Source organism: Prosthecobacter sp., assembly GCF_020439865.1.
In the GTDB taxonomy this organism is placed as follows: Bacteria; Verrucomicrobiota; Verrucomicrobiia; order Verrucomicrobiales; family Verrucomicrobiaceae; genus Prosthecobacter.
Genome location: NZ_JAGRPF010000080.1, coordinates 1 through 44,978, shown reverse-complemented (window position 1 = coordinate 44,978; position 44,978 = coordinate 1). Strand labels below are relative to the sequence as shown.

Annotated in this window: 37 protein-coding genes; 17 read left to right on the top strand and 20 right to left on the bottom strand. The window is 61.4% G+C overall.

Annotation, left to right across the window (positions count from 1 at the left end; genetic code table 11):
- The 7 genes from KDL09_RS09335 to KDL09_RS09305 form a co-directional block, all read right to left on the bottom strand.
- The coding region (locus KDL09_RS09335) for a right-handed parallel beta-helix repeat-containing protein (protein ID WP_294384178.1) at nucleotides 1-1,400 on the bottom strand (1,400 nt) is incomplete at its 3' end.
- A 71-nt stretch (nucleotides 1,401-1,471) separates the two neighbouring features.
- Nucleotides 1,472-2,875, bottom strand: a complete 1,404-nt coding sequence (locus KDL09_RS09330) for a DUF1501 domain-containing protein (RefSeq protein ID WP_294384177.1) — start codon at nucleotides 2,873-2,875, stop codon at nucleotides 1,472-1,474.
- A 4-nt stretch (nucleotides 2,876-2,879) separates the two neighbouring features.
- Nucleotides 2,880-5,720, bottom strand: a complete 2,841-nt coding sequence (locus KDL09_RS09325) for a PSD1 and planctomycete cytochrome C domain-containing protein (RefSeq protein ID WP_294384176.1) — start codon at nucleotides 5,718-5,720, stop codon at nucleotides 2,880-2,882.
- A 39-nt stretch (nucleotides 5,721-5,759) separates the two neighbouring features.
- The gene (locus KDL09_RS09320) at nucleotides 5,760-6,683 is read right to left on the bottom strand and encodes an alpha/beta hydrolase (protein ID WP_294384175.1); all 924 of its coding nucleotides are present in this window, start codon (nucleotides 6,681-6,683) and stop codon (nucleotides 5,760-5,762) included.
- A gap of 79 nt (nucleotides 6,684-6,762) precedes the next feature.
- Nucleotides 6,763-8,160 (bottom strand): sulfatase-like hydrolase/transferase, encoded by a 1,398-nt coding sequence (locus tag KDL09_RS09315; RefSeq protein WP_294384173.1) that lies wholly within the window; start codon nucleotides 8,158-8,160, stop codon nucleotides 6,763-6,765.
- A gap of 34 nt (nucleotides 8,161-8,194) precedes the next feature.
- A complete protein-coding gene (locus KDL09_RS09310) occupies nucleotides 8,195-9,640 on the bottom strand; it encodes a sulfatase (RefSeq protein ID WP_294384169.1) in 1,446 nt (481 codons plus the stop codon).
- Nucleotides 9,641-9,726: 86 nt separating this feature from the next.
- The gene (locus KDL09_RS09305) at nucleotides 9,727-11,922 is read right to left on the bottom strand and encodes an RICIN domain-containing protein (RefSeq protein WP_294384167.1); all 2,196 of its coding nucleotides are present in this window, start codon (nucleotides 11,920-11,922) and stop codon (nucleotides 9,727-9,729) included.
- A gap of 196 nt (nucleotides 11,923-12,118) precedes the next feature.
- On the opposite strand from KDL09_RS09305, the gene KDL09_RS09300 reads away from it, so the two are divergent.
- On the top strand, nucleotides 12,119-12,964 hold the full coding sequence (locus KDL09_RS09300; RefSeq protein ID WP_294384164.1) for a DUF2971 domain-containing protein: 846 nt from the start codon (nucleotides 12,119-12,121) through the stop codon (nucleotides 12,962-12,964).
- Between the two features lie 27 nt (nucleotides 12,965-12,991).
- Here KDL09_RS09300 and KDL09_RS09295 read toward each other — a convergent pair whose 3' ends face one another.
- The 10 genes from KDL09_RS09295 to KDL09_RS09250 all read right to left on the bottom strand — a co-directional run bounded on the left by KDL09_RS09295 (nucleotide 12,992) and on the right by KDL09_RS09250 (nucleotide 23,889).
- A complete protein-coding gene (locus KDL09_RS09295; protein ID WP_294384161.1) occupies nucleotides 12,992-14,245 on the bottom strand; it encodes an MFS transporter in 1,254 nt (417 codons plus the stop codon).
- Nucleotides 14,246-14,323: 78 nt separating this feature from the next.
- The gene (locus tag KDL09_RS09290) at nucleotides 14,324-15,298 is read right to left on the bottom strand and encodes an alpha/beta hydrolase (RefSeq protein WP_294384159.1); all 975 of its coding nucleotides are present in this window, start codon (nucleotides 15,296-15,298) and stop codon (nucleotides 14,324-14,326) included.
- A 43-nt stretch (nucleotides 15,299-15,341) separates the two neighbouring features.
- A complete protein-coding gene (locus tag KDL09_RS09285; protein ID WP_294384158.1) occupies nucleotides 15,342-16,226 on the bottom strand; it encodes a sugar phosphate isomerase/epimerase family protein in 885 nt (294 codons plus the stop codon).
- Nucleotides 16,227-16,265: 39 nt separating this feature from the next.
- Nucleotides 16,266-17,588, bottom strand: a complete 1,323-nt coding sequence (locus KDL09_RS09280; RefSeq protein ID WP_294384156.1) for a sulfatase — start codon at nucleotides 17,586-17,588, stop codon at nucleotides 16,266-16,268.
- Between the two features lie 3 nt (nucleotides 17,589-17,591).
- Nucleotides 17,592-18,392, bottom strand: a complete 801-nt coding sequence (locus KDL09_RS09275; RefSeq protein WP_294384154.1) for an SDR family oxidoreductase — start codon at nucleotides 18,390-18,392, stop codon at nucleotides 17,592-17,594.
- Between the two features lie 3 nt (nucleotides 18,393-18,395).
- Entirely contained in the window at nucleotides 18,396-19,790 is a 1,395-nt protein-coding gene (locus KDL09_RS09270) for an FAD-dependent oxidoreductase (protein ID WP_294384152.1), read from the bottom strand.
- A 62-nt stretch (nucleotides 19,791-19,852) separates the two neighbouring features.
- On the bottom strand, nucleotides 19,853-21,259 hold the full coding sequence (locus KDL09_RS09265) for an FAD-dependent oxidoreductase (RefSeq protein WP_294384150.1): 1,407 nt from the start codon (nucleotides 21,257-21,259) through the stop codon (nucleotides 19,853-19,855).
- Nucleotides 21,260-21,262: 3 nt separating this feature from the next.
- Nucleotides 21,263-22,066: an FAD-dependent oxidoreductase gene (locus tag KDL09_RS09260; protein ID WP_294384148.1), complete on the bottom strand. Its 804-nt coding sequence runs from the start codon at nucleotides 22,064-22,066 to the stop codon at nucleotides 21,263-21,265.
- Nucleotides 22,067-22,114: 48 nt separating this feature from the next.
- Entirely contained in the window at nucleotides 22,115-22,792 is a 678-nt protein-coding gene (locus tag KDL09_RS09255) for a family 16 glycoside hydrolase (protein WP_294384147.1), read from the bottom strand.
- Nucleotides 22,793-22,860: 68 nt separating this feature from the next.
- On the bottom strand, nucleotides 22,861-23,889 hold the full coding sequence (locus tag KDL09_RS09250; RefSeq protein WP_294384146.1) for a zinc-binding dehydrogenase: 1,029 nt from the start codon (nucleotides 23,887-23,889) through the stop codon (nucleotides 22,861-22,863).
- A 132-nt stretch (nucleotides 23,890-24,021) separates the two neighbouring features.
- Here KDL09_RS09250 and KDL09_RS09245 point away from each other — a divergent pair, with 132 nt between their 5' ends.
- From KDL09_RS09245 to KDL09_RS09180, 14 genes are all read left to right on the top strand, one after another.
- Nucleotides 24,022-25,008, top strand: a complete 987-nt coding sequence (locus KDL09_RS09245; RefSeq protein ID WP_294384144.1) for an alpha/beta hydrolase — start codon at nucleotides 24,022-24,024, stop codon at nucleotides 25,006-25,008.
- The gene (locus KDL09_RS09240) at nucleotides 25,005-26,498 is read left to right on the top strand and encodes a sulfatase (RefSeq protein ID WP_294384142.1); all 1,494 of its coding nucleotides are present in this window, start codon (nucleotides 25,005-25,007) and stop codon (nucleotides 26,496-26,498) included. The genes KDL09_RS09245 and KDL09_RS09240 overlap by 4 nt, the downstream gene beginning before the upstream one ends.
- 63 nt (nucleotides 26,499-26,561) lie before the next feature.
- Nucleotides 26,562-27,095, top strand: a complete 534-nt coding sequence (locus tag KDL09_RS09235; RefSeq protein ID WP_294384141.1) for a sigma-70 family RNA polymerase sigma factor — start codon at nucleotides 26,562-26,564, stop codon at nucleotides 27,093-27,095.
- A complete protein-coding gene (locus tag KDL09_RS09230) occupies nucleotides 27,092-28,399 on the top strand; it encodes a FecR domain-containing protein (RefSeq protein ID WP_294384140.1) in 1,308 nt (435 codons plus the stop codon). The genes KDL09_RS09235 and KDL09_RS09230 overlap by 4 nt, the downstream gene beginning before the upstream one ends.
- Before the next feature lie 139 nt (nucleotides 28,400-28,538).
- Nucleotides 28,539-28,940 (top strand): hypothetical protein, encoded by a 402-nt coding sequence (locus KDL09_RS09225; protein WP_294384139.1) that lies wholly within the window; start codon nucleotides 28,539-28,541, stop codon nucleotides 28,938-28,940.
- An 86-nt stretch (nucleotides 28,941-29,026) separates the two neighbouring features.
- Nucleotides 29,027-29,971 (top strand): hypothetical protein, encoded by a 945-nt coding sequence (locus KDL09_RS09220; RefSeq protein WP_294384137.1) that lies wholly within the window; start codon nucleotides 29,027-29,029, stop codon nucleotides 29,969-29,971.
- A gap of 133 nt (nucleotides 29,972-30,104) precedes the next feature.
- A complete protein-coding gene (locus KDL09_RS09215; RefSeq protein ID WP_294384136.1) occupies nucleotides 30,105-33,500 on the top strand; it encodes a PVC-type heme-binding CxxCH protein in 3,396 nt (1,131 codons plus the stop codon).
- Between the two features lie 71 nt (nucleotides 33,501-33,571).
- Nucleotides 33,572-35,302: a sulfatase gene (locus KDL09_RS09210; protein WP_294384134.1), complete on the top strand. Its 1,731-nt coding sequence runs from the start codon at nucleotides 33,572-33,574 to the stop codon at nucleotides 35,300-35,302.
- 81 nt (nucleotides 35,303-35,383) lie between these two features.
- Entirely contained in the window at nucleotides 35,384-36,154 is a 771-nt protein-coding gene (locus tag KDL09_RS09205; protein ID WP_294384132.1) for a PEP-CTERM sorting domain-containing protein, read from the top strand.
- Nucleotides 36,155-36,169: 15 nt separating this feature from the next.
- Nucleotides 36,170-37,594 (top strand): sulfatase, encoded by a 1,425-nt coding sequence (locus tag KDL09_RS09200; protein WP_294384130.1) that lies wholly within the window; start codon nucleotides 36,170-36,172, stop codon nucleotides 37,592-37,594.
- Between the two features lie 135 nt (nucleotides 37,595-37,729).
- Nucleotides 37,730-38,725: a 4-hydroxythreonine-4-phosphate dehydrogenase PdxA gene (gene pdxA, locus KDL09_RS09195; protein ID WP_294384128.1), complete on the top strand. Its 996-nt coding sequence runs from the start codon at nucleotides 37,730-37,732 to the stop codon at nucleotides 38,723-38,725.
- A 12-nt stretch (nucleotides 38,726-38,737) separates the two neighbouring features.
- Nucleotides 38,738-39,196, top strand: a complete 459-nt coding sequence (locus KDL09_RS09190; protein ID WP_294384126.1) for an OsmC family protein — start codon at nucleotides 38,738-38,740, stop codon at nucleotides 39,194-39,196.
- Nucleotides 39,193-40,212 carry a four-carbon acid sugar kinase family protein gene (locus KDL09_RS09185; protein WP_294384123.1) on the top strand — a complete coding sequence of 340 codons (1,020 nt, stop codon included), beginning with the start codon at nucleotides 39,193-39,195 and terminating at the stop codon, nucleotides 40,210-40,212. Before KDL09_RS09190 ends, KDL09_RS09185 begins: the two co-directional genes overlap by 4 nt.
- A 23-nt stretch (nucleotides 40,213-40,235) precedes the next feature.
- Nucleotides 40,236-41,180, top strand: a complete 945-nt coding sequence (locus tag KDL09_RS09180) for a hypothetical protein (RefSeq protein ID WP_294384120.1) — start codon at nucleotides 40,236-40,238, stop codon at nucleotides 41,178-41,180.
- A gap of 6 nt (nucleotides 41,181-41,186) precedes the next feature.
- On the opposite strand, the gene KDL09_RS09175 is transcribed toward KDL09_RS09180, so the two are convergent.
- Entirely contained in the window at nucleotides 41,187-41,885 is a 699-nt protein-coding gene (locus KDL09_RS09175; RefSeq protein WP_294384118.1) for an orotidine 5'-phosphate decarboxylase / HUMPS family protein, read from the bottom strand.
- Nucleotides 41,886-41,924: 39 nt separating this feature from the next.
- Here KDL09_RS09175 and KDL09_RS09170 point away from each other — a divergent pair, with 39 nt between their 5' ends.
- Nucleotides 41,925-42,776, top strand: a complete 852-nt coding sequence (locus tag KDL09_RS09170; protein ID WP_294384117.1) for an AraC family transcriptional regulator — start codon at nucleotides 41,925-41,927, stop codon at nucleotides 42,774-42,776.
- On the opposite strand, the gene KDL09_RS09165 is transcribed toward KDL09_RS09170, so the two are convergent.
- Complete coding sequence (locus KDL09_RS09165; RefSeq protein WP_294384115.1) at nucleotides 42,769-43,902, bottom strand: prenyltransferase/squalene oxidase repeat-containing protein; 1,134 nt, start codon at nucleotides 43,900-43,902, stop codon at nucleotides 42,769-42,771. The genes KDL09_RS09170 and KDL09_RS09165 overlap by 8 nt on opposite strands.
- A 96-nt stretch (nucleotides 43,903-43,998) precedes the next feature.
- On the opposite strand from KDL09_RS09165, the gene KDL09_RS09160 reads away from it, so the two are divergent.
- Nucleotides 43,999-44,469 (top strand): hypothetical protein, encoded by a 471-nt coding sequence (locus tag KDL09_RS09160; protein WP_294384113.1) that lies wholly within the window; start codon nucleotides 43,999-44,001, stop codon nucleotides 44,467-44,469.
- 28 nt (nucleotides 44,470-44,497) lie between these two features.
- Here the strand turns inward: KDL09_RS09160 and KDL09_RS09155 are convergent.
- The coding region (locus KDL09_RS09155) for a prolyl oligopeptidase family serine peptidase (protein WP_294384111.1) at nucleotides 44,498-44,978 on the bottom strand (481 nt) is incomplete at its 5' end.

Below are 44,978 nucleotides of genomic sequence, written 5' to 3'. Positions count from 1 at the left end.
ATCGGACCGTAGGTCGCGTCCGGCTCGTAGATGGTGAAGTAAAGCTCGGGGAACGTGCTGGGCTTGGCGGTGCGATACGCGATGCGGCCGCGGCGCATGTCGGGTTCGTTTTTGGTGGTGTTGTTGACGAAGACGTTACCGGTCATCACGAAATTGACTGGCTGGTTGATCCACGCGCCGCGCCCGCCGTTGCGGAAGGTGTTGCCGGTCATCGTCACATCCGTGCAGCTCTTTTCCACGCTCACCACACGCGATCCGTTGGTGCCATCGACGAGATTGCCGGTGATCGTGGCGTTCTGGCAGAACTCGGCGAGGAAGAACGCGCCCATGCGGCTGCCGAGGATGTGGTTGTTTGCAAAGATGATGTTCTTGCAGCGCTGGATGTGCATCGTATCGCCGATGGCGTTCAACTGGCAGCCGGTGACACGCACATCGCGCGCACCGACGATGTCGAACGCCCCCTTGCCCGGTCCGGCGCCTGTCGGCGAATACGCGCCGAGGTAAGTGCCGCTGATGTTGAAGGCGAGTTGGCCGCTGCCATCGTTCTCGAACTGAATCGGCTCGCCACCGGGCTTGTCGGCGATCTTGATGAACTCCGGCGTGGCTTCGATGACGAAGTATTGCAGGCCGCGCACGATGTTTTTTGGCATACCCGCTCCCATGAAGGTCAGCGCCTCCTTCGGGTCGTCTGTCTGGCTCACGGCGATGGGGCGGACGGTGTTGTCGAGCTTCACGCGGTCATCGCCGCTTCGCATCGTGACCTCGCGCATGAGGTCGGTCCGGAAATACTTCTTCGCACGTTCCACCTCCCATGGTTCATACGCCTCCGGAAACGTCATGATCTGCCACAGGTAGCCGTAGTCCCACATGAACTTCCCGCTGCGCAGCAGCGTGCAGCTTTCCACCGCAACACGCTCGGCGTAGAACTCGACATCGGCCTCGCTCTTCTTGCCGTACTGGCCGTGCACACCGATCACCGCCGCGGCCATGCCGTTCGACTTCACATCGCGAAACAAAATGTCATGCGTGCCGCCTTCGATCGTCGTCGTAATCTCGATGCCCTTCGTGTTTGCGTTCGGTTCCCATGAGTTTTCCTTCTGCGCCGGATTAAATACATGGCCGACGAACTCCCCACCATACCACGCGAAGTGTGCGATGTTTTCGCCTGAAAAGAGCACCACACGAGCCTTCTCCGGCAGTGTGTCCGGCAGGATGAACCGCGCGCCATGCGCCATGACGGTCGTGTTGGACCGCAGCGGAATCGGCGTTGTGCCATCCAGGTGATAATCCCCGGCCGGAATGGTCACGACACCCTCTTTGGCGAACAACGCGATGAGCCTGGCCGAGTCGTCGGCGAACGTGGTGGCGGCGAAAATGAAAAGCGCGAGCAGGGACTTCATGCCTCGATCATAACAGCCCGGGCCGCTCCAACTCCACGACAAAGAGTAGGCGAAATGCGTCAGCTGCTTCATCATGCAAGCACGCCCTTCACGACCTCTCCATGAATGTCCGTGAGGCGATAATCGCGGCCCTGGAAACGGTAGGTGAGGCGGGTGTGGTCGAGGCCGAGGAGATGGAGCGCGGTGGCGTTGAGGTCGTGGATGTGCACGGGGTCTTTGACGATGTTGTAGCTGAAGTCATCGGTCTCGCCGTGGACGTGGCCGCCTTTGACACCGGCTCCGGCCATCCAGACGCTGTAGCAGCGCGGGTGGTGATCGCGGCCGTGATTGTCGCGGGTGAGCACGCCCTGCGAATAGACCGTGCGGCCAAACTCGCCGCCCCAGATGACGAGCGTGTCATCGAGCATGCCACGCTCTTTCAGCTCGGCCAAAAGCGCCGCGGTGGGCTGGTCGGTGTCGTGGCATTGGCTCTTGATGCCGCTGGGCAGGTTGTTGTGCTGATCCCAGCCGCGATGGTAGAGCTGGATGAAGCGCACGCCACGCTCGGCGAGCCGGCGGGCGAGGATGCAGTTCGCGGCATACGTTCCCGGCTTCTTCGATTCAGGACCGTAGCGCTCGTAGATGTCGGCGGGCTCTTTGGAGAGATCGGCGAGGTCGGGCACGGCAGACTGCATGCGGAAGGCCATCTCGTATTGATCGATGCGGGCCTGCGTCTCGGGATCGTGGTAATCGGCGAGCTTGAGGCGGTTCAGTGCGGCGACATCGTCGAGCATGGCACGGCGTCGCTCGGTGGTGATACCGGGCGGATTGGAAAGGAAGAGCACGGGGTCCTTGCCGGAGCTCATGCGCACACCTTGATACTTCGAAGGCAGGAAACCGCTGCCCCACATGCGCTCGTGCAGCGGTTGCGCGTTCGTGGGGCCGCTGGGACGAGAGATGAGCGCCACAAACGCGGGCAGGTCCGCGTTGTCCGAGCCGAGACCATACGACACCCACGCGCCAAACGCGGGCCGACCACCGATTTGATGCCCGGTTTGCAGCAGCGTCATCGCCGGATCGTGGTTGATCGCCTCCGTGTGCAGCGAGCGAATGAGGCAGATCTCATCGGCGAACTTCGAGGTGTGCGGCAGCAACTCGCTCAGCCACATGCCGCTTTGGCCATGCTGCGCAAACTTGAACACCGACGGCGCGATGGGGAAGCGCTTCTGCCCCGCCGTCATGCCCGTGAGCCGCTGCTCGCCACGCACGGAGTTCGGCAAATCCTTGTCGAACTGCGACGCGAGCCCCGGCTTGTAATCAAACAGATCGAGCTGCGACGGCGCACCCGCCTGCGTGAGCCAGATGATGCGCTTCGCCTTCGGCGCAAAGTGTGCAGCAGGCGACGCGAAGAGTTTTGGATTCGCGAGCGATGCCAGCGCGAGGCTCTTGAGCCAGTTGCGACGCGAAAAAGGGGCGAGGGAGGATTCGGTGCTCATGAGGTCACTCCTTGGTGATGGTTTCGTCGAGGTTGATCAGCGTGCTGGCGACCGTCGTGTAGGCAGCGAGTTCAGCAGCGCTCAGTTTGTCGTCCGTCTTGGCCTCTCCGAAACTGAGGAGCTGTTTGGCGGCCTCTGCGTCTTTCGTGAAGTCTTTGATAGATCGCTCCACCGCAGCGGCAAGGACTTGGAGTTCTTGTTTGCTCGGTTTTCGTCCGAGAAGCAGTCGAAAACCATGCGCGAGGCGTGACTCGATGCTCGTGCCGCCTTCCTTGATCATGCGTTGCGCCAGAAACCGAGCCGCTTCGACATAGGTCGGGTCGTTCATCAAATTGAGCGCCTGCAGCGGCGTGTTCGAGCGTGAGCGACGGAGCGCACAGGTCTCGCGGAAAGGCGCGTCAAAGAGCAGCATGCCGGGATGCGGCACGCTGCGCTTCCAGTAGGTGTAAAGACTGCGACGGTGCAAATCATCGCCGCTCCCTTGCTGGTAGGTCGCCTTGGGATTGTCGCGCTGCGCCACGACCTGTTCATAAAGCCCCGGCGGGTGATACGGCTTCACACTCGGACCTCCGGTCTTCTCCACCAGCAGCCCGCTCGCAGCCAAAGCTTGATCACGAATCACCTCCGCACTCAAACGATGCCGCGGTCCGCGTGAGAGCCATTGATTCGACAGATCGGACTGATCCGACGAATGACGCGAACTCTGCTGATACGTCTCGCTCGTCACGATCAGCTTCACAAGCTTCTTCACATCCCAGCGGCTTTCTTGAAACGTCACCGCGAGCCAGTCGAGCAGCTCTGGATGGCTCGGCGGCTCGCCTTGAGAGCCAAAATCCTCGCTCGTGCGAACAAGGCCGGTGCCAAAGAAATGCTGCCAGAAGCGGTTCACGATCACACGGGCCGTGAGCGGATTCTCGCGGCTCACGAGCCACTTGGCGAGACCGAGGCGATTGCGTGGCAAATCGGCAGCGAGCGCAGGCAAAACCGCCGGCGTGGCGGCCACGACCTTCTCACCCGGCTTGTCATAAGCCCCACGCATCAGGATGAACGTGGGACGCATCTCCTTCTGCTCCTCCATAACCAGCGTGGTCGGAATCTCAGCCTCCGCCGCGGCAATCTGCTTCTTCAAAGCAGCCTTCTCTTCACTCAGACGACGATGCTCAGGCATCTGCGCCATGCGAAAGCTCGCGAGTTGCTTGCGCTCCGCCGCGGTGCGTTTGGAGGCCTCTTTTTGCGAGATCGTCACGATGCTCGCGGGCGCGATCAGCTCCGTCGCATTCGTGGTGACAAACAAACGCCACTGCGAAGGCCCGCCGGCATTCTCGACACCGATCGAGATCGCCACCTCGGCAGCTTCGAGAGGCTTTTCGAGCTCAAACAGCGCCTGCACCGGCTTGTCGGGTCCCACCGAGAGCACGGACTTGGTTTTGCGGTCGTTGTCGAGCACGTTGGCATGCGTGGCGTCGATGGCGTGCAGCTTCGTTTTGCCAACTTTGAGCTCGCTCCATTGAAAACTGGCCGAAGGAGCCGTGGTGGAGCATTCGAGACGCAGCGCGGTGATTTTGCCCGCTGGCAGCTTCGCGTTGATCACGATGTTATTGGCCCGCGTTTCCTGCGGGCCGACCAAAACGGCCTTGTCGGCGATTTGAGGCGGATTGTCGCCGCCGGTGGCTTTTTGCGGCTCCAGCGGCCGCCAGTCGATCTTCTTCGTCGCGAGCTTTTTCGCCCAAGGCTCGATATCACCTGCCGCGAGGCCTTTGAGCTGATCTTCGACCGGTTTGAGCTTCGCATTCAGCGCGGCAATTTTCGCTTCCAACTCCGGCGCAGGCAGTTTCACGAAAGGCGGCGCATTGGTGCGCACCGGATTGCTGTAAATCCCCACGCCGCGTTCTGGCACATTGTGGAAGAAGGCCTTCATCGCGTAAAAGTCGTGCTGCGTGAAGGGATCGAACTTGTGATCGTGACAGCGGGCGCAGTTGAAGGTCTGGCCCAGCCACACGGCGGCAGTCGTCTCCACGCGGTCGGCCGTGTATTCGGCCAGAAACTCCTCCGCGATGATGCCGCCCTCCTCATTGAGCATGTGATTGCGATGAAACCCCGTGGCGATCTTTTGCTCCAGCGTGGCCCCCGGCAGCAAATCGCCCGCGATCTGCTCGATGGTGAACTGGTCGAATGGCATGTTCGCATTGAACGCCTTGATCACCCAGTCCCGCCAAGGCCACAGCTCGCGATCACGATCCACCTGGTAGCCGTTCGTGTCCGCAAAACGCGCCGCATCCAGCCAACCGACCGCCATGTGTTCGCCGTAGTGCGGTGATTGCAGCAACTGGTCGATGAAATCATTCAGGTCAGCCTCGTCGGATGGCTTCGGCGGGAGTCCGGTGAGATCCAAAGCCAGCCTCCTCATCAAAGTTTCCCGCGAAGCCCGCGGCGCAGGCTGAAGGTCATGGTTCTTCAACTCCGCCCGGACAAAATCGTCAATCGAGTTTCCCGACTTCGGTTTCACCGGCGGCACGAAAGCCCAATGCGGCTGATACTTCGCCCCTTCGGCGATCCACTGCTTCAATGTGTCCTTTTGCTTCGCCGAGAGCTTCTTGTGCGACTCCGCCGGCGGCATCAGATCATCGGCATCGGTGGTGGTGATGCGTTCGATCAGGGTCTGCGGCCCCAGCTTGATCAGTTCCTCGCGCACATCGAGCCGCAGGTCGCCCTTGCGATTGTTTTTGTCCGGGCCGTGGCAGTAAAAGCAGTTGTCACTGAGGATCGGGCGGATGTCGCGATTGAACGACAGCTCCGCCGCGCCGGCCAGTGTGGTGATCGAGAGCAAGGAAAGACGAAAAAGCATCCGCAGACATACGCTGCGGCCTGCTTGGCTTGCGCAGGCTTACTTTTTCTTCACCGGCGTGCTCGGCAGTGACGAGACATCGAACGTGAACGGTTTGGCAGGTTGCTTGCCGAGCAGTTGCAGATCAAACCACTCGACCATGCGCTCGGTGTCCTGGGCCATCTCCTGCCATCCTCCGTGGCCCGCGCCTTCGCGGATGACCAGTTCGCACACGACACCGACTTCATGACAACGTTTCAGAAAGCGCTGCGATTGCGTGAGCGAGACCTGCGGATCGGCATCGCCATGCACGATGAAAATCGGTGGCTGTTCTTTGTGCACCCAGTAGATCGAAGACAGTTCGCGCCCGAGTGCCTCGCGTCCTTCAGGTGTCGCCGCCTTCGGGCCAAACGCAGCCGCGTAGGCTTCGAGCTTGCCGATTCCCACGGCGTTGTCGCCGGGTTCGAACCAGTTCAGATAGTCTGTGGGCGGATAGAAGCACGCGACGGCATTTACCGCGCTGCTTTCGCGATCAATCGGATCATTGGCCTTTGGATCACCTGGTCCGCCACGGGTCGCGAGCATGAGGCTGAGATGACCGCCCGCGCTGCTGCCGGTGACCCCGAGCTTCTGAGGATCGACGCCATACGCGGCGGCATTGGCGCGGACAAAGCGCACGGCACGATTCAGATCGGCCACGATCTCCTCCACCTGAAACCGCGGCTGCGTGCCATGCACGACCACAAACGTCGTGTAGCCCGCCTTGGGCCATCCACCGTCGTTAATCCCTTTGTGGTTCGACTTCCAGCCGCCGCTCACGATTTTGACGATGCCCGCTCCGTTCGGCTTCTCCGGCTTGAAGATGTCCATCGTCAGCGCGACGCCGTCGTGCTTCGTGTAGATTACATCGCGGATGCGCTCCGGCTCCTGGGCGGACAGCGAAAGGGCAATCAGGGCAAGGCAGGGAGACAGGAGGTGCTTCATGGTTGACCCATCGTTGCGCCTTGCCGCTGAATTTCGCAACCGCAACATGCTGGGAGAAGAACAGGCTGGGCTTCAGGCCTTACTTCTCGTTGCCTTTGCTGTCCTGCACGGGTGCAGCGGTGGACTCTGGGGCCGTGTAGGAAGCGACCCAGTCCTCATGCAGTTTCAGCAGCTTCGCGACGATCTCAGGATGCTCCTTCGCGTGATTGGTTTTCTCCGAGATGTCGGTGGCGAGGTCGGAGAGGAAGAATTTTTTGTCCTCATCGCTGAGTTCGCCGCCGGACGTGTCCTGAACGTTGCCAATGAGCTTCCACTGGCCCTGACGTACGGCCCATTGCGGCCGTTTGCCTCCGCCCACGAGCCAATGCAGTTCACTGTGGGGTGAAGGTGCGTCGGCGGACTCGATGACCGATGTGATGTCCTTGCCGTCGATGTCCTCATTGAGAAGCTTCACGTCACACAGTTTGCCAAGCGTTGGCAACCAGTCGCAGCTGTGCACCATCTGCTCGCGCACGACGCCCTCGGGCAGATGACCGGGCCACGAAATCAGTCCGGGCAGGTGCATGCCGCCTTCGAAGAGGCTGAATTTCGCACCGCGATACGGTCCCGCGCTGCCGCCACCGAAGTGCGCGCGTTCCTCGGTGGAGTGGCCGTTGTCGGACTGCAGCACCACGATGGTGTTCTTTCGCAGATCGAGGTCATCGAGCTTTTTCATCAATGCACCGATGCGTTCGTCACAGGAGGAGAGGAAGGCGGAATAGAGGTTGCGCGGATACGGCAGATCCTTGTAGCGTTCGAGCCACTTCACATCACCTTGATAGGGGTAGTGCGGCATGTTCAGCGCGAAGTAGATGAAGAACGGCTGCTTGCGGTTTTGCTCGATGAAACGAGACGCCTCCTCGACCATCAGGTCGGCGAAGTAGCGACCCGGATGAAAGACCTCGGTACCATTCCGCCAGAGGTCATGCACGTTCGGCCCCTGCCAGTAGAAGAAGTGCGAGAAGTTGTCGATGCAGCCGCCCATGTGACCGAAAGCATGGTCGAAACCCTGCGCGTTGGGCGTTTCGCCATCGCGGTAGCCGAGATGCCACTTGCCGATCTGTGCCGTCGAATAGCCCGAGGCCTTAAACATCTCCGCCATCGTCACCTGCTCCGTAGGCACGCCTTTGCCACCGTGCTGCGAACCTGCGTTTCCGACGAGCCCCGCACGCAGCGGATAGCGGCCCGTGAGCAAGGCCGCGCGCGATGGCGAACAAACCGGTGCGCCTGAGTAGAATTGCGTGAAACGCACCCCGCTCGCCGCGATGGCGTCGATGTTTGGCGTCTCGATATCCTTTGCCCCATAGCATCCGGCATCGTCCGCACCCTGATCATCTGTCATGATGACGATGACATTGGGCTTTTCAGCGGCGGACACGGAGTTCGCTGTCAAAGACAGCGCGAAGGTGATGAAAACGAGAGGTCGGATAAAATTCATGGTTTGCGTGGTGGTTGAAGTTTGGAGATAGCGTTCAGCGCTTCGCCTTTCCCTTGGCTGGACCGGGTTTGAAATCAGGATTCACTGATGGCAGCGCCGCGCCGACGGATTCACGCCAGCCGTGCAGTTGGTCGCGCAACTCCTTCACTTTCTCGGGATGGTCTTTGGAAATCTCATGTTCCTCACCGAGGTCGTCCTTCAGGTTGTAGAGCTCGACATGGTCGTCCTCGAAGAACTCCAGCAGCTTCCAGTCGCGCGCTCGCACGGCGCTCACTGGCGTAGTCGTGTGGTAGTAATGCGGGTAATAGAAGAACAGGGCATCACGTTGCAGCTTTGATGTCGGCGATTTCAACAACGACGTGAGATCCACGCCATCCGTCACATCAGCAGGCTGCGGCAGGCCGGCGGATGCCAGCAGCGTGTTGAAGATGTCCATGGTCACCACGGGTTCGTCGCATGTTGCACCTGCCTGCGACACGCCCGGCCAGCGGATCATGAGCGGCACACGGATGCCGCCTTCGTAAAGCGATCCCTTGCCGGAACGCAGCGGTGCGTTGTTGGTCACGGGCATGTTGCGTCCGCTGGCCTTGTCAGATCCGACGTAACCTCCGTTGTCGCTGGCAAAAACGACGAGCGTGTTTTTGTCGAGGCCACGGCTCTTGAGATGATCGAGAATGCGGCCCACGTTGTCATCGAGGTTCTTCGTCATCGCCGCATAAACACCATGCTGATGATGCATTTCGGGGCTCAGCTTCGCGTCAAAGCGGGTGACGTCGTCTTCCTTGGCCTCGATGGGCGTGTGAACAGAGTGATGCGCCAGATAGATGAAAAACGGCTGGTCTCCCGCGTGGTCGATCACCTTCATCGCCTCGTTGGTGAGCCTGTCGGTAAGGTATTCGCCGGGTTTGCCAAACTCAAGATGCGGGACGTAGCGAAACTCCGGTCCAAACCTCCCTGTGCCGCTGTAGGGCCACCAGAACGTCTGCGGAGCACCCCAGTTGGTGCCGCCAATGTTGATGTCAAAACCGTGTGCTTCGGGGTAATGCTCCCAGTCGCCGAGATGCCACTTCCCCACCAGCGCGGTGAGGTAACCCGCATCCTGCAGGTGTTTCGCGATGGTTGTTTCCGTGTGCGGCAGGTTCCAGATCGACGGTGCCTCGCGCAGCTTGCGGTTCTTCGCGCCGCCCTGCTGGGCGCCTTCGGCCCAGATGGTGAAGTGCAGGCGCGCGGCATGCTTGCCGGTCATCAGGGTCGAGCGCGTGGGCGAGCAGACCGACATCGCATACGCATTCGTGAAGCGAACCGATTCCTTCGCAAAGGCGTCGATGCGCGGTGTCTCGTGCAGATCTGCGCCGTAGCAGCCGAGATCCGCCCAACCCATGTCATCGGCGAGAATGAACAGGATGTTCGGACGCTGTGAGGCCGCGAACGACGTGTGTCCGATGACAAACGCAGAGAGAAGAACGAGGAATGGCTTCATGGGCGGAGCCATGGAACGTTGGTTGTGTCGTCCACCCTTCCTTAATTATATATGCGTGATCGCGTGAGGAGCGTACAGCATGCCGGTCACAGCTTGTTCGGCACCACCTTCGTCCACGGACTCCATGCGCCGAGGGCGTGCTGCTGGATCTTCCGCTTCCAGATCTTGTTGCCGCAGAAAGCGTAGAGCGTGTCTTTGTCCTTGCCGCCGATGGCGACGCCGGTGACGCGGCTGCGATCGGGAACGGTGAGGATGAACTGGGTGGGGCCGTCGTCGGCGCTGATCTGGATGCCGCTCTTCGTGGCGAGGAATTGACGGCCTTCGAGCGAGTAGCAGATGCATTCCGCGCCTGCGTCATCTTCCCAGTCGGCCACATGCAGGTGGAAGAAGCGCTCTTTGTTGATGAGTGATCCGTCGTCAGCGACCTGATAGCTGTAGGCCCACTTTGAGTGGCCTTCGGCGACGGAGAGCAGCCACTGGTCGGGGCGGAAGGCCATGCCGGTGGCGAATTTGATGCCTTTGTCCACCTGTGTCTTTTTGCCATCCTTGATAAGCCACACGCTGCCGCCGTTGTTCGGCTTCTTGTCGTCGTTGTCGGTGACATAGAGGCTGCCATTCGGATGCGCAAGAATGCTGTGCCCCGTCTGGCCTTCGAGCACGACGCTGCCTTTTCCATCGACGCCGTAGCTCATGACCTTCCCTGACTTTTCTGAGACGGTGTAAACCTTGCCATCGGCGCCGACGCTGACGCAGTGGGCGTTGCCGGTGTCGGCGGCAAACTCCTTCACCGAGTCGTCGAGGTCGATGCGGTGAATTTTGTTCTCCGTGGTGTCGGCGAAGAAGACCTCGCCGTTCGCGTTCGTCGAAGGGCCGCGCGTGCTTTTGAAACCTTCGGCAACAAGCTGCCAGTCCTCGCCGGGGAGAATGATCTCCTGCGCGCGCGGAGCGCTTGTGCCCGCCTTCACGCGCTCGGGCCAGTCTTTCCAAAGATAGGCCATGGCTTCGCGCCAGTTCTCCATGTAGCCCGCGCCGTGGCGGCCTTCGATGATGCGGAAGCGGTAGTCGTAGCCGGAGAAGACGAGCGCCTTGTCCATCTCCTGATCGACGAGGAACCAGTCTCCCGCGACGTTCTCCATGTCGTGCGTGCCGGTGGTGAGGAAGGAGCGGATGGGGCGCGCCTCGAACTTCCTCACCATCGTGGGAAACTCGTGCCCGCCGCGGAAGGCGACGAAACTGCCGCTCACGCAATACACGCGGCTGAACGCCTCGGGCCGGTTCCACGCCGCCGCGAACGCCGTGATGCCGCCGCTGCTGCCACCCGCGATGCAGCGGTCGTTGCCGTCAGTGCTGAGATTGAGCTGATACTGCTTCGCGACGAACGGCAGCACCTCCTCGTCAAAGAAGCGCGCGTTGTTGTCGTTCACCGCGTCGTATTCGAAGTCACGATTGCGGCGGCCTGCGGTGCCCTTCATCGGCGCGGGAACCTCGCCGGGCCTCACAAACACGCCCACCGTCACGGGAATCTCCTTCGTGGCGATCATCGTCTCCAGCAGCTCCTTCTCCTGCGGTCGGAATCCGTCGGTCTTCACATAAACACAGGCCGACTTGCTCGCGTCATACTGTGCGGGAATGAAAACGGTCACTTCGCGCACGGTGCCCGGGAAAATCTTGCTCTGCGTGAACTGAAAAACCTCGATCCGGCCCGGCTTGATGTCCTCGGGTTTGATCTCCGGCGGCGTGTAAGCCGGTGCTTCCGCCTCCTTCGCCTCCGCGATGCCGCTGCCCGCGAGCGGACGGATGAACCACTGCAAATGCTGGTCGTTCGGGTTGTGTTTCCAAAGATCGATCTTCGCACCTGCCTCCTTTTTGCCACCGAGGTGATCGAGTCCCATCCCCGGCGCATGCTTGGGTTCCAGGGCATAGCTGCCGTTGTCCTGCTTCATCAGCGACCAAAGCTGCGCATCCGACTTGTTGTCCTTTTCGATGGTGATCTTCGAGCCGATCTTCTTTTCGCCATTGGCCACGGTCAGCGTGAGTCCCGGCTGCGAGGCCGGCATCAGCCAGAACCAGCCGTCGCCTTTGGGCTGGATGATCCACTTCTGGTTCGCCGCGCCGTTGGGCTTTTGAATCGAAACGACATCGCCATCCTTCGTGCCGCCCACGGCTTCCAGCACAAACTCCGGTGCGCTGACGGAGACGATCTGATACGAGCCCCAGTCTTCAGCAAAGACGGCGGTGGTGAGAAGGGAGAGCGTGAGGAGGATGGTTGAAACGCGGATCATGCCGAAGGAGAACGCAGCTCCACCACGGATTCGACGACAAATCTTATGAGGAATGCGACACTTCCGTGTCCCAAGGAAGACAGCTCAGGTTTTGATCATGATGACGGCGTAGCGATATGCTCAGATCTGGGGCGGTAAAGGTAAAGTAGGCGTTTTGTGGCTTGCCCATCCCATCAACATTCCTTCTTTGCTCACCATGAGGCTTTTTCGTTATTTCGACGCCATTGGGGCCCTGGCCACGCTGACGAACAAAACCATGCGTTTTGCGAGTCCGTTGAAATTTAATGACCCATTTGAGATGACGCCCCGAATTGAGCAGCCTCCCGAAGAACTGGTATTGGATCGATTATTGGCAGACCACATGGTTGAAGATTACTTCATCAAAGTTGGCAGCAAGAAAGGACTCAGCAGAGAAGAAAGCTCCAAAGAATACCACGCGTGCGAACTGCCTCGACGATTTCAAAAGTTTCAAACACCCGAAGGATGGACCAAGAAGGCCTTCGATTTGAAGTGGGACTTAGTGGGGAAAATAGCGAAAGGCTTTCGGATACTTTGTTGTTCTCACCGGGAAGATTCCATCTTGATGTGGTCACACTATGCCGAACAGCACCGTGGAATAGTGATGGAGTTTGAAACAGCAGAGATGATCGAAGGAGTCGATCTTGCCACTGAGGCTTATGAAGTTCGTTATCGCAGCAGCCCGCCGAGTATTCCAGCACTTCATCCAGATATGGCTTCATTTGAGGAAACGCTTCTTCAGGTCTTAACGACGAAGGCGCTTGAGTGGAGTTACGAGGAAGAAGTGCGAATCAGGATTCCAGCAAACGACCGCTTGAATTCGGAAGAGCCTCTTGATCTAAGCATTGACCCCAAATGCCTCAAACGAGTCATTGTTGGCTGCTATGACCATCCGAAGGAGAAAACGTATGCTGCGGTCGAGAGGCTGGCAGAGATGCCCAGCTTAAAACATGTTACTTTCCAGCGTGCTTATCTAGATTCGCATGACTACAAACTGAGATTCGCCGACAAACCGAGTTCATGAGAAATAATGTTTACTGTTTGCGAATGCCTATTCGAAGATCTTCCGGCGCGGATTGATGAAGCACCAGGAAACCGCTCCCACCAGAAACAGAGCGCTGATGAGATGCAGCGGTGCATTCCAGTCGTAGTGCTTTTGCAGCCACACGACGATCAGCGGACACACGATGCTGCCGATCTGGCCGGCGGTGTTCATCGCGGCGCCCACGACGCCGGTGTGACTGCCGCCGACGTCGATGACCGCGCCCCATGAGGAGCCGAGGGTGAACATGCTCGCCGCCACCGCGGCTGCGATGCACCATGCCGCGAGTTCGGGATGCGAGGTGGTCGTGGCGAGAAACATGGCGATGCCGGCGACAAGATACGAGGCGGCGCCAACGCCGGCACGACCGATGCGCAAGCCAAAGCGCCGGGTGACGGTATCTGTGGCCAGTCCGCCGAGCAAGTCGGCCGCGATGCTCAGGATCAACGGCAGGCCGGTGAAGATGCCGAGCCGCATGGAATCGAAACCGTGCTGCTCCCGGAGATAGTCCGGCAGCCAGGTGATGCAGAAGTAGAAGCCGAAGCTGTTGGGAAAATACATGAGGCAGAGGAACAGCGTGTTGCGATGCCTGAGCAATTGCCGCCAGTAGGCCCAGCCTTCGTGCTGTCCCGTGCTTGGATCACGGCCTGCGACGATCTTTTCCAACTCCGCCGGACTCACCGCAGGATGCTGCTCGGGATCATCCCGGAACCAGCGATGCCAGGCGATGGCCCACACGATGCCGGGGATGCCAAAGATCACGAACGTCCAGCGCCAGCCGCACAGGCCCGCCACCGCGAGCGCGATCAGCGGCGTCAGACCTCCCGTGGCATGCGCGACGGCAAAGAAGATGCCCTGAATGGTGCCGCGTTCGGATTTCGGAATCCAGCGCGAGAAGGTTCGTGCCATATTCGGCCACGCGCCGGCCTCACCGGCACCAAACAGAAAGCGGATGACCAGCATCGACCCGAAACTCCACGCGGCGGCGGTGGCCATCGTGAACGCCGACCACCACGACACAATGCGCGTGAGCACCCGGCGCGTGCCCATGCGGTCGGCCCACCACGCCGTCGGAATCTCAAACGCCGCGTAGGCAATGGCGAAGGCGCTGTAGATCCAGCTCATCTGCTCCTTGTCGAGCCCGAGGTCGCGCCTGATGTCCGGCGACAGCGTGGCGATGCACGCGCGGTCAAGATAAGTGACGGCCCCAAGAGCCAGCATGAAGCCGACCACACGATAACGGACGCGGTTGGAGAAGAGCATTAGGCAATGAACGAGGAAAGGCTTGATGCTCAACTGCCGCTGTCTTCAGCCCTGGAAGCGACGGCCATTGCTTTTGAGCTACTTCACCGCTGGCTTCGGCGGCTCCACCGCCAACTCTGCCTCAGGCACGAGCTCGATTTTCACGTCTGCACCCTTGAGATGCTTGTCGAAGAAGTTCTGCGTGAGCTGCAGAACTTGCGGTTTGGTGAAGGCCGGGCCGCCGTGACCGGAACCGGGCAGTTTTTGCAGCCAGACTTCAACGCCCTTGTCCTTCAATGCGGCAGCCATCTCCTCGCTCTGTGCGAGAGGCACCAGCGCGTCGTAGGTGCCATGCAGGATGAGAAAGGGCGGGGTGTCCTTGCTCACGTAATGCACCGGGCTAACGGCATCGGCTTTGGGTTTGTCATCGAGCTTCGTGCCGATGAGGCCTGAATACGGATCGCCGGGCGTGTTGAAGGCGAAGATGTTCTTCACGTTTTTGTCCTCGGTCGCCTGTTGCACGACCGTGCTGAAGTCCGCCGGACCAAAGATGTCGCACACGGCCTGCACGCGGTCGGATTGATCCTCATTGCCGCCGATCGGCGCGAAGGCCTTCTTTCCACCCGAAGTGCCGACGAGTGCGGAGAGATGTCCGCCTGCGGAACCACCGATGACGCCCACGTGCTCGGTGTCGAAGTTGTAGTGCTTTGCATGCGCACGCAGCCAGCGGATCGCGGCCTGGCAGTCCTGAATCTGCGCGGGGAAGATCGCCTTCTGGCTGAAGCGATACTCGACACTCGCCACCGCGTAGCCTTTGAACACCATGCCCATGACCGGGCAGGGGAACTTGCTGCCCGCGCGCCAGCCACCGCCATGGATGTGCACAATGAGCGGCAGCGGTTTGTCCGATGGTGTCTCCGGCAGGTAGATGTCGAGCTTCTGCGCCTCATCACCGCCCTCGATGTAGGCGATGTCCTTCTCCATTTTGATGCCGGCGGGCGGCTGGAAATCCTTGGGCACTTCGGCGAAAACGGCGGCGGCAAGGAATGCGACGAGAAGAATGAGCGGCTTCATGGACTGGGTTGTTGGAGTGGTGGAGTGACGGAGGGGTGATCAATCACGGCCAGTGCTGCGCGATCTTCTTCTTCAAGAACTCCACGCTGCGGTGAAGCTGGTCCATGCCGTCCACGCCGTCCTCGATGCTGATCCAACTGTCGAAGCCCTTGCTCTTCAGTTCGCTGAAGATGGCGTCGTAGTCGTTCATGCCCTTGCCGATCTCACCGTGGCGGAGACGCTTGGCGTAGCCGAGTGCACCACCTTCTTCTTTGCGCAGGTCTTCGATGGTGCCTTCGATTAGATAGCGGTCGCTTGCATGCATGGTGACGACGCGGTGCGAGACGCGTTTGAGCAGCTCAATCGGATCCTCACCCGCGAGGTAGGTGTTACTCGGGTCGTAGTTCACGCCGAAGTTCGGATGATTGATCGCATCGACGAGCTTGCAGAAGACGTCCATCTTCTGCGCGAACTCGGGATACTCCCAGAAGTCGTCCTTGTAGTGGTTCTCGATGATCAGCGTGATGCCACGCTCCTGCGCGTAGGGCAGGCAGGCGTAGATCGAGTCAGCAGCGAGCTTCACGCCCTCGTCGATGCTCAGCTCAGGCCGGCGCTGGCCGCTGAGCACGCGGCAATACGATCCGCCGAGCGTGTGCGTCATGTCGATCCAGCGTTTCTGCTTCGCGATCTCCTTTTCTCGGAAGGCGGCGTCAGGATGCGTGAAGTCGGGTGAGCAGCACATCATCGGGATCACCTTGCCGGTGTCCTCGACCTCCGTGCGAAAGCGCGGCCAGTTCGACTCGTCGGCCATTTCGAGGAAGCCCGCGTACCACTCAAGGCCCTGCACATCGAGCTTCGAGGCGAGCTGAATCCATTCGGAGACGGTCATGGTTCCTTCTTTGCAGAGGGCCTGCATGAAGGCTTTCGGGAAGGCGGCGAGTTTGGGCATGGTGGTTGGTTAGGTGAAGTCGAATGTGTTTCTTGGAAGTCAGTGAGCGGAAGCGGCGATATCTTTTTCCCAAGCGTCGAGCTCTCTCCGCAGTTGCTCGGCGAGTTCGGGCTTTTGCTGAATGAGATTTTTGGTTTCTCCGACATCGTCCACGAGATCGAAGAGATCGCGTTGCCCGCCAGCCAGTTCGACGAGCTTCCAGCGGCCCTGGCGGACGGCGCGGCCTTCCTGCACGCCCTTTTCGCGCCGGTTGGTGCGTCGCCAGAACAGCGTGCGGTCGCGGGCGGGCTCTTTGCCTGTGAGAACCGGCATGAGATCGATGCCGTCCTCGCCCGCCGGATCAGCACTCAAACCTGCAAGGCGACGGAAAGTGGCCGTCCAGTCCATCGTGATCGCCACCTGCGATGTCGTGGTGCCGGCAGGCAGCACGCCGGGCCAGCGGGCGATGCAGGGCACGCGCACGCCGCCCTCCCAGATCGTGCCTTTGAAATCGCGCATTGGCAGGTTGTGCGAATGCGTATGACCGCCGTTGTCGGAGGAGAAGACCACCAGCGTCTGATCGCGCAGGCCAAGTGCATCGAGCTTGGCGAGCACTTCGCCGACGCCCTGGTCCAGTCGCTCCACCATCGCAGCGTACGTCTCGCGATCGCCCTGCTGCCAGGACGGCTTCTTCGGTTCAACGATCTTGTTCACGTCATTCGGCCCCTGCCAGGGAAAGTGAGGTGCGGCGTGGGCGAGATACAGGAAGAACGGCCGCTTCTGACGATCCTGTTTGTCCAAAAACGAGATCGCATCCGCGGTGAGCAGGTCGGTGGTGTAGCCCTCGCGTTGGATCGCATTGTTGCCCTCCCACAGATCCGGCACGCCGACACGATCCATGTGCTGGAAGTAATGATGATTGCCGCCGAGGAAGCCGAAGAAATGATCGAAGCCCTGCTGGGTGGGACGGCGTTCGAGGTCGTAGCCGAGATGCCATTTGCCGATGATCGCCGTCGCATAGCCGGCACTGCGCAACGCGTCGGCGATTGTCTCGCCTTTTTCCGGCAGTCCGCGTCCCATCTCCTGATAGGTGACGGCGTCTTCCAAACCGATGCGTTGCTGGTAGCGTCCTGTCATGAACGCCGCGCGTGTCGGCGTGCAGACGCTGCCATTGGCATAGAAATCCGTGAAGCGAACGCCCTCAGTCGCGAGCTTGTCCAGGTTCGGCGTACGGATGTCTTCGCAGCCATAGCAACCGAGGTCGCCGTAGCCCAGATCGTCGGCGAGTATGAAGACGATGTTCGGCGGCGCAGCGGACAGGGCGGCAGTCGAGGCCCATAGCGCCAGCAGGAGTGGTCTGGTTGTATGGGTGAGACGCGACATGACTTACTTCGTTGGAATCGTGCTGGCGTCCTTCGGCGGATTGCGGCCGATGAACGGATGCTGCTCCAAGTCGAACACCTGGCCGCTGATGGGGCCGCACTCGTCGGCGAGGAGCCAGGCAGCGCAGGCGGCGATCTCCTCGGGCCAGAGGATGCGGCCGGCGGGGGCGTAGACCTTCGGCAGGTCGGCATACCAGTCGTCTTTGAGGCCGTGCTCGCGTTTGCGTTTGGCCTCGTTCTCGGTGAGCACCCAGCCGGGGTTGATTTGATTCACACGCACACCGTCCTCGCGCATGAGCGTGTCGCCCAGATTGCGCGTGAGGGTCATGAGCGCGCCTTTGGAGACGGAGTAGGGCATCAAATTGGGCTCGCCACTCCACGCGTTCACGCTTCCGATGTTGATCACGCTGCCATGAGTTTTCCGCAGGTGGGGAAGCGCGGCCTGCGTGAGCAGATAAGGCACCACGCAGTTGATCTCCAGCATGCGGCGGAACCATTTGGCGTCCGTGTCATGGATGTTGCCGAGGCCGACCTGCGCGGCGTTGTTCACCACGGCGTCGAGCTTGCCGAATGCGGAAATAGCCATTTCGACGAGCATGTGCGGCGCATCTTCATCGCCGAGGTCTTTGAGCACAAGCACGGCCTTGTCCGCGCCGAGCTCGGCGACCGTTTGCTCGCCGAGGTCTGCTTCGAGGCCGTGGACGAGTACTTTTGCGCTCTCGGCCACGCAACGTTTCGCGATGGCCTTGCCGATGCCGGTGACGCTGCCGGTGATGAGGATGACTTTGTTTTCGAGGCGGGTCATAAATCAGGAGTCAGTGAAGGGGCCGGCATTTTGTGCGGCGAGGGTTTCGCGCACGCGCTGGCCGTTGAGCATGGCGACGGAGGTCTTCTCTTTCAAGCTCATCGCGGCGGCGACGCCGGCGGCTTCGCCCATCGCCATGGCGGTGACGGTGACGCGGGTGGAGGCGTGCGCGCCGCGCGTGGCGCTGTGGCAGCGGCCGGCGACGAGTAGGTTGCTGATCTTTTGCGGCACGAGCGAACGATACGGGATGTCGTAGGGCTCGGGCTGGACCTTCTTGGGATCAAAATCGTTCGCGCTGCCGATGACGGTCTTGTTCGGATGCAGATCGAGATACCAGCAGCCGGTGGCGATGGCGTCGTCAAAGCGGCGCGCCTTCATGAGATCGTCCTCGTTCAAAACATACTGGCCGAGGATGCGGCGCGACTCGCGCACGCCGATCCACGGATAGGCCTCCACGAAAAAGGAGTCATTGAAGGCAGGCACATCGCGCTTCCAGGCGCGGAACATCGCATGCGCATCGGCGCGTCCCTGCATCTCGGCGCGGGAGAGGTCGGCGGCGTCGGTGGGATTCGCCGGGACACGCACGCCGTGGATGTAGATCTCGTCATTCGCATACATGAACATCACGCCGGGGCCGTAAAACTGCGGCAGTTCGCCGCGCTCCTGCGCTTTGACGAGAGCCTCACGACAGAGCTTGCTGATGTCTGGCACTCGCTGCACATGGCCGATGCGGAAATGCAGCGTGAGCGGCTGCACCTCGGCATTTTGCTCAAACGGAGCACCTGCCCAGGCAGCCACATCGGCATCACCGGAGCAGTCGATGACGACTTTCGGTTTCACGATCACCAGGCCGTCCTTGTTGGCGATGGTCACGCTCTCGATGCGGTCGCCGCTGCTGTGCGAGTCACAGATGAAGCTGTTGAACAGCACGGTGAGGTTGTCCTTCTGCTCCTGAAACGAGCGGTCGAGCAGCAGCTTGAACTCGAAGGTGTTCGGGATCGTCGGGTTGTGCTTGGCGACCGTCTGCGCATCCGGTGCGCACACGCCCGATTTTGACAGCAGCTCCAGCGCGATGCCGCGCACAACGATGCGCTTTGTGGTGATGTGCGCGATGCCGTCGAAGTAAGGCAGGCCGACACTCGTGATGATGCCGCCTGCAAACGGCGCTTTCTCGACAAGCAAGGTCTTCGCCCCGGCACGTGCTGCCGCCAACGCCGCCGCGCTGCCGGCACAACCGCCTCCACAAACAAGCACGTCGGTTTCGATCGTGCGCGACGTCTGGTGGGTCGATTTCGGTTCGGCGCTGATGACCGGCGCGGACATGGTCGCCGCAGATGCGATGGCGGCCCCCTGAATGAAGGTGCGACGGCTGTGACGGGTATCATGGTTGGACGTCATGCGTTGAGCATAACGAACTCCCGCCCACTTTCACCACGACAAAGAGTGTATGAATTGCGACTTCACCGTGGCGGTTCCAGCCGGTCTGGCACCTTGTTGTTGTCTTCGTCGAAGGGCATCGCGTCATCCGGGTCGATGTCGTAGCGATCCGGCAAAGCTTCACCGAGTTGTTGAAGAACACGGTAGAGATAGTCGGCGCATTCGCCACGGGTGAGCGGATAGCTGGCGACCTTGGGATGAGCGAGCGTTTTGAACGTCGGCAGCTTGAGCGCGGCGAGCCAGCGGTTGAGCGTGGCCCAGGTCAAGGGCTGGTCGGGGTGGAAGGTCGTTTCCTGCGGCCCAAAGCTGCCCCAGGCGATCATGGTTTCGATGAACGCGCGATCGGTTGCGTCGGCGGGAACATCGGTAAAGCGCGCTTGTTCGGGGAGTTCGGGCCAGTCCTTGCTCTGCGATGTGGAGCGGATCAACCGGACGAGCGCACCGGCGAGTTCGCGGCGCGTGACAACTTGATCGGGCTTGAAGAAGACGTCGTCAGGATCGGCGCGCCAGATGCCGGCGATGGTGAGGAGATTGGCGGCTTCAAAATGCGCGTCGTCGGGTTTCACATCGTGCCAGGGCCAGATGAGCGTGCCATCGTGCAACAGCGTGCGCTGCACCTCTCGGACACGTTTCGGCGAGGTGGCGATGTCGCGCGGCTGAAGACCGTCTTTGAGCGCGAGCGCGGCCACGGTGCCCACGGCGGTGCCGACGTGCATCATCTGGCCATGCAGTCGCAGAGATGACTGCACCATGCTTGTGACGCCGATGTTCTTCGAGCAGCCGAGCAGACCATCCATCTTCACCGGCACGAGTCCGCGCAGCGGGAACATCGTGCGGTCGCTGTGCGCGTTCCAGTTGCGCGTGCCGAAAAACTTCGGCTGCCACGGCTGCGCGGGATCATTGTCGCGAAACTTTCGGCGCGTGGGATGGAAGTCCATGTTGAACTGGTAGCCAAACACGCCGTCGAAGGGCATCGACCGAGCCCACAGCGGCTTTTCGACCTCGGTGCGCACGTCCTGCTCGCGCAGGATGTAGAGCGCGTCGAGTCGCAAACCTTCGCGGATGTAGGGCTTCGGCGGCAGATGATCCGCGGTGCCGTAATCGTCGGCGAGCTTCATGTAGCGAAACGACTGCGGAAAGTCGCCCACGCGATCATGCACGGCTGTTTGCAGCCAATAAACAAACTCCAGCGCCCGCTGCTTTGCGTCGGCGAAGACGATGCGGCGCTGCGCAGACGTCATGGCGACGATGTTCTTCTTCGATGCGCCGGGTTCGTCTTTTTCCAACGCTTCCACAACATGCTGCGGCAGCGTGCTCAACGGATAGTCGTGAGCGGGCCAGTTCAGGATCACGGCCTCCGTTCCTAGTGCGAGGTTGTTGTGATAGCGGTCCACCATGCGCCGATGCGTGTAAAAGCACCAGCCGGCCATGTTCTAGATGCCGCCGCTCCCGTCCCAGTCCCCCCACGGCGGCGCTTTCTGCCAGTCGGTGAAGGAATGCGCATCGTAGCGTGCGGGCTTTGGAATCGTGCTGTCTTTGCCGGTCTCGCGCAGCAGCGGGCACCATGAAATCGGATTCATCTCCTGCTCGCCGTCGGGATCGAGCGACTCGGGCGCGCTCGGTTCATCGAAACGGCTCTTCAAATCCGGCCCGGCCATGTAAGCCGCGCCGCTGAGCCGGATGACGTCGCCCCAGTCGGTGGAGTCGGCGGTAAGTTTGGCCTTCACGGTCAGAGTTGTCGCATTGGTCTGACGAAACTCCGCGCCAACGACACACCCGTTTTCCACCAGCACCTTCATCGGCTCCCAGCCCTTCAAAATCGTGATCTGCGCCGCATACGGAGCCAGCCAGTCCTCGAAAATCTTGGCCGCCGCTTTTGGCTCGATCGTGTTGCTGCCACACCAGCTGTTGCCGGGTTTCGCGAGGCCGTAGGTCTGACGATTGTGCGTGTGGATGCGTTCCAAAATCTCGGCGAAGGCACCCGTGGCCGGAAACTCGATGCGCTTGCCATTCACGAGCGTCCATTCGTCCATCGGCCCGATGCCCTGCGTGCAAAACTGACCGCCAAGCCAGTCGATGTCATTGACGAGCACGATGCGCTTCACGCCGAGTCGAGCGGCCTGCACAGCAGCGGCGCAGCCGGATTCGTCACCGCCAACGATGAGCAGATCGGTCTCGATGACCTCGGCGGAGAGCAGAGTCGTGAAATAGATGAACGCTAGAATCAAAGATCGCATGAGAGTGGCAGAATACGCGACTCCCATGTGAAACTCATCCTCTTCCGGTCACTTCGCCACGCCCTTGATGCTAAAGTCGTCGTATTCGACGTCCACGGCGTTCGTGGTGAGGCTGATGAGGGACTTCGTGTCGTGATTGATGCCGGGGGACTTGAAGCTGCCGATCTTTTTCCCGTCGATGCTGACGCGGAGTTCATCGCCTTCAGTCTGCACGACGAGCGTGTGCCAGCCCTCCAGCTTGAGCTTCACGGGGATGCGCGATGCTTTGGAGGCGAGCATTTTCTTTTCGTCGTCGGTGAGCTGGTTGGCCTTCTTGCGGTCGTAGAGGCCGCCCGTGAGGTCGAAACCACCGGTCTTGGCATCGGCGAGGTTCACGCTCGTGGGGCTGATGGTCGCCTGGCAGATGTGGCCGGCGTGGGAGCCTTTGTAGTTCTTGTCGTCGAACCAGACGTTGAAGCTCTTCGCCTTGTCGCTGACGAAACGAAACTTCACGGAGACTTCGAGGTCGCGTTCACCTTCGATGCGAATGTTGTCCACGGCGCTGTGATCGGAAGTCGGCGCGGTGATGCCGACGAGCACGCCGTCTTTAACGACGCTGGAGCTTTTGTAGTGGCCCCAGGCCTTGCCGAAACCGTCGGCGGAAAAGTCGTCGGAGAAAATGACGCGCGGATAATCGGCGGCGAACGCGGTGGTGGCGAGCAGGGCAAGGGAAAGGATGGTCTTCATGGGCTGATTAGAACGATGGTTGATGATGAACTTTGCGGACGGCGGGACTGCTTCGATGGATGATGAAACTACACCGGACGCAGCACGCTCTTCACGACCTCGCCCTTGTGCATTTTCTCGAAGGCCTCGTGCCATTCGGTAACAGGCCACACACCACCGATGATGGGCTTCACGTCAAACTGACCACTGCTGAGAAGCGCGATCACGCGCTCCCAGATCGGCCAGTTGTGGCTGAAGCTGCCTTGCAGCGTGATGTTCTTCTGCACGAGCGGGTCGATGTTGAAGCCGAGCGGCTGCGGACCCCAGCCGACTTTGCTGATCCATCCGGCGGGACGCACGATGTCGAGCGCGATCTTGAGCGTGACGCTCGCACCAGCGGCGTCAATGACACCATCGCAGCCGAGACCGTCGCGCTCCATCGCCCAGGGCTTCGCATCGCCGATGATGACCTCGCAGCCGTAGTGCTTGCGGGCGAGTTCGAGACGATGCGCGTCCTGCTGCAGACCGACAATCGCCACCTGTGCGCCGCACTGTTTGGCCATCGCCGCGCAAAGAATGCCGATGGTTCCCGGTCCGAGCACGACGACGCGATCACCGGGTTCGATGCGGGCGTTTTTGACGACGGCGTTGTAAGCGACGCAGCAAGGCTCAGTCAGGCAGGCCTGCTCAAACGGAAGCTGATCTGGCACGTGATGCAGGATGCGGCTGGGCACGCGCACATACTTCGTCATCGCGCCGTTCACGCCGTAGCCGAAACCCTTGCGCGTGTTGTCGAGGTTGTAGAGGCCGCGACGTGTCATCGGATTGTCCTTGGATATGATCGCCGCAGTTTCAGACACCACGCGATCGCCTTCCTTCCAGCCTTCGACTTCCTTGCCGACCTCGATGATGTGACCGCCGAACTCATGGCCGAGCACGACGGGATAGTTCACGGGCCATGAGTGGTCGGCCGTCCATTGATGGAGGTCGGAGCCGCAAACACCGACGTTGGCGACTTCGAGGAGCACATCCTCGGCGCCAATCGTCGGCTTTTCGATTTCACGGATTTCGACAGAGCCCTTTTCGGGCGCGAAGTTGACGACGGCGGCTGATTTCATGGTGGCAAACGATGAAGCAGTCTCGTGGGGTCGTCACGACAAAGAATGAGTGAAATGCGACAGCGGCGTCGCCGGGGCTGGCATTTCAGATTCGCGTCAGGACGGGTGTTGCCAGTTCGTTGCTAAGCGGTCATGCCCGCCAACCACCCATCCGCATCGCTCCTCATCCGCTTCAGTCGTTCGACTCCGCTTTCGGGGGCTGCGGTGAGACTCCTCTCCGCAATCTTGTTTGCCTGCTGCGGTCTGTCGCAGGCCGCGGAGCCTCAAATCCTCGATCTCTGGCCGTCCACACCGCCCGGTCCAGCCGCGAAGGTGGACGGTGTGGAGCGTGATCTGACGAAGCCCGAGGACAAGCTCATCGCCGGGAGGAAGATCATCAAACTGGGCCACGTGAGCACGCCGCAGATGCACGTCTATCTGCCAGACAAGGCGAAGGCGAACGGCTGTGCGGTGCTTGTCTGCCCCGGCGGCGGCTTTTCGATTCTCGCGTGGGACTTGGAAGGCACGGAGGTGGCGGAGTGGCTCAATTCCATCGGCTTCGCAGCCATCGTCGTGAAGTATCGCGTTCCCACGCGGGAGCATGGCGACACGTTGAATGAATCCGGCAATGCACCCATGAAAGCGGTCGGCCCGGTGATGGATGCGCAGCGCGCGATGAGCATGACACGCGCCCACGCGGCGGAGTGGGGCATCGATCCAATGCGCATCGGCATCATGGGATTCTCCGCTGGCGGTGAGACCGCGGGACTTACGACGATTCTTCGCGATGCGCGTCTCTACTCGAAGACCGACGCTGCCGATGAGCAAAGCTGCGCGCCGAACTTTGCGTTGCCGATCTATCCCGCCGGATTTTACGACAAGGACAGCGACGCCTTGAAGACCTACCTCAAGATCACCAAGGACACGCCGCCGATGTTTTTTGTCATGGCGCAGGACGACCGCGTGAACTCCCTGAACTGCACCTCGCTCTACATCGCGCTGACCAAGGCGCAGGTGCCGGCGGAACTGCATCTGTTTCCGCATGGCGGGCACGGCTACGGACTTCGTCGCACGGAGATGCCGATCACCCGGTGGACCGACCTCGCTGCGGAATGGCTCAACCCATACGCGAAGCCATGAAGCCTGTCCTGCTCCTCGTCTCGGCATTCATTGTTCACGTTTCGGCATTCGCGGCCTTGTCCTCCGAAGCTTCTGCGAAGGATGGACGCCCGAACATCCTTCTCATTTTAACAGATGATCAGGGCTGGCCCACGCTCGGATGTTACGGTTCGAAGAAAGTGCCGACGCCGAATCTGGATCGCCTCGCAGGTGAAGGCGCGCGGTTCACGGACGCTTATGTGATGTCGCAGTGCACGCCGACGCGTGCGGCGTTGCTCACCGGCCAGCACACGGCTCGCAACGGCATGTGGCATGTCATTCCGTGGTATGGATCGCCGTGGGCACGGTTGTCGGAGCCTGCGTATCGCGAGCAGTTGCCGCACGAATGGCCGAACCTCCCGAAGTCGCTCAAAGCTGCGGGCTACCAGACCGGCATGGCGGGCAAGTGGCATCTCACGACCGGCGCGGAAGGCGATTACGTGCAGCTCAAGGCGGGCGAGGCGTTTGGCTTCGACTTCGTTGCGCCTCGCGGACCCGGATCGCAAAACGAAGGCGACAAGTGGGTCGATCATCTCACCGATCAGACGATCGAGTTCATTCGCGAGCATCGCGGGAAGCCGTGGTTCTTCTATCTCGCGCATCACACGCTGCATGGTGTGGTTTCAGCGCCTGCGCATCTCATTCAAAAGCATCGCGATGCCGGTGCGCCGGAGACGGGCATGTTCAACGCCACTTATCTCGCGGCCATCGAGCATATGGACAACAGCATCGGCCGCCTGATGGCCGCGCTGGATGAAATGCAGCAGCGCGAGAACACGCTCATCGTTTTCCTCAGCGACAACGGCGGCGTGGACACGGTGTATTCGCCGCCCGGTCTGATCGGCGATCCCACGGACGGCAGCGTGCCGCTGAAAGTGAAGCTGGAGGAGTTTGACAACGCTCCGCTCCGCTCCGGCAAAGGCAGTGCGTATGAAGGCGGCATCCGCGTGCCTTGCATCGTGCGCTGGCCCGCGCAGGTCAAAGCGGGACAGGTCATCGAGACGCCCGTGCATGTAACGGATTGGATGCCCACGTTTCTCGCTGCGGCCGATGCGGCCGTGCCCGCGAATCACACGCTGGATGGCGTGAACATTCTGCCGCTCCTCCACGGCGGCAGCATTCCCGAGCGCCCGTTGTTTTTCTACATGCCGTTCTACGAGCTGCGCTGGTGCGTCACGCCCAGCGCCGTCATTCGCGAAGGCGATTGGAAGCTCATCGAGTCCTTCGGCGACTGGTTCGACGACGAACCGCGTTACCACGCCGGCCACAAACTCGAACTCTTCAATCTCCGCACCGACCTCGGCGAAACACGCAACCTCGCCGAAGCCGAACCCGAACGAGCGCAGGCCATGCAGGCCAAACTCCGCGCCTGGATGAAGTCAATCCCCGCACCCGTCCCCGGCGAGAATCCGCACTTCGACGCGAAGCGCATGCTGGAGGAGACGAAGGTGAAGCAGGCTTGGACTCCGTGACATCGCGCATGCGCCCGAATTTCTCGCGGCAAATCATTCCGGCTGCGGCAGTGTTACCGGCAGATGCCCGATCCCGATTTCCAAACTCACGCGCCTTTTCTGCGGCTCTACGTGGAGCACGAGCCCGCGTTGCGCGGCTATGTGCGGTCGCTGGTCCCGACGCTGCAGGATGCGCAGGACGTGATGCAGGAGGTGGCGGCGGCGCTGTGGAAGCGCTTTCACACGCTGAGTGCACACGAGGACTTCCGGCGCTGGGCCTTCGGCGTGGCGCGGCTGGAGTCGCTGGAGTTTCTGCGCAAATGCCGGCGCGACCGCCATGTGTTCGGCGATGAAATGTTCGATCTGCTCGCTGCGGAGGCGGAGGATGCGGCGGATGATTTGACCGAGGAACGTAAGGCGCTGGACGCGTGCCTGCAAAAGCTTCCCGGCGAACAGCGCACGCTGGTGGAAAGCGCCTACGCGCCGGGCGTGCGCATGGATGAGCTGGCGGCGCGCCTCGGACGCACGGCGATGGCGGTTTACAAATCGCTGCATCGCATCCGCACGGCCCTGATCGAATGCACGAAGAAGGAACTCGCGAAGGAGGGGCTGACATGAATCCCGATCACGAAAAGAATCAGGACCTGATGGCGCGCTACCTCGCCGGTGTGGCGGATGCGGATGAAGTGCGCCTGCTGGAGACACGCATGAGCACGGACGCGGCGCTGCGGCGCGATTTTTTGAGCCATGCGAATGTGGATGCCACGCTGCTGGCCTCGGTGCAGCCCGCTGCCATCGAAGCGACGCGCGAAAAGCCGAAACCGACCCGATGGAGCGGCGGAGTGGCAAGGCTCGCGGCGGCGGCTGCCGTAGTCGCGGTTTCGTGGAGTGCGTTCTGGTGGAACACCGGAGGTGTGAAGGTGGATGTGCTGGCCATCTCCGGCAGCAAGGCGTCTTCATGGTCGATCGGCAGCACGCGTCGCCTGCGCGATCTAGCGCTGGCGGATGGCGCGGCCCAGCTTCGTCTCGCGAACGGTGTGGTGCTGGATCTCGTCGCGCCGGTGCATTTGCGGTTTGTCGATGACATGCATGCGCGTGTGCTCGCCGGCAGTGTGACGGCGGATGTGGGCCCGGCGGGCAGCGGGTTCACGCTCGATACGCCCAGCGCCCGCGTGGTCGATCTCGGCACGCGCTTCGGGGTGAGCGTGCTGGACGATGGCGACACCGATGTGGCGGTGTTTCAGGGCAAGGTGGAGGTGCATGAACCGAAGGGCACGACACAGAAACAGAGCGTGCTCACGCTCAAAGCCGGAGACTCCGTGCGCGTGAGTTCGCAGGCGCTCGTGCGGCGGCAGGCGTTGATCGCCACGCGTGGCGAGTCGGCGTTCGTCCTCGAACCACCGCCGCCGGACGCGCTGGTGACCGGCGTGTCGGACAACATCGAAGACGACGGATTTCGCAGCTTCTACACGATCCAACGCGGAGCGATGAAGCCCGGCGTGCGACCGTATTCGACGCTCGGCCGCCCGCGCTGGCAGGCGATGCCGGGAACAGAGTTCCCAGCGGGACTCCTCGGCGCGGATGTGATCGGCACGTTTTCAGCCGACCGCCACGAGCGCGATCTGCAGCTCGACGTGAATGTCTCACACGCCTGCACCGTGTATGTGATGCTCGACACCCGCGGCGAGGTGCCGAACTGGGTGCGGCGCGACTTCATCGACACCGGGCTGCGCCTGCGCAGCGGTCCCTGGGCCGGAAATCCCGTGGTGCAAGGCATGACCACCGACGCGAACGGCGAAATCCACGTGGAATACGTGGTTTGGAAAAAGGCCGTGCCCACTGCCGGGACGATCACGCTTGGACCTCCGTATCCCGTCGGCGAGGCGACGCATCGCGCGATGTATGGTGTCGCGGTGAAGTGATGAGATCAGCGCCTGATGCGAAAAATTCCAAAATTTCGCGGCAAGTGACTCTGGTGACGGCAGTGCATCAGTGCAGAAACACTGCATCCACCTCAACGTGCGAAGCGAACATTCGCCCGTCGTCAAGACATCACATCATATGAAACTGCTCGCCATCATCTCCGCTCCAGTCCTCGCCGTCAGTCTCACCCAGTGCGTTATTGATCCAGCCGCTCTACAAGCCCTGGAAAACTCCTCTCAAGGACGTCCGCAGGGCTCCCGGCCCTACTATGGCCAGCCGTTCACTGCGCAGCGCGGCATGGGTTCTGTCACCATCATGGAAGGACCACGCCGCGTGTCCACCATCTACACCGCCTCGCCGAACGTGGAGAACACCCGCTTCATCAACGAGCAGCAGCAGATCGTCGTGAAGTCCCGTGGCAACCACGGTCCGGCGACCGTGCAGTTGTTCGATACCCGCACCGGCAGGCAGCAGGGACGCGTGATGGCCTACGAAGTGCGCGGTGGTTATCCTGCCTGGGCGGCCGGCATGGGTGAATAATCCAAGCCTCTTTCCCATCATAATGCCTTCTGTCCCGGCGGATCGCTTCCGTCGGGACATTCCACTTTACCCCATCCCTCATCCTCATGAATCTCCGAATGATCACCACCGCCGTCGCATTGATGTCGTTTGCCAGCGGCTTCGCCAAGGAACCCAAAGTCGTGCGCGTCGAGTTCAAGCCGGGCGCCAGCAGTGCCGAGGTCACCGGACGAATCACAGGTGATGAATTCATGCTCTACAAGCTCAATGCCCGCGACGGGCAGTTTCTTTCGGTGAGCCTGCGTCCGGACAATCAAGCCGCCGACTACAACATCTACATTCCCGGTCGTGGTCCAGGTGATGAAGCGCTTTTTACCTCCGCCACCGGCGGACGTGAATATGTGGGCCAGCTTTATAAAACAGGCGATCACAGCGTGTCGGTCTTTTTGAATCGCAACGCGGCACGCAAAGGCGAGACCGCCAACTTCGACATCGTCTTCAAGATCACTGCGACACCCCCGGAAAAGACGGCCGCCGCTCCCACGCCTGCCCCGGGCCCGGACGCCGCCGTCTTCATGCAGGAGGTCAGCTACCGCAACATGCGCTTCAAGGTTACCTCGCCCGCAGCGGAGACCAACAACCGGATGACCATCGCGCCCTCAGGCCTTCAAGCATCGAATGATCCCATCACGATCGACGTGCAGGGATTCGTCGTCGATGTGCAGTGCGATGACATGGACGGCGACGACTCACCCGAGATCGCCGTCATCACGCAGGAAACCAAACAGGAGTTTGGCCGCGCCTACGTGTTCACCACCTTCGGCAAAAAATCCCTCGGCATGGTGAACTTCCGCGATGTGACCGACGACGCAAAACTGCTCTCCGGTTACGGCGGAGGCGATCAATACCAGTTCGTCGAAAACACCTTCATCCGCCGCTTTCCTCTTTTCTCCGATGGCGAGAAGACAGGCAAGACGCGCCAGTTCCAGTTCAAGATGAAACCCGGCGAGGCCATGAAGCAGCTCGTGTTCGACAAGTCGGTCGATTACTGAGCCATCGCATGGCGGATTGAACTGCATTTGCCTTGGCAAATCTCGTCCCGGGCGGCAGTGATTGTCCGGTTCGCTCAGCGGTGCGGAGAATCTGCCGCGCCGTTTGGGTCGTACATTCCCAGTCACATCCGCCATGACTCGCCTGCATCCCCTTCTTTTCCTCACCGTCGCCACACTCGCCTCGGCATTGACGCCGCAGGAGATGCAGCAGCGCTTCATGCCGCTGGCCAAGGATCTGCCGCCGATGAAGAACCAGCCGGAGCCGTTCTCGGGCGTGGTCAAGCATCCCGGGCTCACCGCAACGACCTGGGTGCGTTTTCCGTTCGTGCAGAACCCGGGCAGCTTCGGCATCGATCGCAAAGGCCGCCTCTTTGTGGCGGAGGTGAACCGCTTCTGGCAGGGCGTGGCCGATCTGCGCGGCGTGAATGAGTTCATCCGCGGCGATTTCCAGTCCCGGACACTGGCGGATCGTGAGAAGCTGCAAAACTCCATCCCGGGACGCTTCCCCGAAGGCTTCTGGACGAATACGCCCGATCGTCTCATCCGAGTGGAGGACAGCGATGGCAATGGTGCGGCGGACAAGCGCACGGTCTTCGCCGACAGTTTTTACGAGCAGCTCGACGGCCTAGGCTTCTCAGTGCTGCCGGAGGATGACGCGGTGTACTTCACCTGCATCCCGAGCCTGCGAAAGCTGACGGACACGAACGATGACGGCGTCGCCGACACGAATGAAAATCTCGTCACTGGCTTCGGCGTGAAGATCTCGTTCATCGGCCACGATCTGCATGGCGTGGTGCGCGGACCGGACGGGCGCTTGTATTTCAGCGTCGGCGATCGCGGCTACAACGTGACCACGAAAGAAGGTGAGGTCGTCGCGAGGCCGAGCGAAGGCGCGATCTTCCGCTGCGAATCGGACGGCAGTGGCTTCGAAGTTTTCTGCCACGGTCTGCGCAATCCCACCGAGCTTGCGTTCGACGAGCACGGCAACCTTTTCACCTTCGACAACACCGGCGACATCGGCGACAAAGCGCGCCTGGTCTATGCGCTGGAAGGCACGGACTCCGGCTGGGACATGCGGCATCAAAGCCCGCACCAATACGTCGATGCGCTCGACTGGGAGGACTTTCATCCCGCGAAGTCGATGTGGGTGGCCGAGCGCATGTATGACACCTTCAATGACGCGCAGCCGCAGTGGGTGTATCCGCCCGCGGCGCATGTGGCACGCGGTCCTTCCGGTGTGACGTGGATCACCGGCGAGGCAGCTCCAGCGGATCTGCGCGGCAAATTTCTGCTCACCGATTACGGCGGCGCACCGCAGAGCTGCAAGGTGCTGGCCCTCGGTGTGAAACCGGCCGGCGCAGGTCTCACGCTCGCCTCCGAGGAGGTTCTCGTCGAAGGCGTCGGCGCCAGTGATGTGGAGCTGGGCTACGATGGCAGCATTTACCTGTGCGATTTCGGCGGCGGCTGGACCGTGAACGCGAACGGCGCCATCCACAAAATCACGCCGACGGACAAAGCCTTGCAGGCCACCGCCGCCGAGATGGCCGCGCGCTTCAAACGTGGTGTGTCTGAAGAAAGCGTGGAGCAGCTCATGGAGGCGCTGCGATCACCCGATCGTCGTCTGCGGCAGATGGCGCAGTTCGAACTCGTGAAACGCGGCGATGCCGGCAAGACCGCGTTGCTCGCCATCGCCAAGGATCCCGCGCAAAAGACCACGACGCGCCTGAATGGCGTGTGGGGATTGGGGCAGCTAGTGCGTCAGCAGAAGTCGGATGCCACGGACGCTTTGGTGGAACTCAGCCGCGATGCCGACGCGCAGGTGCGGGCGAATGCCGCACGCGTCCTCGGCGATGCACAGGGCGATGCTGTCCGTGCGCGTCTGCTTGAGATGCTCGGCGATGACGACGCGCAAGTTCGCTCGCTGGTGGCCATCGCGCTCAGTCGTGTGGCAAAACGCGGTGATGCCGAGGTCATCGAAGCGCTCTACAAACGCGTCGCTACGAATACGGGTGTCGATCCCGTCATGCGTCACAGCCTGCTCACCGCGCTGGACCGCATCGGCACCGCTGAAAGCGCCGTGGCGCATGCTGGCGATGCCAATCGCGAGGTGCGCTTGATGGCGCTGCTTTGCCTGCGACGGCTTGCCAGTGCAGAACTCGTCCGTTTTCTCACCGACAGCGATGCGGCGATTCGGAATGAAGCTTTGCGAGCCATTTACGACACCGCCGCCGTGGATACGACAGCCGGTGAAGCCGTGGCCGCTTATGCAAAAGTAGCCGAACTGCCACCCACGATTCAGCGCCGTGTCGTCGCGGCCAACTACCGCCTCGGCACCGCGAAGCATGCGGAGCGGCTGCTTGCACTCGCCGCAGATGCCACACTCGACTTGAGCACGCGCGAAGCAGCGCTGCAGGGTTTGCGAATGTGGGAGAAGCGCATCACCGCCGATCCCGTGCTGGGCGGTTATCGTCCCATCAAAGGCGAGGCGCGCAGCATGAAGCAGCTCGGCGGCACGATCGGCGAGGCGTTGAAGCAGTTCCTCGCCGGCAATCCTCCGCCGAAGCTCGCCGCACTCGAATTGAAGCTCGCGGATGACACGGGCACAGTGCTGGCACCGGCCACGCTCATCACGCTGGTGCAGAACAAGAAGCTGCAACCGGCCGTGCGAGTCGCCGCCCTCGAAAGCCTCGTCAAAACCGCACCTGATCAAGCGCGCGCCGTCGTCGCCGCGCATCTTGCCGACGCCAAACCTGAGGTCGCCGCCGCGGCGTTGCGCCAGGGGCTCGCCTTGAAGCTGGATGGCATCGCCGATGCCGCGCGCAAAGCAATTGATGCCGCGCCGATCCCCGCCGCCCGTGCCGGTGTGGAAATCCTCGCGGCTTTGCAACCAGCCGAGGCGCTTGATCGCTGGACAAAGCGCGAATCGAACGGCCTGCGAAGCGAGTTGTGGCTCGATCTCTTTCTCGCGCTGCAAAGTTCGACCGATACCACTGCGCAGCAGCAGGCCGCCGCCTTCTCCGCGACGGCTCCAGACGCTGTGGCAAAACTCAGCATCAACGGCGGAGATGCGAAACTCGGCGAGGTCGTCTTTCGCAATCAAGGTGCCTGCCTGCAATGCCACAAAATCGGCAACGACGGCGGCATCCAGGGCCCGCCGCTCGATCTCGTGGGCGAGCGTCTCCCGCGGGAAAAACTCGTCGAATCCCTGTGGAATCCGAACGCCGAAATCGCCGCCGGTTACGGCCTCTCCAGCATTACGCTCGCCGATGGCACGCTCGTCGCCGGTCGCATCGCAGAGGAGAGCCCGGAAAGACTCACGGTGATCGCCATGGACGGCAAACCGACCACGTATGCCCTTGCGCAGATCAAAGCCGTCGCCCCGCCCGTTTCTGCGATGCCGCCGATGGCCATGTCGCTGCCGCCGAAGTCCCTGCGCGACCTCATTTCCTTCCTCGCCACCCGCAACAAATCGACTGCGCCCAAAGGGAGCAGTGCCGATGCGCACGGCGAGGAGAAAGTGGCCAAGTGATGGCCGCCGGCGCTCGCGAAACATTTGTTGGCAAACGTGGGACGTTCCGGCAGTGATCTCACCACACCACCATGCGCTGCCTTTTCTTCCTCTCCGCTCTCTGCCCGCTGCTTGCCGTCTTTGCGGCGCAGCCCATGAACGTCCTCTTCATCGCTGTCGATGACATGCGGCCGGATCTCGGCTGCTACGGCGTGAATTACGCGAAGACGCCGAACATCGACCGCCTCGCGGCGCGCGGCATCGTTTTCGACAAAGCCTACTGTGCCCAGGCGGTGTGCAGCCCGTCGCGCACGGCCATCCTCACCGGATTGCGGCCGGATGTGACGAAGGTCTGGGATCTCAACACGCACTTCCGCGCCGCGCAGCCGGACTGCGTGACGCTGCCACAGCACTTCCGCCAGAGCGGCTATCACACCGTCGCGCTCGGAAAGCTGGAGCATCATGGTTTCGAAGACGGCCCGTCATGGAGCGATCCGCGCTGGTTTGCGAGCGGCAGTCTCGTCAGCGTCGATCCCAAGGACTGGACTAAGCACACCGTCACCAGTTTTGACGGTGTCGAAAGCGAGTATGCGAATCCCGTTTCGAAGACTGAAGGAAAAAAGAACGCAAAAGGCAAAATCAAAACCGGCCCCGCCTATGAAGTGAGTCCGAAGTCCGATGACGAACTGCCCGATGGCGCGACCGCCGCTGAAGCGGTGAAGCGTCTTAACGCCCTGAAGGCTGAGGGGAAACCATTCTTCCTCGCGGTTGGATTTGTGAAGCCGCATCTGCCCTTCGTCGCGCCGAAGAAATACTGGGACATGCACGATGCCGATGCCATCCCGCTGCCTGCCATCGACCACATGCCCGACGGCACACCGGATTTCGTCGGTCACACGAATGGCGAGCTGCATTCCTACCTCGAAGTGCCGGAGCAGAATCCCATCCCCGCTGAATTCGCGAAGACGCTGCGCCACGGCTACCACGCCTGCATCACCTACGTCGATGCGCAGGTCGGTCGCCTCCTCGATGCACTGGAGAAAGAAGGCCTCGCTGACAACACGGTCATCGTGCTGTGGGGCGATCACGGCTGGCAGCTCGGCGAGCACGGCCTGTGGCACAAGCACACGAACTTCGAGATCGCCGCGCGTTCGCCGCTGCTCATCTCCATGCCGAAAAGCAACACCGCAGGCCGGCACTGCGCCGCGCCCGTGGAGTTCGTCGATGTCTATCCCACGCTTGCCGACGTCTGCGGCTTGCCGATTCCATCCGGCCTCGGCGGCAGCAGTTTGAAGCCCTACCTCGACAATCCCGACGCGCCGATGCAGAAGCCCGCCATCAGCCAGTATCCGAAGTCGTCGAAGGATCACGGCGGATCGCTGATGGGATACAGCGTCCGCACCGAACGCTGGCGCTGCACCTTCTGGCGCAAGCGCAACGGCGCCGACATCGGCTTCGTCGAACTCTACGACGAAAACAACGACCCCAACGAGACTGTCAACCTCGCAGACAAACCCGAGCACGCCCAACTCATCGCCTCGCTCCAGAAACACCTCCCGCCCGTCGGTTCCGACGAGCAACCGTCTAAGTCCGCGAAGACCGTGCAGAAAACCAAGCCCAAGTCCGGCGGCTATGACCCCAACGAGCCCCGCGACAAACGCTACGACCGCCTCTATCCCGGCAAAGCGAAGCTCACGCTCGATGACTACCTCGCCGGCCAGGGCGGTGATCAAGCCGCCGCCAAGGATCGCTTCCCCAAGCAGGACAAGGACAAAGACGGGTTCGTCTCCCGAGACGAATTCATCGGCGGTGCGAAGAAGTAAGTCCGGCGGGCTCTTCGGCGCAAAAAACTTTCCGAAAGTGCGGCAAACGGCGTGGCGACCGGCAGTGAAACCATGTCAGCCATGTCACTTCAACGCATCCTTCTTCTCAGCACCCTTCTAGCCACCAGCACCTGGACGCAGGCCGCCATCACGCTCGTCGGATCACCGTCCACCGCTTCGGACGACTCCGTCACCGGGCATACGACTTTTTCGAATGTCACTGTGCAGGCCGGTGACTTCGTCGTGCTCTCCACCGCTTCGAACAAGAGCTTCGCCAACAACCTGCTCACCTACTCCTGGACCGGCACGGAAGGCGTCAGCGGCGTGTCCTCAACACTCAGCGCCGAGGAAACCTACGGCGCCTATGTCTCTTATACGTCCGTGCTCGTCGGCGGCACCTATGACTTCAGCATGCTGGCCAGCAACAGCGCCCTCACCGCAAACAGCGCACTCTACGTCCTGCGTCCGGACACTGGTGAGATGATCTTCGTCGCCGACACAGCCACGCAGACCGATCCTGCGGGAACCGGCTCCGCTCTGTCCTATGTGTTTGCAAGTAGCCTGACCTCCGCATTTGCCATCGAAGCGGCCACGACCCAGTCCGGTGGCGCCTTCACCCTCGATTCGAATTACCTCACTCCAAACGCCAGTGCTGCCGGAAACGGACGGCTCGTCAGCTACAGCAGTGCGGTGACCGGAAGCACCTGGTCCTCGTTGCACGATTTCGTGGCGGCCACCGACGACATCGCCTCCGTTGGGATCGTCTTCAGCACCAGTTCCGTGCCTGAGCCCTCGCGCGTCATGCTGCTTGCCCTGGGCCTGTTCGGCTGGACTTGTCGGCGGCGGCGATGAACCATCTGCATCCCTATGAAACAAACACTTCTCGCGCTGCTGCTTCTCGGATCATTCTCCGCGGTGCAGCCATCAGCGTCCGCCGCGCAACCGAATGTCCTCTTCATCCTCGTCGATGACTTCGGCTCGCGTGATCTGAGCTGCTACGGCTCCGCGCTTTACGAAACGCCAAACATGGACCGCCTCGCCGCGAGCGGTGCGAAATTCACGCAGGCCTATGTGGCGTATCCGCGCTGTGTGCCTTCGCGCTTCGGCATTTTCACCGGGAAGCATCCGGCGCGTGTGCAGGGAGAAAAGGACAGTCCGCATGTGGAACCGGATCGCGATGCGACGATCGGTCAGGCGTTCAAAGCGGCGGGCTACAGCACGTTCTACTGCGGCAAGTGGCATCTCGGCGAAGGCGCTTCGAATCCCGACAAGGCCGGCTTCGACACCATCGTGGCCGCGGGTGCCGCTGGAGCCACGCGATCCTTTTTCGCTCCTTACACGGTGTCGAAATCGAAAGGACACGACGAAAAGGACGCCATCGTCGGTCTCGATGATGCGCCCGAAGGCGAATACCTCACGGACCGTCTCACGCAGGAGACGATGAAGTTCATCGAAGCAAACAAGGACAAGCCCTTCTGCGCCGTGCTCGCGCACTACGCCGTGCACACGCCCATCGAGGCCAAGAAGCATCTCACGAAGCGCTACGAGGAAAAGCTCACCACGATGCCGAAACCCGCTGTCGAATGGGAAAAGGAAAGCGCGGGAGAAAACCTCCTCGTGCAGAACAACGCGACTTACGCGGCGATGATCGAGAGTGTGGATCACGGCGTGGGACGTTTGTTGAACCAGCTCAAGAAGCTCGGCCTCGAAGACAACACCATCGTCGTGCTGGCCAGCGATCACGGCGGCCTGTCCGCACGTGGTGGAAAGCGTGAAGTCGCCACCTCGAATCGTCCGCTTCGTGCGGGCAAAGGCCACCTGTATGAAGGCGGTCTGCGCATTCCGTTCATGATCCGCTGGCCGGGCACGGTAAAGCCCGGCACCGAGATCGCCACGCCCGTCAGCACGCTCGATCTCATGCCAACGCTGACGGACATGGCGGGCATCTCCCGTCCTGAAAAAGCCGGCACCGATGGCCTCAGCCTCGTGAACTTGCTGCAAACCGGCGCCGCACCTGATCGAGACACCTTTTACTGGCACAACCCCGCGCCGCGCCCCAGCAGCACCGCCGACTGGTTTTCGTCGGCCATCCGTGTCGGCGACTTGAAGCTTCTCGACTTTCCCACGGAGAAGAAGATCGAACTCTACGACCTCGCAAACGACCCCGGTGAGTCGAAGAACCTTGCCGAGACTCGTCCTGATGATCGCGATCGCCTGCTCGCCAGGCTCAACGCGTGGCGCAAGGAGGTCGGTGCCTCGACGGAGCCGAAGATGCGGAAGAAGGAGCGCTGAGGCGCTCCGTGCAGCGACGGCGGCGGGTCCGGCGTCTTAGTCGCGAAAGCCAAAGATCACCGCCTTGCTCACATCGCCCATCGCGGCATGGTGGCGGCCCGCTGCGAGGTCGCAGCCTCATTAACCCACTGATTCATGCCCAAACCGCTCATCGCCGTCACCATGGGAGACCCCGCCGGGGTCGGCCCCGAAGTCTGCCTGCAACTGCTCGCCAACGAAGAAGTCCGCGAGTTCGCCACACCGGTTGTGTTCGGTGATGCCCGGCTGCTCTCCCGCTGCGCCCGCCAGACCAACCTTCCGGCGCCCAAGCGCATCATCAGTGAAATCGAGTGGGCGGAGAAATGTGCGAGCATCGACGAACCCGCCGTGCTCGACCTGTTCGGATTCGATGCCGAAGACTTCACGCCGGGAACGGTCAGTGCCAAAACCGGCGCGGCAGGCTATCGCTACGTCGAGAAGAGCATCGAGGCCGCGATGGCAAAGCAAGTCGCCGCCGTGGCCACCGCGCCGCTGAACAAGGAGGCGCTGCGGGCTGCCGGCATCATGTATCCCGGCCACACGGAGATCTTTGCGGACAAAACGGGCGCTGAGCGCGCCTGCATGTTTCAATACAGCGACGAAGTGCGCGCCAGTTTTGTCACGGTGCATTGCGGCTACCACGAAGTGCCCGGACTGCTCACGAAGGAGCGCATTCTCGATGTGATCGAGCTGACGGCTGACGCGATGCGCCGCATCCGTGGTACGAAGCCGAAGATCGCCGTGCTCGGACTCAATCCGCATGCCGGAGAGAACGGCCTGTTTGGCAATCGTGAAGAAGAGCGCATCATCATTCCTGCCATCGAAGCCGCGCGCGAGCGGGGCATCACCATCGAAGGACCGCTGCCGCCGGACACGGCCTTCCTGCCTGCGAAACGCCGCAGCACGGATGCGTTCATCTGCATGTATCACGATCAGGGACACATCCCGCTCAAGGCGCTCGCCTTTGACACCGCGGTGAACACCACGCTGGGGCTGCCCATCATCCGCACGAGCGTCGATCACGGCACCGCCTGCGACATCGCCTGGCAGGGCCGGGCGACCGGCAGCAGTTTGGTTGAAGCAGTGCGGCTCGCGGCGAAGATGGCGGCGTAAACCGCTTCCCCCATGTCATCGCACACCGCCACCATTCGCTGGCAGAACACCGGCCCTGACTTCCTCAAGCGCCAGTATTCGCGCGAGCATGTCTGGTGCTTCGACGGCGGCGCGGTCGTCGCAGCATCGCCCTCGCCGCACATCGTGCCTGCGCCGTGGTCGAATGCGGCCGGAGTCGATCCCGAGGAGGCCTTTGTAGCCTCGGTGGCGAGCTGTCACATGCTGTGGTTTCTGCACATCGCGCTGGATGCCGGATTTGAGCCGGAGAGCTATGAAGATGCGGCTGAGGGAGTGATGACAACGAATGAGCAGGGCAGGTTGTGGATCAGCCGCGTGGTTCTGCGGCCGAGAATCGTCTGGAAGGGAGAAAACATGCCGTCAGAGGCCGAGGTCGCGCGTTTGCACCATCTCGCGCACGAGGAGTGTTTCATTGCCAACTCGATCAAGACCGAGGTGGTCGTCGAATCATGATCACCATCATCGCCGATGATTTCTCCGGCGCTGCGGAACTTGCGGGCATTGCGGCGGCGCATGGCTTCAAGGCCGAGGTGCAGACGCAGTTTGATCCCGGCACCGATGCCGAGGTCGTTGCCGTGGACACTGACACGCGTTTGAAATCCGAAGACGAGGCTGCGCGCATCGTCGGCGAAATCACGCGGCAGATCGTCGCGGCAAAGCCGACGTGGATTTACAAAAAGACCGACTCCGTCCTGCGCGGTCACATCCGGGCTGAGATCGAGGCCATCCTGGCCGTCACGGGACAGCAAGACTGCTGCTTCGTTCCCGCGAATCCGTCCAAGGGACGCATCGTGGTTGATGGCCGCTATTGGGTGAACGGGATGCCGCTGAATGAAACGGTGTTTGCACAGGATCCCGACCATCCGAGGCGCAGCGCGGTCGTGCGTGAGCTGCTGGGGCGTTCGACCGTGATCCACACGCCGGATGTTAGAACGCGGGAAGATTTGGGACACACGCCCGGTGCGGGAACGCTCGCGGCGGGAGCGGCGGACTTCTTCACCGAACTGATCGGCGGCTCGCCGGTGATGCCGGTTAAAGCCAAGACGCAGGCGTCGCTGCTCGTGTGCGGCAGTCTGGCAGCCTGGGAGATGCGCCGCGCCGAGGAGATGCAGCAGCGTGGCTTTGTGGTCAAAACCATCGATGAACCGGTGTCACCCGCCATCTGGCAGACCACATCGAGGCTCATGCTTGCCATCGGTCCACGTCGGGATGTGAGCCCGGAACAACTGACGGCAGAGCTCATGGATGCCGCGCTTCCGCTCATCGACGTTCAACCGGATCTCCGCATCGGTCTCGAAGGCGGTGCCACGGCGATGGCGTTCATTCGCCGCATGGGCTGGACACGCTTTGAGGTCGTGCCCGAAGGTTTCACTGGTGTAGGGAGTCTGCGTCCGCCGGGAGGTCCGCTGTTTTGTGTGAAACCCGGCAGCTATCCCTGGCCGGATGAGTGTTTCGCGTGTCAGGATTGAGCCTGGTGCAACGTCTCCCCATCATGAAACACGTCTTCTGCTTTTTGTTCGTCGCCTTGGCAGCTCAAGCGGCTGATCTTTGGCTGGCTGTCGGCTATGGTGGTCGTCGCATGATTTCCACCGACGGAAAAACGTGGGAGATCACAGCCGAATGGGCGCAGCCGGGCAAGGATGATGGCAACAATCTCATGTCCGCCGTCTGGGCGAAGGGGCAGTTCGTTGTCACCGGCGGCGGTGGAGGCGGGGCGACGGCTGCAGGACACATTCTCGTCTCCAAAGACGGCCGCGAGTGGGCGGAGACGCACAAGGACAAGGCGCGCATCAATCCGATCGTGTTCGGTGCCGACCGGTTCGTTGTCGGCACGTCGTCGTATCCCAGCGGAAGGCTCATGTGGTCCACGGATGCGATGAAGTGGAATGACGGAGCGAAGATCGCCGCGAAGGGCTACACGCATTTTCGTGGCGGTGCTTTTGGCAATGGCGTTTTCGTTCTGACCGGGAACGGCGGCGGCATCGGCGGAGTGAGCTGGGCCGTCGTCACGCCAGATGGTGAGAAGATCACCCACGAGCGGAATGATCTGCCGGGGCAGGGGAGAATCGTTTTCGGTGGCGGGCACTTCGTCATGATGACCGGCAACAACAATGTCGGGCTCATTCGCAGCAAGGACGGCATCGAGTGGACGCCGGTGGAACTGCCGGGTGAAGGCAAGGTGAGCTGGCTCGTGAATGCCGGCGGCTCCCTGATCGCCGGCACCAACAAGACGGCCTACACCTCCACGGATGCGGTTGCGTGGAAGACCACGGAGATGAGCAGCAAAGGCAACGTGATCTGGAGTGACGGCAAACGCTTCATCGGCTCAAGCTGGCCCGGCAAGATGAGCTTCTTCAATGACGGAAAATCATGGGAGAACGCCAACGAGCTGACCGCCAACGGGATCAACCGCGTGGTTAAGGCGGAGACCAAATAGCTGGCCTTAGAACGCAGGCACGTCCTGCGCGTGCACGGCTTCGCAGATCATGCGCAGCGAGGCTTCGAGATTGCCGTCGGCGGTTTTGAAGGCATCGGCGTCGATGGTGAGCGGCGCGCCGAGGACGACGAGCGGAGCGCCGTATTGCGGGCATTGGATGGCCTGTTCGAGGCTGAGACCTCCGACGGCCTGCACAGGAATTTTGACGGCGTTGACGACTTCGCGGAGCTGATCCAGCGGACTCGGCATGCGGTGGCCGGCGGCGGCGATGCCACGGCGTTCGTCGTAGCCGATGTGATGGATGATGTAGTCGCAACCGAGGTCTTCGAGAAACTTCGCGCCCTCGATCATGCTTTCGCAGACCATGTTGTCGCCCATGACCTTGCAGCCGAAGTCGGCACCGGCTTTGATGACGCACTTGATCGTCTCCGCATGCGCGCGTGCCATGACGACGACGTGTGTCGCACCAGCCTTCGCCATCATCTCGGCTTCGAGGTAGCCGCCGTCCATGGTCTTCAAATCGGCGACGATGGGCGTGTTTGGGAAAGCCTTCCGCAGCGCACGCACCCCATGCAGGCCTTCGGCGAGGATGAGCGGCGTGCCCGCTTCGAGCCAGTCCACTCCGGCGCGCATGGCCAGCGCGGCGGTTTCGAGCGCTTCGTCGATGTTGGTGAGGTCGAGGGAGATCTGGACGATGGGTTTCATGGCGTTGGCAGGAGGGTTGCGACAGCGCTGGCTGCGCGGTTGCATAGCAAAGCAAAGCCGGGCATCATCGTCACGACAAAGATGATGCGAAATGCGACACCCCTGAAGCCACGCGAACGCCTGCAGCGCTCCGCGGCCGAGATCGCGCGCTGGAAGAAGGAGCGCGAGGCGTGGATGGCCACGCTGGAGCCGACGCTGTTGTTTCAGCGGCTGTTCGACCACATCCCGGGTGTCTATTTCTTCGCCAAGAACAAGGCGGGGCATCTGATGTTCGCCAGCCAGGGGCTGATGCAGCGCTACCGGATGCCGGACGACTCCGAAATCATCGGCCGCACCGACTTCGATCTGAATCCCGACACGATGGCGCAGGCCTATGTGGATGACGACAAGCGCCTGCTGGCCGGAAAGGCGGAGGTTGTCGAGCGCATCGAGCTGTGGTGGGACTCGCAGGGCATCCCGGACTGGTTTCTCGTGACGAAGCTGCCGCTCTATGACAAACGCGGCCGCGTGCAAGGCGTGATGGGCACGCTGCGCCGGCCCGATGAGGCGGAACGCAGCCTGCCGGTGTTTCAAACGGTGGCGCAGGCGGTCGAAATCATCCGCCGTGATTTTTCGAAGCCGCTGCTGATCGAAGAAGTCGCGCGATCCTGCGGCCAGTCGCTGCGGCAGTTGCAACGTCGCTTTCAAAGCGCCTTCGGGATCACGCCGCAGGAGTTCCTGCTCAAGACTCGCGTGCTGGCCGCGGTGCGTTTGCTGGAAGAAACGACTCTGAGCGCGAGCCAGATCGCATCGCAGTGCGGCTTCGTGGATGCGAGCAGCTTCACGCAGCACTTTCGCAAACGCACGGGCGAGTCGCCTGCGGCCTACCGGCGCATGCGGACGACTATTTGAGTTCGTCGCACATCGCGAGCGCCTTCAGGGCCTGGCAGGTCGCGATGTAGGTGATGTAGTGATAGTTTCCGCGATAGAGCGAGTGCATCCACCAGCGACCGGAAACGCGCTGCTCCTTTTTCAGCCACGCAATGCCGCGCCGGATGCGCTCATCATTGGCCGGAACGTTGTTTTGTCGCATGAGCACGATGGCGAGCGCGGTCATGTAGGCGTCGCTCTCCGGTTTCGTTGCGTCGGGCAGGCCGGTGATGAGCTTGTGCACGGTGTCGCTCATTTTGAAATGCCAGTCGCTCAGCGCGGACATGTCGCGCGTGCTCCAGCCGCCGTCGGCGTGCTGTTTGGAAGAAAGCAACGCCAGTGCGGCCTCGCACTCAGTCTGGGGGACAAGTTCCGGCAGGTAATGCGCGAGCTGGAGTTTGAGGATGCGGTCGAAGTCGTTCTTCGGTTTTGCATCGCGCAGCCAGGTTTTCATTTTCTCGACGCGTGCGAGCAGGTCGGCGTCCTTGAGATTCGCCAGCCAGCCGGGTGCAGCGGTGACGGCGCGGGCGGCCTGCAGGGTGAGTTCGAAGTCGGTGGTGATGTGCGGAATCTCGACCTCGCCGTAGCTCACGAAGGAGCCGTCCGCCGACTGGCGTTCGAACATGTCGCGCAGGGAGCGGTCGGTGGGTTCGGAGAGCCTGCCGGTGACGTGCTTGTCCCATTCGGCGAGGCCGAGCGAGCACCACACGCTCATGTAGGAGCGAGGGTGATATTTGAGGCCGTCCTTCTCGGCTTCCTTCACGGGCGCAACTTTCGGCGGCACCGATTCGATGAAGTCGGCGAGGATTTCCTCGTTGGGTTTGCCCAGCAGTGGCGTCAGCGCCGGACGCTCGGTCATGTAGGGACCTGTGGTGTGGCAGTTGATGCAGTTTTTCTCGCGTACCCAGGTGATGGCGCCGCCTTCGAGATACTGTGACGCCGCCTTGATCGTATCCGGGCCAAACGCCTTCACGCGTGGTTCATCCGCAGTGGGGATGCTGATCTGAACGCCATCCGTCTGATACTGGAACTCGGGCTTGGGATTCGGCGCTGCGACTCCGGTCTGAAGGGCGAGGAGCAGCAAAAGGACGGGCAGTTCGGGTCTCATGGGCGGAACATACGCAAAAGGACGCGCATAAATTCCAGTTGTGCTGTTTCCAGCGGGTTCCATGCTTTCGCCGGACCCAACAACCAACCTTCCGTCATGCAAATCAACTTCGACAAAGCCCGCAAATTGATCAACGAACTGGAGGAGAAACTCCACGCGACCTCCAGCCACACCTCCGCAGCCCGCGAGGTGCTGAACAAATGGATCCACAGCGGCGAGGCGCAGATGCGCAAGAAGAGCGCCTCTGCGCTCAAGCTGGTGCGCAAGAAGGCGGACGGCTTCAGCAAGGCGCTGACCAAGCTGGAGGACAACCTTTCGCGCTCCTTGGACAAGCTCACGAAGGCGATCGAAAAACCGGCGCCGAAGAGCAAAAAGAACCAGCCGGCGCGCGCGCGCTCCAAGAAAGGCGGCAAGGTCGTCTTGAACCCCGCCGCCGCACCGCTGGCCAATTCTGAAGTCGCTCTCAAGGGGATCGTCAATCCGGCTGTCAAAGGTCAGGAGCTTCGGGTGCAGGCCAACGCCTCCAGCCGCGGTCGCCGCCGGCAGGCCAAGCGTGACTCGAAGTAGAGGATTCAGCGCCGCGGCACTGCGGTGGTCATTTCTTTTTCGCCGGTTCTGGCAGTGCGGGAATCGGCGAAGTGTCGATGCCGATCTCGAAATCGCGCAGAATCCGGTCGGTGAACTGCTGTCCGCGCACTTTCACTTCCGGATGATTCACCGAGCCGTGACCGCCGTCGGTGATCGGGACCAGCAGCGAGCTGATGCCCGCCTTTTTCAGCGCGGCGTGAATCGTCTCCGCATGCCGGAACGATACGCGCTGGTCCTTGGTTCCTTGAAACGTGATGAAGGGCGGATCATCCTTGCTCACATACGTCACGGGTGATGCCGCAACGGCCTCCGCATGTTTTTCCTGCGCATTGCCGCCGAGCAGGCCGCTCACGGCATCGTCTTTCCAGATGGGCTGGCCTTCCTTGTCGAACATGAGGGCCTGTGTGAAGTCTTCGGGGCCGCACAAATTTACGACGCATTGCACGCGGCTGCTGAAGCTCGTGTTCGGGCCGAGATCGCCTTCGAGT

What these genes read in the sequence shown, in the direction of transcription:
- KDL09_RS09330 (WP_294384177.1), bottom strand. Translation starts at nt 2,875, where the DNA reads ATGAGCACCGAATCCTCCCTCGCCCCTTTTTCGCGTCGCAACTGGCTC.
- KDL09_RS09325 (WP_294384176.1), bottom strand. Translation starts at nt 5,720, where the DNA reads ATGCTTTTTCGTCTTTCCTTGCTCTCGATCACCACACTGGCCGGCGCG.
- KDL09_RS09320 (WP_294384175.1), bottom strand. Translation starts at nt 6,683, where the DNA reads ATGAAGCACCTCCTGTCTCCCTGCCTTGCCCTGATTGCCCTTTCGCTG.
- KDL09_RS09315 (WP_294384173.1), bottom strand. Translation starts at nt 8,160, where the DNA reads ATGAATTTTATCCGACCTCTCGTTTTCATCACCTTCGCGCTGTCTTTG.
- KDL09_RS09310 (WP_294384169.1), bottom strand. Translation starts at nt 9,640, where the DNA reads ATGAAGCCATTCCTCGTTCTTCTCTCTGCGTTTGTCATCGGACACACG.
- KDL09_RS09305 (WP_294384167.1), bottom strand. Translation starts at nt 11,922, where the DNA reads ATGATCCGCGTTTCAACCATCCTCCTCACGCTCTCCCTTCTCACCACC.
- KDL09_RS09300 (WP_294384164.1), top strand. Translation starts at nt 12,119, where the DNA reads ATGAGGCTTTTTCGTTATTTCGACGCCATTGGGGCCCTGGCCACGCTG.
- KDL09_RS09295 (WP_294384161.1), bottom strand. Translation starts at nt 14,245, where the DNA reads ATGCTCTTCTCCAACCGCGTCCGTTATCGTGTGGTCGGCTTCATGCTG.
- KDL09_RS09290 (WP_294384159.1), bottom strand. Translation starts at nt 15,298, where the DNA reads ATGAAGCCGCTCATTCTTCTCGTCGCATTCCTTGCCGCCGCCGTTTTC.
- KDL09_RS09285 (WP_294384158.1), bottom strand. Translation starts at nt 16,226, where the DNA reads ATGCCCAAACTCGCCGCCTTCCCGAAAGCCTTCATGCAGGCCCTCTGC.
- KDL09_RS09280 (WP_294384156.1), bottom strand. Translation starts at nt 17,588, where the DNA reads ATGTCGCGTCTCACCCATACAACCAGACCACTCCTGCTGGCGCTATGG.
- KDL09_RS09275 (WP_294384154.1), bottom strand. Translation starts at nt 18,392, where the DNA reads ATGACCCGCCTCGAAAACAAAGTCATCCTCATCACCGGCAGCGTCACC.
- KDL09_RS09270 (WP_294384152.1), bottom strand. Translation starts at nt 19,790, where the DNA reads ATGACGTCCAACCATGATACCCGTCACAGCCGTCGCACCTTCATTCAG.
- KDL09_RS09265 (WP_294384150.1), bottom strand. Translation starts at nt 21,259, where the DNA reads ATGGCCGGCTGGTGCTTTTACACGCATCGGCGCATGGTGGACCGCTAT.
- KDL09_RS09260 (WP_294384148.1), bottom strand. Translation starts at nt 22,066, where the DNA reads ATGCGATCTTTGATTCTAGCGTTCATCTATTTCACGACTCTGCTCTCC.
- KDL09_RS09255 (WP_294384147.1), bottom strand. Translation starts at nt 22,792, where the DNA reads ATGAAGACCATCCTTTCCCTTGCCCTGCTCGCCACCACCGCGTTCGCC.
- KDL09_RS09250 (WP_294384146.1), bottom strand. Translation starts at nt 23,889, where the DNA reads ATGAAATCAGCCGCCGTCGTCAACTTCGCGCCCGAAAAGGGCTCTGTC.
- KDL09_RS09245 (WP_294384144.1), top strand. Translation starts at nt 24,022, where the DNA reads ATGCCCGCCAACCACCCATCCGCATCGCTCCTCATCCGCTTCAGTCGT.
- KDL09_RS09240 (WP_294384142.1), top strand. Translation starts at nt 25,005, where the DNA reads ATGAAGCCTGTCCTGCTCCTCGTCTCGGCATTCATTGTTCACGTTTCG.
- KDL09_RS09235 (WP_294384141.1), top strand. Translation starts at nt 26,562, where the DNA reads ATGCCCGATCCCGATTTCCAAACTCACGCGCCTTTTCTGCGGCTCTAC.
- KDL09_RS09230 (WP_294384140.1), top strand. Translation starts at nt 27,092, where the DNA reads ATGAATCCCGATCACGAAAAGAATCAGGACCTGATGGCGCGCTACCTC.
- KDL09_RS09225 (WP_294384139.1), top strand. Translation starts at nt 28,539, where the DNA reads ATGAAACTGCTCGCCATCATCTCCGCTCCAGTCCTCGCCGTCAGTCTC.
- KDL09_RS09220 (WP_294384137.1), top strand. Translation starts at nt 29,027, where the DNA reads ATGAATCTCCGAATGATCACCACCGCCGTCGCATTGATGTCGTTTGCC.
- KDL09_RS09215 (WP_294384136.1), top strand. Translation starts at nt 30,105, where the DNA reads ATGACTCGCCTGCATCCCCTTCTTTTCCTCACCGTCGCCACACTCGCC.
- KDL09_RS09210 (WP_294384134.1), top strand. Translation starts at nt 33,572, where the DNA reads ATGCGCTGCCTTTTCTTCCTCTCCGCTCTCTGCCCGCTGCTTGCCGTC.
- KDL09_RS09205 (WP_294384132.1), top strand. Translation starts at nt 35,384, where the DNA reads ATGTCACTTCAACGCATCCTTCTTCTCAGCACCCTTCTAGCCACCAGC.
- KDL09_RS09200 (WP_294384130.1), top strand. Translation starts at nt 36,170, where the DNA reads ATGAAACAAACACTTCTCGCGCTGCTGCTTCTCGGATCATTCTCCGCG.
- pdxA (WP_294384128.1), top strand. Translation starts at nt 37,730, where the DNA reads ATGCCCAAACCGCTCATCGCCGTCACCATGGGAGACCCCGCCGGGGTC.
- KDL09_RS09190 (WP_294384126.1), top strand. Translation starts at nt 38,738, where the DNA reads ATGTCATCGCACACCGCCACCATTCGCTGGCAGAACACCGGCCCTGAC.
- KDL09_RS09185 (WP_294384123.1), top strand. Translation starts at nt 39,193, where the DNA reads ATGATCACCATCATCGCCGATGATTTCTCCGGCGCTGCGGAACTTGCG.
- KDL09_RS09180 (WP_294384120.1), top strand. Translation starts at nt 40,236, where the DNA reads ATGAAACACGTCTTCTGCTTTTTGTTCGTCGCCTTGGCAGCTCAAGCG.
- KDL09_RS09175 (WP_294384118.1), bottom strand. Translation starts at nt 41,885, where the DNA reads ATGAAACCCATCGTCCAGATCTCCCTCGACCTCACCAACATCGACGAA.
- KDL09_RS09165 (WP_294384115.1), bottom strand. Translation starts at nt 43,902, where the DNA reads ATGAGACCCGAACTGCCCGTCCTTTTGCTGCTCCTCGCCCTTCAGACC.
- KDL09_RS09160 (WP_294384113.1), top strand. Translation starts at nt 43,999, where the DNA reads ATGCAAATCAACTTCGACAAAGCCCGCAAATTGATCAACGAACTGGAG.